Annotated in this window: 53 protein-coding genes (1 of these 53 running past the window's edge); 19 read left to right on the top strand and 34 right to left on the bottom strand. The window is 67.7% G+C overall.

The genetic code is table 11. The annotated features are described in order from the left end of the window. A protein-coding gene (locus EYE40_RS00265; RefSeq protein WP_130980065.1) for an ABC transporter ATP-binding protein crosses the window boundary here: on the top strand, positions 1-1052 show its 3' portion. Its footprint begins 754 nt before the window's first position; the window shows 1052 of its 1806 coding nt (coding positions 755-1806); the start codon falls outside the window, past its left edge; the stop codon is at positions 1050-1052. On the opposite strand, the gene EYE40_RS00260 is transcribed toward EYE40_RS00265, so the two are convergent. Further along, on the bottom strand, positions 1049-2164 hold the full coding sequence (locus tag EYE40_RS00260; protein WP_130980064.1) for a glycosyltransferase: 1116 nt from the start codon (positions 2162-2164) through the stop codon (positions 1049-1051). The two genes, EYE40_RS00265 and EYE40_RS00260, sit on opposite strands and share 4 nt — an antisense overlap. 78 nt (positions 2165-2242) lie before the next feature. On the opposite strand from EYE40_RS00260, the gene EYE40_RS00255 reads away from it, so the two are divergent. Next, entirely contained in the window at positions 2243-3325 is a 1083-nt protein-coding gene (locus EYE40_RS00255) for a glycosyltransferase family 2 protein (protein WP_130980063.1), read from the top strand. A 7-nt stretch (positions 3326-3332) separates the two neighbouring features. Here the strand turns inward: EYE40_RS00255 and EYE40_RS00250 are convergent, their stop codons facing one another. After that, positions 3333-4457: a glycosyltransferase family protein gene (locus tag EYE40_RS00250; RefSeq protein WP_130980062.1), complete on the bottom strand. Its 1125-nt coding sequence runs from the start codon at positions 4455-4457 to the stop codon at positions 3333-3335. A 98-nt stretch (positions 4458-4555) separates the two neighbouring features. Here EYE40_RS00250 and EYE40_RS00245 point away from each other — a divergent pair, with 98 nt between their 5' ends. After that, positions 4556-5998, top strand: coding sequence for a hypothetical protein (locus EYE40_RS00245; protein WP_130980061.1), 1443 nt, complete (start codon positions 4556-4558; stop codon positions 5996-5998). On the opposite strand, the gene EYE40_RS00240 is transcribed toward EYE40_RS00245, so the two are convergent. Genes EYE40_RS00240 through EYE40_RS00205 form a run of 8 tightly spaced genes read right to left on the bottom strand, consistent with a single transcriptional unit; the run spans position 5995 to position 15738 of the window. Then, positions 5995-7263 carry a nucleotide sugar dehydrogenase gene (locus EYE40_RS00240; RefSeq protein ID WP_130980060.1) on the bottom strand — a complete coding sequence of 423 codons (1269 nt, stop codon included), beginning with the start codon at positions 7261-7263 and terminating at the stop codon, positions 5995-5997. The genes EYE40_RS00245 and EYE40_RS00240 overlap by 4 nt on opposite strands. Positions 7264-7320: 57 nt before the next feature. Beyond that, on the bottom strand, positions 7321-8508 hold the full coding sequence (locus EYE40_RS00235; RefSeq protein ID WP_161972322.1) for a glycosyltransferase: 1188 nt from the start codon (positions 8506-8508) through the stop codon (positions 7321-7323). Continuing rightward, positions 8505-10049 carry a DUF2142 domain-containing protein gene (locus tag EYE40_RS00230; protein ID WP_130980058.1) on the bottom strand — a complete coding sequence of 515 codons (1545 nt, stop codon included), beginning with the start codon at positions 10047-10049 and terminating at the stop codon, positions 8505-8507. The genes EYE40_RS00235 and EYE40_RS00230 overlap by 4 nt, the downstream gene beginning before the upstream one ends. After that, positions 10046-11863 carry an ABC transporter ATP-binding protein gene (locus EYE40_RS00225; protein WP_130980057.1) on the bottom strand — a complete coding sequence of 606 codons (1818 nt, stop codon included), beginning with the start codon at positions 11861-11863 and terminating at the stop codon, positions 10046-10048. The genes EYE40_RS00230 and EYE40_RS00225 overlap by 4 nt, the downstream gene beginning before the upstream one ends. 16 nt (positions 11864-11879) lie before the next feature. Beyond that, positions 11880-13241, bottom strand: coding sequence for a glycosyltransferase family 4 protein (locus tag EYE40_RS00220; protein ID WP_130980056.1), 1362 nt, complete (start codon positions 13239-13241; stop codon positions 11880-11882). Continuing rightward, positions 13238-14119: a glucose-1-phosphate thymidylyltransferase RfbA gene (rfbA, locus tag EYE40_RS00215; RefSeq protein ID WP_130980055.1), complete on the bottom strand. Its 882-nt coding sequence runs from the start codon at positions 14117-14119 to the stop codon at positions 13238-13240. The genes EYE40_RS00220 and rfbA overlap by 4 nt, the downstream gene beginning before the upstream one ends. 4 nt (positions 14120-14123) lie before the next feature. Beyond that, a complete protein-coding gene (locus EYE40_RS00210; RefSeq protein ID WP_130980054.1) occupies positions 14124-14729 on the bottom strand; it encodes a dTDP-4-dehydrorhamnose 3,5-epimerase family protein in 606 nt (201 codons plus the stop codon). 43 nt (positions 14730-14772) lie between these two features. Further along, positions 14773-15738, bottom strand: coding sequence for a glycosyltransferase family 2 protein (locus EYE40_RS00205; protein WP_130980053.1), 966 nt, complete (start codon positions 15736-15738; stop codon positions 14773-14775). 60 nt (positions 15739-15798) lie between these two features. On the opposite strand from EYE40_RS00205, the gene EYE40_RS00200 reads away from it, so the two are divergent. Both EYE40_RS00200 and EYE40_RS00195 read left to right on the top strand, forming a co-directional pair. After that, positions 15799-16746 carry a glycosyltransferase gene (locus tag EYE40_RS00200; RefSeq protein ID WP_240034650.1) on the top strand — a complete coding sequence of 316 codons (948 nt, stop codon included), beginning with the start codon at positions 15799-15801 and terminating at the stop codon, positions 16744-16746. A gap of 25 nt (positions 16747-16771) precedes the next feature. Further along, positions 16772-17767, top strand: a complete 996-nt coding sequence (locus tag EYE40_RS00195) for an NAD-dependent epimerase/dehydratase family protein (RefSeq protein WP_130980052.1) — start codon at positions 16772-16774, stop codon at positions 17765-17767. Positions 17768-17799: 32 nt separating this feature from the next. On the opposite strand, the gene EYE40_RS00190 is transcribed toward EYE40_RS00195, so the two are convergent. Then, entirely contained in the window at positions 17800-19809 is a 2010-nt protein-coding gene (locus EYE40_RS00190) for a trypsin-like serine protease (protein ID WP_130980051.1), read from the bottom strand. 110 nt (positions 19810-19919) lie between these two features. Here EYE40_RS00190 and rfbB point away from each other — a divergent pair, with 110 nt between their 5' ends. The 3 genes from rfbB to EYE40_RS00175 are packed head-to-tail and all read left to right on the top strand — an operon-like array spanning position 19920 to position 22893. Continuing rightward, entirely contained in the window at positions 19920-20903 is a 984-nt protein-coding gene (rfbB, locus tag EYE40_RS00185) for a dTDP-glucose 4,6-dehydratase (protein ID WP_130980050.1), read from the top strand. Beyond that, a complete protein-coding gene (gene rfbD, locus EYE40_RS00180) occupies positions 20900-21754 on the top strand; it encodes a dTDP-4-dehydrorhamnose reductase (RefSeq protein ID WP_130980049.1) in 855 nt (284 codons plus the stop codon). Before rfbB ends, rfbD begins: the two co-directional genes overlap by 4 nt. Next, positions 21751-22893, top strand: a complete 1143-nt coding sequence (locus EYE40_RS00175; protein ID WP_130980048.1) for a glycosyltransferase family 4 protein — start codon at positions 21751-21753, stop codon at positions 22891-22893. The genes rfbD and EYE40_RS00175 overlap by 4 nt, the downstream gene beginning before the upstream one ends. On the opposite strand, the gene EYE40_RS00170 is transcribed toward EYE40_RS00175, so the two are convergent. Genes EYE40_RS00170 through EYE40_RS00160 form a run of 3 tightly spaced genes read right to left on the bottom strand, consistent with a single transcriptional unit; the run spans position 22894 to position 25876 of the window. Continuing rightward, a complete protein-coding gene (locus EYE40_RS00170; RefSeq protein WP_130980047.1) occupies positions 22894-24249 on the bottom strand; it encodes an LCP family glycopolymer transferase in 1356 nt (451 codons plus the stop codon). Further along, positions 24246-24749 carry a 5-(carboxyamino)imidazole ribonucleotide mutase gene (gene purE / locus EYE40_RS00165; RefSeq protein ID WP_130980046.1) on the bottom strand — a complete coding sequence of 168 codons (504 nt, stop codon included), beginning with the start codon at positions 24747-24749 and terminating at the stop codon, positions 24246-24248. The genes EYE40_RS00170 and purE overlap by 4 nt, the downstream gene beginning before the upstream one ends. Before the next feature lie 8 nt (positions 24750-24757). Beyond that, entirely contained in the window at positions 24758-25876 is a 1119-nt protein-coding gene (locus tag EYE40_RS00160) for a 5-(carboxyamino)imidazole ribonucleotide synthase (protein ID WP_130980045.1), read from the bottom strand. A 109-nt stretch (positions 25877-25985) separates the two neighbouring features. Between EYE40_RS00160 and EYE40_RS00155 the strand changes: the two genes are divergently transcribed. After that, on the top strand, positions 25986-26498 hold the full coding sequence (locus EYE40_RS00155) for a GtrA family protein (RefSeq protein ID WP_130980044.1): 513 nt from the start codon (positions 25986-25988) through the stop codon (positions 26496-26498). On the opposite strand, the gene EYE40_RS00150 is transcribed toward EYE40_RS00155, so the two are convergent. Together EYE40_RS00150 and EYE40_RS00145 are read right to left on the bottom strand one after the other, a co-directional pair. Further along, positions 26422-26958 (bottom strand): PH domain-containing protein, encoded by a 537-nt coding sequence (locus EYE40_RS00150; protein WP_130980043.1) that lies wholly within the window; start codon positions 26956-26958, stop codon positions 26422-26424. The genes EYE40_RS00155 and EYE40_RS00150 overlap by 77 nt on opposite strands. Positions 26959-26961: 3 nt before the next feature. Next, the gene (locus EYE40_RS00145; protein WP_130980042.1) at positions 26962-27765 is read right to left on the bottom strand and encodes a biotin--[acetyl-CoA-carboxylase] ligase; all 804 of its coding nucleotides are present in this window, start codon (positions 27763-27765) and stop codon (positions 26962-26964) included. A 76-nt stretch (positions 27766-27841) separates the two neighbouring features. Here EYE40_RS00145 and EYE40_RS00140 point away from each other — a divergent pair, with 76 nt between their 5' ends. Further along, positions 27842-29437, top strand: a complete 1596-nt coding sequence (locus EYE40_RS00140) for an acyl-CoA carboxylase subunit beta (RefSeq protein WP_130980041.1) — start codon at positions 27842-27844, stop codon at positions 29435-29437. After that, positions 29434-29682 (top strand): acyl-CoA carboxylase subunit epsilon, encoded by a 249-nt coding sequence (locus EYE40_RS00135; RefSeq protein ID WP_130980040.1) that lies wholly within the window; start codon positions 29434-29436, stop codon positions 29680-29682. The genes EYE40_RS00140 and EYE40_RS00135 overlap by 4 nt, the downstream gene beginning before the upstream one ends. Before the next feature lie 561 nt (positions 29683-30243). Here the strand turns inward: EYE40_RS00135 and EYE40_RS00130 are convergent. From EYE40_RS00130 to EYE40_RS00115, 4 genes are all read right to left on the bottom strand, one after another. Beyond that, on the bottom strand, positions 30244-31293 hold the full coding sequence (locus tag EYE40_RS00130; protein WP_240034649.1) for a hypothetical protein: 1050 nt from the start codon (positions 31291-31293) through the stop codon (positions 30244-30246). Continuing rightward, on the bottom strand, positions 31290-32546 hold the full coding sequence (locus EYE40_RS00125; protein ID WP_130980039.1) for a sensor histidine kinase: 1257 nt from the start codon (positions 32544-32546) through the stop codon (positions 31290-31292). Before EYE40_RS00125 ends, EYE40_RS00130 begins: the two co-directional genes overlap by 4 nt. Next, complete coding sequence (locus EYE40_RS00120) at positions 32536-33240, bottom strand: response regulator transcription factor (protein WP_130980038.1); 705 nt, start codon at positions 33238-33240, stop codon at positions 32536-32538. The genes EYE40_RS00125 and EYE40_RS00120 overlap by 11 nt, the downstream gene beginning before the upstream one ends. 92 nt (positions 33241-33332) lie before the next feature. Beyond that, a complete protein-coding gene (locus tag EYE40_RS00115; RefSeq protein ID WP_130980037.1) occupies positions 33333-34562 on the bottom strand; it encodes a class I SAM-dependent RNA methyltransferase in 1230 nt (409 codons plus the stop codon). 22 nt (positions 34563-34584) lie between these two features. On the opposite strand from EYE40_RS00115, the gene EYE40_RS00110 reads away from it, so the two are divergent. Together EYE40_RS00110 and EYE40_RS00105 are read left to right on the top strand one after the other, a co-directional pair. After that, positions 34585-35214, top strand: coding sequence for a Maf family protein (locus EYE40_RS00110; RefSeq protein WP_130980036.1), 630 nt, complete (start codon positions 34585-34587; stop codon positions 35212-35214). 80 nt (positions 35215-35294) lie between these two features. Next, the gene (locus EYE40_RS00105; RefSeq protein ID WP_130980035.1) at positions 35295-37043 is read left to right on the top strand and encodes an acetyl/propionyl/methylcrotonyl-CoA carboxylase subunit alpha; all 1749 of its coding nucleotides are present in this window, start codon (positions 35295-35297) and stop codon (positions 37041-37043) included. Between the two features lie 77 nt (positions 37044-37120). Here the strand turns inward: EYE40_RS00105 and EYE40_RS00100 are convergent, their stop codons facing one another. Then, a complete protein-coding gene (locus EYE40_RS00100) occupies positions 37121-38089 on the bottom strand; it encodes a hypothetical protein (RefSeq protein WP_130980034.1) in 969 nt (322 codons plus the stop codon). 170 nt (positions 38090-38259) lie between these two features. Continuing rightward, positions 38260-39696 carry an NAD(P)H-quinone dehydrogenase gene (locus EYE40_RS00095; RefSeq protein ID WP_130980033.1) on the bottom strand — a complete coding sequence of 479 codons (1437 nt, stop codon included), beginning with the start codon at positions 39694-39696 and terminating at the stop codon, positions 38260-38262. Between the two features lie 66 nt (positions 39697-39762). Here EYE40_RS00095 and EYE40_RS00090 point away from each other — a divergent pair, with 66 nt between their 5' ends. Together EYE40_RS00090 and EYE40_RS00085 are read left to right on the top strand one after the other, a co-directional pair. Continuing rightward, complete coding sequence (locus EYE40_RS00090) at positions 39763-40590, top strand: purine-nucleoside phosphorylase (protein WP_130980032.1); 828 nt, start codon at positions 39763-39765, stop codon at positions 40588-40590. Continuing rightward, entirely contained in the window at positions 40587-42248 is a 1662-nt protein-coding gene (locus tag EYE40_RS00085; RefSeq protein WP_130980031.1) for a phospho-sugar mutase, read from the top strand. The genes EYE40_RS00090 and EYE40_RS00085 overlap by 4 nt, the downstream gene beginning before the upstream one ends. A 12-nt stretch (positions 42249-42260) precedes the next feature. On the opposite strand, the gene EYE40_RS00080 is transcribed toward EYE40_RS00085, so the two are convergent. From EYE40_RS00080 to EYE40_RS00030, 11 genes are all read right to left on the bottom strand, one after another. Further along, entirely contained in the window at positions 42261-42533 is a 273-nt protein-coding gene (locus EYE40_RS00080) for a PTS sugar transporter subunit IIB (RefSeq protein ID WP_130980030.1), read from the bottom strand. After that, on the bottom strand, positions 42530-42982 hold the full coding sequence (locus tag EYE40_RS00075) for a PTS sugar transporter subunit IIA (RefSeq protein ID WP_130980029.1): 453 nt from the start codon (positions 42980-42982) through the stop codon (positions 42530-42532). Before EYE40_RS00075 ends, EYE40_RS00080 begins: the two co-directional genes overlap by 4 nt. A gap of 2 nt (positions 42983-42984) precedes the next feature. Further along, positions 42985-44097, bottom strand: coding sequence for an adenosine deaminase (locus EYE40_RS00070; RefSeq protein WP_130980028.1), 1113 nt, complete (start codon positions 44095-44097; stop codon positions 42985-42987). An 18-nt stretch (positions 44098-44115) separates the two neighbouring features. Then, on the bottom strand, positions 44116-45405 hold the full coding sequence (locus EYE40_RS00065; protein ID WP_130980027.1) for a thymidine phosphorylase: 1290 nt from the start codon (positions 45403-45405) through the stop codon (positions 44116-44118). A 9-nt stretch (positions 45406-45414) separates the two neighbouring features. Further along, positions 45415-45834, bottom strand: coding sequence for a cytidine deaminase (locus tag EYE40_RS00060; RefSeq protein ID WP_130980026.1), 420 nt, complete (start codon positions 45832-45834; stop codon positions 45415-45417). Positions 45835-45837: 3 nt separating this feature from the next. Further along, positions 45838-47139 (bottom strand): ABC transporter permease, encoded by a 1302-nt coding sequence (locus tag EYE40_RS00055; protein WP_240034647.1) that lies wholly within the window; start codon positions 47137-47139, stop codon positions 45838-45840. Continuing rightward, positions 47136-48434: an ABC transporter permease gene (locus tag EYE40_RS00050; RefSeq protein WP_130980025.1), complete on the bottom strand. Its 1299-nt coding sequence runs from the start codon at positions 48432-48434 to the stop codon at positions 47136-47138. Before EYE40_RS00050 ends, EYE40_RS00055 begins: the two co-directional genes overlap by 4 nt. Then, a complete protein-coding gene (locus EYE40_RS00045; protein ID WP_130980024.1) occupies positions 48431-49930 on the bottom strand; it encodes an ABC transporter ATP-binding protein in 1500 nt (499 codons plus the stop codon). The genes EYE40_RS00050 and EYE40_RS00045 overlap by 4 nt, the downstream gene beginning before the upstream one ends. A 140-nt stretch (positions 49931-50070) precedes the next feature. Next, positions 50071-51147 carry a BMP family lipoprotein gene (locus EYE40_RS00040; protein WP_161972321.1) on the bottom strand — a complete coding sequence of 359 codons (1077 nt, stop codon included), beginning with the start codon at positions 51145-51147 and terminating at the stop codon, positions 50071-50073. A gap of 144 nt (positions 51148-51291) precedes the next feature. Beyond that, the gene (locus tag EYE40_RS00035; RefSeq protein ID WP_130980022.1) at positions 51292-52257 is read right to left on the bottom strand and encodes a nucleoside hydrolase; all 966 of its coding nucleotides are present in this window, start codon (positions 52255-52257) and stop codon (positions 51292-51294) included. Positions 52258-52274: 17 nt separating this feature from the next. After that, positions 52275-53396 (bottom strand): mannose-1-phosphate guanylyltransferase, encoded by a 1122-nt coding sequence (locus tag EYE40_RS00030; protein WP_130980021.1) that lies wholly within the window; start codon positions 53394-53396, stop codon positions 52275-52277. A 182-nt stretch (positions 53397-53578) separates the two neighbouring features. Here EYE40_RS00030 and sdhC point away from each other — a divergent pair, with 182 nt between their 5' ends. Genes sdhC through EYE40_RS00010 form a run of 4 tightly spaced genes read left to right on the top strand, consistent with a single transcriptional unit; the run spans position 53579 to position 57047 of the window. Further along, positions 53579-54013, top strand: a complete 435-nt coding sequence (gene sdhC, locus EYE40_RS00025; RefSeq protein ID WP_130980020.1) for a succinate dehydrogenase, cytochrome b556 subunit — start codon at positions 53579-53581, stop codon at positions 54011-54013. A 2-nt stretch (positions 54014-54015) separates the two neighbouring features. Then, positions 54016-54462, top strand: a complete 447-nt coding sequence (locus EYE40_RS00020; protein WP_130980019.1) for a succinate dehydrogenase hydrophobic membrane anchor subunit — start codon at positions 54016-54018, stop codon at positions 54460-54462. A 5-nt stretch (positions 54463-54467) separates the two neighbouring features. Further along, entirely contained in the window at positions 54468-56285 is a 1818-nt protein-coding gene (gene sdhA / locus EYE40_RS00015) for a succinate dehydrogenase flavoprotein subunit (RefSeq protein WP_130980018.1), read from the top strand. After that, positions 56286-57047, top strand: coding sequence for a succinate dehydrogenase iron-sulfur subunit (locus tag EYE40_RS00010; RefSeq protein WP_130980017.1), 762 nt, complete (start codon positions 56286-56288; stop codon positions 57045-57047). Between the two features lie 116 nt (positions 57048-57163). Here EYE40_RS00010 and EYE40_RS00005 read toward each other — a convergent pair. Further along, a partial coding sequence (locus EYE40_RS00005; protein ID WP_130980016.1) for an HNH endonuclease signature motif containing protein occupies positions 57164-57671 on the bottom strand: 508 nt, incomplete at its 5' end.

Genomic DNA, 57671 nt, shown 5'->3' with positions numbered 1-57671 from the left:
AGTTCCTCGGCCAGGTTCCCCGCTACGTGCTGGAGTCCGGGATCATCGGCGGCTTTGTGCTCGTCGGTGTCGCCGGTTACCTGAGCACGGGCGATGCCGCCGGAGCAATCACCGCCGTCGCCCTGTTCGGCCTCGCCGGATTCAGGATGGCACCGTCGGTCGTGCGTTTCCAGGCCGTGGTTTCCCAGGTGACGTCGAACATGCCCCACGCCAAGGCCGTACTGAACGAGATCCGCCGGTCGGAGAAGTCGATCGAGCACCTGGCCAACCGCACGTCGCTTCCGGTTCCGCCGAACCCGAAGAGCCTCGATTTCGAGGACGTCACGTTCCGCTACGCGCCCGACGCGCCGGATGCGGTGACCTCGGTCTCCGCGTCCATCCCCTTCGGCTCGAGTGTCGCCTTCGTCGGTGCGTCCGGTGCGGGCAAGTCGACGATCATCGACCTCATCCTCGGCCTGATCGAGCCCACCGAGGGTCGCATCGCGATCGACGGCACATCGCTCACCGAACTCACCACCTCGTGGCGTTCGCAGGTCGGCTACGTTCCCCAGGACGTCTCGCTGTTCGATGCCACTATCGCCGAGAACGTGGCGCTGAGCTGGTCGGGCGAGATCGACGACGACCGCGTGCGGTCCGCCCTCGCGCAGGCGCAGATGCTCGACATCGTCGAGGCCCGCCCTGACGGCATCCACGGCACCATCGGCGAGCGCGGACTCGCGCTGTCCGGCGGCCAGCGCCAGCGCCTCGGCATTGCGCGCGCCCTCTACGCCGAGCCGCTCGTGCTCGTGATGGACGAGGCGACCAGCGCCCTGGACACGGCCACCGAGGCCGCGGTGACGGACGCCATCCGCGCACTCCGCGGCAAGATGACCATCATCACCGTGGCGCACCGGCTCGCGACGATCCAGCACTCCGACGACATCTTCTTTATGTCGGGGGGACGGGTTGCGGCTCACGGCAAGTTCGATGAGCTCGTGGCATCCATGCCCGAATTCGCCATCCAGGCCACCCTTGCCGGTCTCGCCGAGCGCGGCGGCGACCCGATCTTCTAGAGCCCGACCAGCTCCGTGTAGTGCTGCTCGAGTTCTGCGCAGCTGAGCGCCAGGCTGCGCTCCCGCACCACGAAATCGCGGGCGGCGACGCCCAGAGTAGCGCGCTCTGGCGCGGAAAGGGCGAGCATCGCGGCGACGGCCGACGTCAGCCCGTCCACGCTCGATTCCGGAACGAGCTCGCCGGTGACGCCGTCGACCAGCATCTCGGAAACGCCCCCGCTGTTGTAGGCGATCACGGGGGTGCCGCAGGCCTGCGCCTCGAGCAGCACGAGCCCGGCCGCCTCGCGTCCACCGTTGTGCGCCTGGGTCGGCAGCACCATCGTGAGCGACTCCCGCAGCGTCGCGCGCACGGTCTCGCGCGGAACGCCGCCGAGCACCTCGATGTGGGGATGATCCGCAGCGAGCGCGCGCAGCTCGGCTTCGAGCGGCCCGCTTCCGATGAGCCGCAGGCGGTGCTCGAACCGGCCGACCACCGCGAGGGAAGCGGCAACGAGGTCGCGGGGGCCCTTCTGCTCGTTGAGCGCGCCGACGAAACTGATGAGGGGTGAGCCGCTCGGCGCCGAACCACCGGGCGTGAAGTAGTCGGTGTCGATGCCCTGGTAGTGGACCTGCAGCCTGGCCGGGTCGAACCCCACGGCGATCGCCTCGTCGGCGAGGTAGCGGCTCACCGCGAGAACCCGGGTGCTGGCCGCCTGCATCGCGCGAACGTTGCGCCTGTGCCACGCGTTCATCGGCCCGCCGCCCGCGTGCGCGAGCACCCGCACGTCGTAGCCGTGCAGGGTGGTGAGCAGGGGCGTGCCGCCGTGACGCGAGGCCGCGATCGCCGGCCCCGACCAGGTCGCGAAGTGCTGGTGGATGACGTCCGCGCCGAACCGCTCGATCCCGCGACGCATCGCCGGTCCGGCGAACGGTGCGAAGAACATGCGCCGCTGGCGTGGGAGCCCGCGGCCGGCAGCGTAATCGTGCACGGGGATAGTGATCGCGGCATCCCGCACATCGGCGAGGAGGGCGAACATCTCGAACTCGTGCCGATCGGCGAGCCGCAGGGCGTGGTTCACGGCGAAGTAGGTGGGCGGAACCAGTAGCACGTTGGTCGTCAGTGCAATGCGCATGTTCTCGTCTCCATCGGGGCGCCGGAGCCCCTCCACAGCCTAGCCAAGCGCCGGCAGCCCGGCTGGTAGCGTGGCACGGTGACAACCCCCGTTCTCGTCGATGCCATCCTGCCGGTGCACGACGCCACCCGCCCCCTCGACCGGGCTCTCGCCTCGTTGCTCGTCTCGGGTCTGGAACTCGGCAGCGAACTGCGCATCACGGTGGTCTGCCACAACATTAGCGCCGACGAGATCCGCGCGGCGTTGCCCGCCGAGCTGCGGGATGTCGCCCGCTTCCTCGAGCATCCCGACGGACTCCCCAGCCCCGCCGGCCCCAAGAACCTCGCCCTCGACCAGACCGACGGCACCTACATCGCGTTCCTCGACTCAGACGACTCCTACGACCCGGGAGCGCTGCGCGACTGGGTCGACCGTGCGGAGGCCCACAACCTCGACGCTGTGATCCCGCCGGAGCGCCACGACGACGGCCGGGTCATCCGCACCCCCGTCGTGCGGCGGCTGCACTCGGGCGACCTGGATCCGATCCGCGATCGCCTCAGCTACCGCACAGCACCGCTGGGCCTGCTGCGCCGATCGACGGTCGAGCGGCTCGGACTGCGTTTCGCCGGTGGATTGCGCAACGGCTCCGACCAGATCTTCGGTCTCACCCTGTGGTTCGACAGCCCTCGTGTGCGCTTCGCCCGGGGCGGCCCCGGCTACATCGTCGGCGGTGACGCCCAGACGCGCGTCACCACGCAGACCCATCCCGTCGCGAGCGAGCTGAAGGCCACGCACGACATGTTCGCTCACGAGTGGTTTTTGCGCCAGTCGCTGCGAGTTCGACGGGCGATCGTCGTGAAGTCGGTGCGCATCCTGTTCTTCGGAGCGCTCGCGAAACGCCTCGACACCGGAACCTGGACGACTGAGACGCAGCGGGATTCCGCCGCCTTCCTCGAGCTCGCGGCGCGCTCGGCTCCGGGCTACGAACGCTCGCTGTCGATCGCCGACCTGCGGGCGATCGACGCGGTGCTCGAGCCCGGGACATCCCTCGATCGACTGACCGAACTCGCGCGCGCTCGCCGGGCGTTCGGCCACCCGACGACGGTGCTCACGCGCGATCTGCGCGGGATGCTGCTGCCCGACGCTCCCCTGCGGTTCATGGCAGCGTCGCTCCTGCACTGACCGGGCGTCAGCCGAGGATCGCCTGCACAGCGGCGAACCACACTTTGACCTGCTCCTCGGAGGAGAGCTCGGGTGCCGCGCGGTGGGCTGACTGCTTCCAGCGCTCTACCTTCTCCGCATTCAGGCCGTTGAGGGTCGCCCGCAGTGCCTCGACCGAGTAGTCGGCCGAGCTCTCGCCGAGGTCGTACTTCTCGAGCAGGGGGGTCATCTCGGGCCCGGGGCCGATGATCACGCCGACGCGCGCCTGCACGCCCTCAAAGAATTTGTTGGGCAGGGCGAGCGCCTTGCTCGCGTTGGTCGGCGGGATGAACGACAGCGCGACGTCGTACTCGGCGACCGTGTCGACAAGGCGGTCGTAGTCCACCGGGTCGCGGAAGGAGACACCCGGTACACCCGCTCCGAGCTCCTTGAGGCTCGCGACATAGTCGGGCTCGTTCGGCATCACGATGAGATCGAGCACCACGTTCGAGGTCACGCCGCGCATCGCCTCGATAATGATCTCGATCTTGCGGGCACGCGCGCCCGCGGTCGTGCAGATCATGCGGATCGGATCGCCGACCGAGGTGGGCTCGCGGTCGGCAAAGGGTGCGGCGTTGGTGACGACGCCGAACGGGATGCCGAGGTCCTCGGTATAGCGGCGCGCGAAGCCTGCCGAGCCCGCCGTGCGTGACGTTGCCTGCGGCAGGTAGGTGGCGCAGAGCCACTTCATGTAGGGCGAGACGAAGAGACGCCACTGCAGGTCGTTGTTCTTCAGCTCCGGGAAGTACTCGTGCAGGTCGGCGTGCGTGCCCTTCTTCGCCTTGAGCGAGAGGGCGACCGGCACTGAGGCGATGTCGTTCGCGAAGACGGCGTCGAAGTGATCGACGGGCAGCAGCTCCTGGGCGAGCTTCACGGCGGGAAGGTCCCAATAGGCGCGGTGGTACTGACGGGTCACCATGGCGAAGCGGTCGAGCACCCAGTCGCGGGTGCCGAACGGAATCTCGTAGTGGTGCTTGACCCCCTCCGGTGCGGGCCCCATGCCACAGGTGTAGAGGTCGTATCGGTCCTTGAAGATCTCGATCTGCTTCGTCACCCGGGGGTCGGAGATCAGGGTAGAGAAGGAGATGATCAGCAGGCTGGGGCGCGAACTCATGGTGGCTCTTCACGTGTGGGGCGGATGTACGCCCCAAGTTTAGACTGGGGGAACTCGGCGGTTCCGCGCGAGCCGGTTTCTCGGAAGGTGCGTCGACGGTGGATTCTGCAGCAGGAACACGGGCACTGGTCGAGCTCGAGGATCGCTCCCCCGCCGTGCTGTTCGAGCTCTTCGACGGCAGCGACGTGCACGCGTGGCCGTACCTGCGCTGGCCGCTCACCCAGTCGATGGCAGAGATCGAGCTCGGCCAGGTCGCAATCGCCAACCCGGTCAGCATGGGCGCCCGGCTCGGCAAGCTCGCGAACCAATTGCTGCCGAATCCGTTCTCCCCGTCACGGCTCCCTCGCCCCTCGCCACTGCTGTTCGTCGTGGCCGGGCGCACCCAGGCCACAGTCCCCGGAGGGCACCGCAACTGGCTCACCGACGACTTCGCCGAAGACTTCGCCGGTGACGCCGCGGTGCTGCAGTACCGCCTGCTCGACCGCACCACCCCCGACGCCGAGCGCCCGACCCTGCCGCACACCTACTCCTTCCACGATGCGGAACTCGCGAGCGACATCAATGCCCGCCTCCGTCCGCTGAGTGCCGCGAAAATCGCCGCCACCACCGACTTCGTGCGGGCCGTGTACGCCGAACTCGACTTCGAGGTCGGCGAGGGCTCCATCCGGTCCGCGCTGAAAAAGGTCCTGCGCCACCAGGCGCGGGTCGCCTTTATGCGCGGCCGGTACGAGCGGGTGCTGGATGACGCCGCGCCACGCCTCATCGTCATGGACGGCGCCTCGTACGGGGGCGCGCGCGCCATCCAGGTGCGGCTGGCGAAAGAACGCGGCATTCCCGTCGCCGAGCTGCAGCACGGCTGGATCGGCAGCTCGCACGGTGCCTACAACTTCGGCGCCGCCATGCGCACGCCCGAACTCTTCGCCTACCTGCCCGACACTCTGCTCACCTTCGGCGACTACTGGTCGCGGTCGATCAACACCCCCTCCACGACGGTCGCCATCGGCAAGCCGCACCTCGACACCCTCGCAGCGCGGGCCGAGCCGTGGGAGTCGCGGCCGCGAGTCGCGCTCGTGGCCTCGAGCACACGAACACCGGACGCGATGACGGCGAGCACCCTCGAGCTTCGGGACGCCCTGCCCGCCGAGTGGGTCGTGCGATTCCGACCCCATCCCTCGGAGCGGGCAACAGTCGAGGCGATCTACCCGGGCCTCGTCGGGCAGCCGCGAGTGGAGATCGACATGAGTCTCGACGTGTACGAGTCGCTCGCTACATCCCGTGCCGTGTTCGGACACTCGAGCACAGTGCTGTTCGAGGCGCTCGCGTTCGGCAGCCCCGCCTTCGTCATCGACTCACCGCTCGCCGACCTCTACACGAGCCGCGACCTCTTCGGGGACCGCATCAGCGATGCGGGGAGCCTTCGCCGGGCCGTCGAAGCGGTACTCGCTCATCGACCGGTCGCGGCAGACAGGAACGACCTGTGGAAGACCGGAGGCGTTGCCGCGTTCCGGGCCTTCGCACAGGCCGCCGTGTCGAACGGTTAGAGCATCTCCACCTTCTCGCGCGACAACCGGTTGCGGGTGTCGAGCACGAGGGTCTCAGTGTCGTTGAGCAGGTCGAGTTCGAACTCGTCGTGATCGGTGATGAGCACGGCCGCGTCGATTCCGGCCAGCATCTCAGCGGTGAGGTCGACCTTCTCGACGCCGGCCGGCCAGCGGTGCGCCTCGACGTGATCGTCGACGGCCAGCACCTCGGCGCCGAACTCCTCGAGGATCTCGATGAGGCGGAGGGCCGGGGATTCGCGAATATCGCCCGAGTTCTTCTTGTAGGCGAGACCGACGAGTGCGATGCGTGAACCGCGCACGGCCTTGCCCTCACCGTTCAGCAGCAGCATGAGGCGCTGCGCGACGTAGTTGGGCATGTGGTCATTGATGTCGTTGGCGAGCTCGACGAAGCGGAAGTTCTGGCCGAGCTTGCGACGCACCTGCCAGGACAGGTAGCTCGGGTCGACCGGGAGGCAGTGACCGCCGACGCCGGGGCCGGGAGTGAACTTCATAAAGCCGAAGGGCTTGGTGCTCGCGGCCTCGATCGACTCCCAGACGTTGACGCCGAGCTGGTTCGCGAAGATCGCGAGCTCGTTGACCAAGGCGATGTTGACGTGGCGGAAGGTGTTCTCGAGCAGCTTGGTGAGCTCGGCCTCCTTCGGGGTGCTCACCGGAACGGTGGTGTTCACGAGCGAGTCGTAGAAGCCCTTGACCGACTCGAGCGAGGCCGGGGTGATTCCGGAGACGACCTTGGGGGTCTCGACGAAGCCCCAGGTCTTGTTGCCCGGGTCGATGCGCTCGGGGCTGTACCCGACATGGAAGTCGACGCCCGCAACGAGGCCCGAACCCTTCTCGAGGATTGGCACGAGCAGCTCCTCGGTCGTGCCGGGGTAGGTGGTCGACTCGAGGACGACCGTGGCGCCCTTCGTCAGGAGACCGGAAAGCGACTCGCCCGAGCTCTCGATGAAGCTCAGGTCGGGGATGCTCTCGCGCAGGGGCGTGGGGACGGTGATGACCGCGTAGTCGAAGCCGGTGGCCGCGGAGTAGTCGGTGGTGGCCGTGTAGGTGCCAGCGGCGAGAGCCGCGGCGACCTGCTCGTTCGAGATGTCGTCGACGAAAGACTCGCCGGCGTTGAGGCTGTCGATGCGACGCGTGTCGAGGTCGATGCCGACGACGCGGTAGCCCTGTTCGACGGCCCGCATGGCGACGGGGAGTCCGACGTACCCCTGGCCGATGACAGCCAGGAGCTTCTTGTTTTCAGTCATGTTCGTGAACCCATCACTCTTTCGTTGATTACAGCGGCACAGGCCAACCTATAAAGACTAGTCGGGATGACGTTCGCGCCGCCGCGCCACCGACCCGACGACGGTGACGGCTCGCGCCGCGACCGCGCCCAGTGAAACCGTATCGACGGCCCACCGCGCAATGCCCTCGCGCTGCTCGTCGGTCGCGTCCGTGCGCAGCGCCTCGAGCATCGCGGCGGCGACGGCATCGACCTCGTAGTCGACGGCCCAGCCCATGCCGTTTGCTCCGGCGAAATCCCTGCCCGGGCCGGACCCCGCGTAGACGACGCGCGTGCCGCACGCGGCTGAGGCGTACATCTTGGTCGGGAAGGCGCGGTGGTAGCCCTCGGGCCGCACGCTCGCGAGTGTGGCCCGCGCCCCGCGGATCCAGGCGCTGACCTCGTCGGAGGACAGCCGTGGTTCGAAATGCACGGATCCTGCAGGCAGCTCCCCCGCGCGGCGCTCGAGCTCATCGCGCTCGGCTCCCTGGCCGACGAAGACGAGTCGGGCCTGCGGCTCACTCTCGAGCACCCGCGCGAAGGCATCCATGAAGATGACCGCGCCGTGAACTTCGGAGGCAGTGCCGGCGTAGAGCAGGTACGGCGCCCCGATCTCCTTGCGCGCTCCCGACGGACCGAACGACGTCGTATCGACGCCGTTGCCGATCGTGGTGATGCGGGCATCCCCGAACAGCTCGTGCATGCGCTCGGTGAACTCGGGCGAGGCCGACACGACCTCCGCCGCCCCACGGATGGCCCAGCGCTCGAGCACGCGCACAACGCGCGCGACGGCGGCCGGGGCATCGGTGGACTCGACGGCATCCGACCAGATGTCCGCAGCGTAGTAGACGTAGGGCACCCGGCGGATGGCGCAGGCGATGCGCATGAAGAAACCGGTCGTGGGTGGCGGCTCGACGACTACGACATCGAGGTGCCGGCGGAACAGCACCCGGAACATCGCGGGGATGTCAAAGCTCATGTACTGCACGTACCCGCGCACGTACCCCATCGCGTCGCGCAGCACCGGGAAGCGCCGCACGTCGATTGCGTCGTGGCCGGGGAGCACGGTCGAGTACTCCGCCGGAACCGCGGTCGTCAATACCGTCGTCGTGGCCCCCGCGTCACGCAGGGCGCGGGCGAGCGCCCCGAGGCGGAAGGACGCGGCCGCAGGCTCGGGCAGGTAGATGCGACTCACCACGGCGACGTGCAGGCCGCTCAGGTCGGTCACGCGAGGGAGCTCCGGGTGGCGAGCTCGCGCTCGAGGGCCGACCGTCGCGAGAACTCCCGCAGCAGTACGAAGACGAGGGCCGCGTAAGCGAGCGATCCGAGAATCCAGACGCCGTTCGGCGAGATCGGGATGTCCCACCACCACTCGATGCCGGCATCGAGGTTGGCGCTCGCCCCGTCGGTTCCCGTGACATACCGACGGAGGTTCATGTGCAGCGCCACGAACTGGACAACCGCCAGTGTGGTTCCGACGAGCACCAGCTGGGCCCGCGTGAACTCGATGCGCTGGGCGCCGCGGGTGAGCATGAGCAGCCCGCCGAGCAGCACGATCAGGGGAAGGATGTAGCGCGGCTGCACGGATTCTCCGACAACGTCGCCGCCCTGGTAGAGCACGAACGCGGGCAGCACCCACACGGTGAGGGCGAGCAGCAGTACGACCAGCGTCTTGCGCGGGGAGAGCCGCGAGAGGCCGCCGAATCCGATCGCGACGAAGACCGCGACCGAGCCGAAGAGCACCACGGCGGGCATCGAGGTGTCGAGCCAGCCGAGACCCCAGTCGCCGAACACGCCCGCCCAGATCTTGGGGATGTTGAGCAGGTTGTAGGCGAGCAGCCCGAAGCCCTCGAGCGAGTCGCTCGCGCTGCCACCGACCGCATCAGTGGGGGTGATGCCGGCGCCGCCGAAGCCCTGCGTTCCCGACGAGGACTGGCGCGAGGTGAGGAAGAACACGGCCGCGACGATCGTCATGGCGATCGGCAGGATCGCGTCGAGCCAGAAACGCTTCGTCCACGACAGGCGGAGCAGCAGCACGGCGCCGATGCCGATGATCGAGTAGAGCGCCGCGTCGCCGCGCGCGCCGGCAGCCATCAGCACGGAGACTGCGAACAGCGCGCCCAGGGTGATGCGGCGCTTGCCGCGGGTCTCGAACCAGCCGAGCAGTGCGAGCCAGGCCGATCCGACCCCGATGACCGCCCACGAGCTCGGGTTGTTCGAGGTGATGAGGAAGATGCCGAGCGGGATGGTCGTGATGAGCCAGCCCCAGACGAGGGTGGGTCGCCGCTCGATCGGCAGCAGCGCGTAGAGCGTCACGGTGATGCCGAGGAAGAGCAGCACGTTCACGATACGCATGGCCATGATCGCGGCGAGGATGTCCGGACCGACGAAGAGGCTCATGAATGCGTAGAAAACCGGCGGGTACTCGCCGATGAAGTTGCCGCGATCGGTCTCGAGGGTCGGGGTGGAGTCGAAGCCGTACTCGTCCTGACAGTCGGCGCTGGTCTCCGGCTTTCCCGCGTAGCACGGCGCCTCGTTGATGATCTCGGGAACGATGCGTTCCGTCGAGTCCGACCCCGGCAGGCACGCGGACGTGTTCGCGGGGTTCGCGCACCACGTGCTCGCCAGGTGGTAGTCGTCATCGGGACCGGCACCCATGGGCGAGGCGAGCGCCCAGGCAAGCAGAGCGACGAGTGCGAACACCGGTGCGAGCCAGATCAGCCGGAATCTCGCGAGCTGCGGGTAGCGCTTGAGCAGCGGGATCGTCATGCGGGCGGCTCCTCGTCGAACGACATGAGCTTCACATATTCGGCGACCATCGGCACGGTCTTCTTCACGGTCGGGAAGTCACCGAAGGCGACGATCGAACCGGCCTCGACGACGTGCACGACGTCAGCGTGCTGCACCGTCGACAGGCGATGGGCGATCACAATGACGGTGACCGATCCGTGCAGCTTCTTCAGGGTCTCCCCGATGAAGGCCTCTGAGCCGGCGTCGAGTCCACTCGTCGCCTCGTCGAGGATGAGCAGCCGCGGCTGCACGTAGAGCGCGCGGGCCAGCCCTATGCGCTGGATCTGGCCGCCGCTCAGCGCGTCGGCCTGCTTGCCGACCGAGGTCTCGAGACCGTTCGGCAGCGAGGAGATGAACTCCCCGAGGTAGGCGGCGTCGACCGCCTTGAGCAGCAGATCGCGGTCGATCTCATCGGCGGGAACCCCGAGCGCGATGTTCTCGGCGATGGTGCCCGAGACGAGGCCCGGCTTCTGCGGCACATACGAGACCGCGCCGGGAGCGACGGTGCGCAGCAGGTTGGGCTCGATGCCGCCGATCTGCACGGTGCCGGACTGCGGGGTGATGAGTCCGAGAATCACGTCGACGAGCGTCGTCTTGCCGGCGCCCGAGGGTCCGATCACCGCCGCGTACTGTCCGGCCGGGATCTCGAGGCTGATTCCACCCAGGGTGGTGTGGTCGTCGCCCGCATAGGAGTAGTCGGCGTTTGTGATGACCACCGAGAGCGGAGTGCTCGGTTCGAGCACGGGAGTGTCGACGACGGGCAGTGCGGATGCGACGGCGCGGGCATCCCGTGCCTCACCGAGCAGGCCCTGCGCGAGTTGCGCCCGTTCCACATTGATCTTGAGGGCGGCGACGGCGGTCTGCAGCGGCAGGATCGAGCCGATGATGCGCACGGCACCGGCGAGGAAGATGCCGAGTGTCGCGAGCCCGGTCGCGAGCTGACCGGTGAGCAGCTGCTGGCCGACGAAGACGACCACGCCGAGGATGAGCGCCGTCTCGACCACGTAGCGCGGCATGCCGCCGAGGAACTGCAGCGTGGATCCGCTGTGCGCGAGGCGCATGCGGGAGGTGTGCAGGCGGCTGAGGAAGAGGTCCTGCTTGGCGAGCACCGAGATCTCGCGGAAGGTGTCGAGGGTGTCGCTCACCGCGTTCGTGGTCTCGACCGTGCCGGCCGCTGCGTCGTTGCCGGCGCGCTTGAGCATGCGGCCGATGAAGGCCTGCATGCCGATGACGATGCCGGCGAAGTAGACGATCGCGAAGACCGCCACGATCGGATCGACGACGAAGAACACGACGGCGACGATGAGCAGCAGGAAGGTCTCGCTCACGATCGAGGCGACGTTGTTGAGCACACCGGTGAACGACCACATGGTCGACTCGGTGATCGCGTACTGGAACTCGGCCTTCGAGAGGCGCTTGGCCCGCTCGAGGGATCCGCGCAGCAGGTGGTCGGCGAGCAGATTGGCGTTGCGACCCTCGATGCGGGCGATGAAGCTCGTGAGCACGCGGGAGAGCGTTATCGCGACGACTGCCTTGATGAGGAACACCCCGAGCGTGAACACCACGAGCCAGAGCATGCCCTGGCCGTCGAGCTCGGGTAGCGTGATGCCGAACATCGAGGAGGCTCCGCCCCCGCCGAACTGGCTCACGCCGAGGCTCGCGACGAGCCCGACGAGGAGGATGCCGAACACATCCAGAACACCGACCAGGGCGCGCGAGACGACCAGCGCGATGTAGATGGTGCGCTCCCGCTTCGTCATGAAGCTCAGGGAGATACGCGCGGCGGCAAACATCAGATAAGAGTATCCGCTAGCGCCTGCGCGTGAGACGACCGCGAACCCGGCTCAGAACCGCGCCCGGCCCGGCGTTGACGAGGTGGTGCCAGGCCATCCGCACGTCGTGCGCGAGCCCGTAGGGCTTGCGAGAGGATGCGCCCTTCGGCGCCAGATCCCGTCGGTCCCCCGTGTAGTCGGCGGCGTGCTGCGCGGTGCGCACGAACTCGACGAGCGGGGCGAGCGTGCGCTCCCAGGTGAACTGCTCGCGAACGCGCTCGACGTTGGCGCGCGACTCTGCCACGAAGGCCTCGTCGAAGAGCACACGCTCGAGGGCGGCCTCGAGCGCCGCGACGTCCTGTGCCGGAACCGTGAGCCCCAGCCCCTCGGCCTCGATCAGCTCGGCGAAACTGTCGCCCTCGGTGACCACCATCGGCAGGTTCGCCCACAGGTAGTCGAGGATGCGCGTGCGGAACGCGAAGGTCGTCTCGACGTGCGACATGTGGGTGCTGACACCAGCCGCCGACTCGAGCAGAAAGTTGTGGCGATCGGCGAACTGCACCCAGGTCTCGTTGAAGAAGACCGAGGCGTCGAGGGCACCGAGCTCGCGGGCGAGATCGAACGACTCCTTGACGATCCCCATCTCTGCGACGCCGGGATGACGTGTTCCGAGGAAGAACAGCTTCACCTCGGGGCGTCGCTGCGCGAGATTCGCGACGGCACGGATCAGGGTTTTCGGGTCGAACCAGCTGTACAGCCCGCCGCCCCAGATCAGCACCCTGTCATCCGCGCCGATGCCGGGCAGCACGCCGCGCAGCACGTCCTTCGAGTGCACCGGCTTCGTCGACGACAGCCCGAAGGGCACGACGTCGATGAGGCGCGCGAGGTGCGGGTCGCTCTCGTAGGTGGCCGGGTTGATGCGCCCGAGCGAGGCGAGGTGCCCGAGGTAGAACAGGCGCTGGCGCTCCGAGGCGCAGAGGAAGAAGTCGGCGAGCGCGAGCTGCTCGTTGAGCGCGTCGCGGGCCTTCGTCACCTGCAGGTTCCAGGTGGCACGCGGCTGCTCGCGGCCCTGCTCGAGCATCTCCAGGTGCATGGGGTCGTAGATATCGGCGACCACGATGCGGTCGGTCGTGCGCAGGACCGGGAACTGGGACATCCCGTGCCCCTGGAAGACGATGACGTCGGCCCAGCGCTCGAGCTCACCGAACGCGTCGTTCTCGCCCGGACGCACCTGGCGCAGGGCGAAGGGCGCCTCGACGCCGTCTTCGAGATTGGTGGAGGTGACGAGGGTCACCTCGTTCTCCTTGGCGAGCTCGGTCGCCATGTTCCAGGACCGGATGGCCGGCCCCGCCATCTTCTTGCCGATCGGGTCGCCGGTGAGAATGACGACCCTGCTCATGCGCCGCCCGCCGAGGAGTCGCTGAGCAGAGCCTTGAGGTACACGCCGTACCCGCTCTTCTCGAGCGGTCCGGCCATCTCGGCGAGCTGGGCGTCGTCGATCCAGCCGGCGCGCCAGGCGATCTCCTCGATACAGCCGATCTTGTAGCCCTGGCGGGCCTCGATCACGCGCACGAACTCGCTGGCCTGCACCATCGACTCGAAGGTTCCCGTGTCGAGCCACGCGGTGCCGCGGTCGAGCACCTGCACCTGCAGCTTGTGGCGGTCGAGGTAGTGCTCGTTGACGGTGGAGATCTCGAGCTCGCCGCGCGCGCTCGGGGTGATGCCCTTGGCGATCTCGACGACCGAGTTGTCGTAGAAGTAGAGGCCGGGCACCGCGAAGTTGCTCTTCGGGTGGGTCGGCTTCTCCTCGATAGAGATGGCGCGGTTGTGTGCGTCGAACTCCACGACGCCGTAGGCGCGCGGTTCGGCCACGTGGTACGCGAAGATCAGCGCGCCATCGATGTCGTTGTGGGCGCGCAGGTTGGAGCCGAGGCCGACTCCGTGGAAGATGTTGTCGCCGAGCACGAGCGCGACCTTCTCGTCGCCGATGAACTCCTCGCCGATGATGAAGGCCTGCGCGAGGCCGTCGGGCGAGGGCTGCGCGGCATAGGTCAGCGTGACGCCGAACTGGCTGCCGTCACCGAGCAGGCGCTGGAACTGCGGCTGGTCGTCGGGCGTCGTGATGATGAGAATCTCGTTGATGCCCGCGCTCATCAGCGTCGACAGGGGGTAGTAGATCATCGGCTTGTCGTAGATCGGCATGAGCTGCTTCGAGATGCCCTTGGTGATGGGCCACAGCCGGGTGCCGGATCCGCCGGCGAGGATGATTCCGCGCATGAGTCTAACCAGCTCTCAGGGTGTCGTAGAAGGCGGTCACGTCGGAGTACTGCGGCAGCAGCCCGCTCGCTTGCGCCTCGGCGAGGGACGGGGCCTCCAGGTCCTTGGGCGAGAGCAGCGGTTCGCCCGCCGCCTCCGGGAAGACGAGGTTCACGTCGGGGTCGAGGGGGTTGATGCCGTGCTCGCGGGTGGGGCTGTAGACGTCGGAGACGAGGTAGCTCACCGTCGCGCCCTCGGTGAGGGCGACGAAGCAGTGGCCGAGACCCTCGGCGAGGTACACGGCTTTGCGGTCGACGTCATCCAGAAGCACGGAGTCCCACTGGCCGAAGGTCGGCGAGCCGACGCGCACGTCGATGATGTAGTCGAGCACAGCGCCGTGCGGGGCAGTCACGTACTTGGCCTGGCCGAGCGGCACGTCGGCGAAGTGGATGCCGCGCACCACACCCTTGCGGGACACCGAGGTGTTGGCCTGGCGCAGCGTCAGCGGGTGGCCGACCTGTTCCTCGAGGCGATCGAAGCGGTACCACTCGAGAAAAATTCCGCGGTCGTCGGCCCGCTGGATCGGGGTGATCTCAAAGGCGTCGGGGATGCTCAGTTCGCGGATCTGCACGGGATGAATCCTACCGGGGGCGGTCCCGGAGCTCGTTGAGGGGTCAGCGCGCGGGCTGCACGAGGTCGCGCACCGCGTCCAGGGTGCCGCGGCTGTACCGGTTGTAGTCGCCGCGAGCCAGTGCGCGAACAGTGGATGCCACGCGCGCAAGCCGGAACGCCGGCAACGCGTACCGTGCGCGCTCGTGGGCGAGCTTGGCACGCGCCTTCTGCAGTACCTCGGCGGTCACGTCGAGCGCCTCGAGCTGCTGCACCAGGTCGGATGCCCGCGCGACGAGCCCCCGGTTGCGTTCCTCGCGCGGCACGCCCAGCTTGCGGGCCTTCTCGAGCGCACTCAGGCGGCGCGCCCCGATCTGGTTGGCACCGTGCTGACGGTAGTCGACGAGCTGCGCGCGGATCACGGCGGTACGCCCGGTGGCTGCGGCGATCGCGGCGAGCCATTCGTCGTGCACCCAGCTCTCCGGGAACGGCGCAGCGGTGGCTACGAGTTCGCGGCGCACGACCGTTGTAGCACCCGTGACCACATTGCGGCGCAGCAGTACGTCGAGGGTGCGGCCGTCGTCGATGGCCTCGAGCTCGGAGTCGGCGATCTCGAGCGACTCGAACAGCCCCGTTCCGAGCGGTGCACCCTCGCCGTCGACGAGGCTCGCGTCGGAGTGCACGAGCAGCACCTCGGGGCGCTGCTCGAAGAGGGCGGCGATGGTCGCGAGGCGCTCGGGATGCCAGACGTCATCCTGGTCACTCAATGCGACGAGGTCGCCGGTCGAGGCGAGCATCGCCTGCTCGAAGTTCTTGGTCACCCGCAGGGCCGGGTTGTTCTCAAAGACGGTGAACGCGATGTGTGGATGACGCTCCACAAGCTCGCGCACGATCGCGACGGTGCTGTCCGTCGAGGCGTCATCCGACAGCACGATCTGGCTGGGTTGCAGCGTCTGGGCGAGGATGCTCTCGACCTGTTGTGCCACATACGCGGCACCGTTGTGCGTGCACAGCGCCACCGAGATCTTCACGCGCCCAGCCTAGCCAGCCCCGCGAGGCCGACTCTCCCGTCGAGATAGAATTGCCCTACCGTGCCTAACTCGACTCCTGCCGCCGCGCCTGCCATCCCGCGGGTCACCGTGCTCCTCGCGACGCACAACGGGGCTCGCTGGATCGACGAGCAGCTCGACACGATCCTCGCCCAGACCGGCGTCGAGGTGAGGGTGATCGCCCTGGACGACGCCTCGACCGACACGACCGTCGCCCTGCTCGAAGCCCGCGCGGCGAGCGACCCGCGCCTCACGATCCTCACCGACCCGACGCCCGCGGGCGGTGCCGCCGCGAACTTCTACCGGCTCCTGCGCCGCGTCGACTTCACCGATGCCGGACTCGTGGCTTTCGCCGATCAGGATGACGTCTGGCTCCCCGGCAAGCTCGCTCGTCACGCCGAGTTGCTCGCGGCCGGCGCCGACGGCGTCTCCTCCGACGTCACCGCGTTCTCCGAGGGCGGGCCGCGCGAGCTGGTACGCAAGAGTTACCCGCAGCGCGAGTTCGACTACCTGCTCGAGAGCCCCGGCCCGGGCTGCACCTTCCTCATGAGTAACCGCCTCGTCACCCTCGCGCAGCAGCAGCTCGCCGATCCCGAGTCTGATGCCAGCCGCGCCGACTTCCACGACTGGCTGCTCTACGTGCTGTGCCGCGCGCGCGGGTGGAACTGGGTCATCGACGACGCGCCCTCGGTGGACTACCGCCAGCACGGCAGCAACGCGATGGGCGCCAACCTCGGCGCCGCCTCCGCGAAGCGCCGGCTGGGCCTGATCGGCAACCGGTGGCACCGCGGCGAGGCGACACTGCTCGCCCGCGCGGGTCTGGCAGTCGCGAGCGACAGCACTCGCCCCGGCCTCGAGCGCATGCTCGATCTCTTTGAGCGAACCGGCCCATCCGGTCGGGTCGCTCTGCTCGGTGTCGCCGGCCAGCTGCGCAGGCGCAGCCGCGACCGGGCGATAATTGGAACACTGGTTGCATTGGGCATCTGGTGAGTCGGCGGAAGCAGCGGAGTACCCCATGAGAGTCCTCGTTATCGGTGGGAGCGGATTCATCGGCTCACGCCTCATCGAAGCCCTGCTCGAGCGCGGCAACGAGGTCACCAACTTCGACCGCGCCGTATCCGAGAAGCCCCGCGTCACGTGCATCGAGGGTGATGTGCGCTCCGTCGACGAGCTCATCGCCGCGAGCGCCGACCATGACGCAATCGTCAACCTCGCCGCCGAACACCGGGATGACGTGCAGCCGCTTTCCCGCTACACCGAGGTCAACGTCGACGGTGCGTCAGCCGTGGTCGCAGCAGCGGTCGCCAACGGCATCACCCGGATCGTGTTCACGAGCTCGGTGGCCGTCTACGGTCTCGACAAGGTGAACCCCGACGAGACCTGGGAGCCGGAGCCGTTCAACGAGTACGGCCGCACCAAGCTCGCCGCCGAGCAGATCTTCGGCGCCTGGGCCGCGGAGGATCCCGAGCGCTCGCTCGCGATCATCCGCCCGTCCGTCGTATTCGGTGAGGGCAATCGCGGCAACGTGCACACCCTCGCCGCGCAGGTCGCCTCCGGGCGGTTCCTGCAGGTCGGCAAGGGCGACAACCGCAAGTCGATGTCCTACGTCGGCAACATCGTCGAGTTCCTCGCCGACCGCCTGAACGCTCCCGCGGGTGTGCACCTCACCAACTTCGCCGACAAGCCGGACCTCAGCACCAAGGAGCTCGTCGCCCTATTGCGCGAGACCCTCGGACGTACCCAGGGTTCGCGCATCGTGCTGCCGCTTCCGGTCGGTGTCTTCGCCGGGCACGTCTTCGACCTTGCCGGCAAGGTCACCCGCCGCACCTTCCCGATCAGCGCGATCCGCATGCGCAAGTTCGCGGCGGAGACGACGGTCAGCACCGAGCGCCTCGCGGCAACCGGCTTCACCCCGCGCTACTCCCTCAAGGAGTCTCTCGTGCGCACCCTGGCCGCGGAGTTCCCGCAGCTCGCCTCGTCGACGCACCCGCTCGCGCACGACAAGCAGTGACGCACCCGCTCGCGCACGACAAGAACTGATAGCTAGCGGCGCAGCGGCTCGATCCTCGGGTCGCGTTCGATTCCGAGCATGAACACAAAGCTCCGGATGACGACCGGCGTCGCAGCGGTTCCGACGACCGCGGTCGGGGTAACGACGGCCGGCGCGCTCGGCGCCTGGGGTGCCTTCACGGCGGGGGCGACCGGTGCGGCGGTGTCGGGCTCCGGCGTGACGACCCCGTTGGCCGCGTAGACCTGCGTAGCACTCGCGAGGCTGAACGGCGCGCCCAGGGCGGCGGACAGCGTCACGGCGTCGAGTTGCGGCCGCGCCATCCTCACCACTGTCGGGGCAAGGGAGTAGAGCCGCTTGACGAGAGCGTCGGTGACGGCTGTCGCGTCGCCCGCGATGACGATGCGCTCCGGGGCGAGCCGCAGGATCTCGGATGCCACGACTCCCGGCAGCGCGTCGGCGGGTGTCAGCAGCACGGGTCCGCCCGAGCGGGACGCGGCGGAGATCGCGGCGAGAGTGTCAGCCGTCGATGCGTTAGTGGTCAGGTAGACGACGGGCGCGGTGCCGAAATCGGACTGCGACAGGGCGACGGCGCCCGGAATCGGCGAATCACTCTCGAGCACCGCGTACAGCGGAGGCGCCTCGACGGTGACCGCTACTGGAGCGCTCAGCGCGCCCTTCGACCACGATCCGAAGCCGCCGCGTGCCCGAACCGTGTGGTCGCCCGGGCTGATGCCGCGGATGCGCACGCTCCAGGATCCGTCGGGGCCGACCGCGCCGGTGTAGGCGGTGGTTCCGCCGTCGACGAACAGGGCGACGTTGTGGCGGATGTTGCCGTTCGCCAGGGTGCCGCTGATCACGCCGTCGTATTCGACGCTCGTGGCGGGAGTGACCTGCGCGCTGCCGACGGCGACGCCGATCTCGAACTTCGACCCGAACTGGCGCTGCGCGGACGCCGCGCCGGCCTTGACCGAGTCGAGCGGGAAGAAGCCGGCGATGTCGCCGTCGGTGTTCTGCGGCGTCCACGGGTCGCCGCAGTGCACCGCGGACCCCCACGAATTGATGCCGATAGCTGCGTTGCCCATCAGCGCCGGTCCGCCGCTGTCGCCGCCCAGCATGCAGGCGTTGGTGACGATGCTGTTGATCTTGCCGGTCACGCCGCCGACGGACTGCGCGTAGTCGACCTCGAGGATCTCGCCACAGGTCCAGCCGGTGGTCGCCCCCGACTTGCAGACCGTCGCGCCCTTGATGGCGGGAACCCGGTCGAGGATCGCGGCCGACCCGCTGCTCTCACCCCAGGTCTCGAACTCGGGCAGCGGCGTGAACGCACTCGAGACGGTCATCACGCCGGCGTCGTAGCCGTTGCCGAGGCGGAAGGTCCCGGCCACGGTCTTGCCGATGTTCTTCGTCGTGAAGCTGAAGCCCGAGCCGGGCGCGGACTGGTCGAGGAAGGTGTAGTAGCCGCTGCGGTGACTGCCGTCGTTCTGGCAGTGTCCGGCGGTCGAGAGCTGGCGCGCCCCCGTCGCGACCGCATAGCCGGTGAAGCCGATCGAGCAGCGGTACATGCCCGCGCCCGACTGGTAGTAGAAAGCCTGTCCGCCGCGCAGCTCCGGCCCAGCCTTGAGCTCGATGTCCGGCACATCGAAGTCGAGCGTCGACGGGGCGCCGAGATCCGCTGTCGCGCCGGTCGCGGCCACGGCTGAGGCGTCTGCCGCCGTCGCGACGTTGACCACGAGGGTCGCGTCATCCAGTCTCGAACCGAGAACAGTGACGCCGTCGGACTCCAGCGACTCGAGAACGGCCGCCGCGTCGATGCCGGCCTGGGCCTGGGCGAGGTACTCGGCACCGGAGATTCCGGGGTTGTCGGCGAGCGCCTCGACGAGCTCGTCGGGGAGTGCTGCGGCCTCGGCGCGGAACTCGGAGGCAGGGTAGTCCGCCATGACGGGCGCCGCGTCATCCGCCATCGCCACGGCGGGCAGGCAGAGCGAGCCGAGCGCGAGCGCGCCCACGGCGAAGGTGCCGACGAGCCCCCTGAAAACCGACACGGTGCCCCCCGGCGCTGTCGTTTCGGGCACCCCACGCGCCCGTTCTGATCATTATGCGTGTGCCCGGCCGCACGCGCCAGTCCCCCGAACGGCCCCGATAGACTCGTGCGGTGAAGATATTGGTCACCGGCGGCGCCGGATTCATCGGGTCCAACTTCGTGCGACGCACGCTCGAAGACGCGTATCCGGGCCTCGAGGGCGCCGAGGTGGTGGTGCTCGACGCACTCACCTACTCCGGAAACCTCGAGAATCTCGCCTCGGTTGCCGACTCCCCCCGCTACCGGTTCGTGCAGGGCGACATCCGCGACGAGGTCATGCTCGACGCGTTGCTGCCCACCGTTGACGCGGTCGTTCACTTCGCCGCGGAGTCGCACGTCGACCGTTCCGTGCGCGACGCGAGCATCTTCGTCGAGACCAATGTGCTCGGCACGCAGAAGCTGCTGGATGCCGCCCTCCGCAGCAACCTCAAGCGTTTTGTGCACGTCTCCACCGACGAGGTATACGGCTCGATCGCCGAGGGCAGCTGGGATGAACAGCGTCCGCTCGAGCCGAACTCGCCGTACTCCGCGTCGAAGGCCGGCAGCGACCTGCTCGCGCGCAGCTACTTCCGCACCCACGGCCTCAACGTGTCGATCACCCGCTGCTCGAACAACTACGGCCCCTTCCACTTCCCCGAGAAGGTCATCCCGCTGTTCGTCACGAACCTGATCGACGACAAGCACGTTCCCCTCTACGGCGAGGGAAACAACATCCGCGACTGGTTGCACGTCGACGACCACACCCGTGGCATCGCGATGGTACTGGTCGGCGGTCGGGCCGGGGAGATCTACAACATCGGCGGCGGAACCGAGCTCACCAACAAGGAGCTCACCGAGATGCTGCTCGAGGCGACCGGCAAGGACTGGTCGTACGTCGACCGCGTCGCCGACCGCCTCGGCCACGACCTGCGCTACAGCGTCGACATCTCCAAGATCCGGGCCGAGCTGGGCTACGAGCCGCAGGTGCCCTTCGCCCAGGGCCTCGCCGACGTGGTGCAGTGGTATCGCGACAACCGCGAGTGGTGGGAACCGCTGAAGGACCGCGCCGCGCTGTGACCCGCTACCTGATCACCGGCGCAGCCGGAATGCTGGGCACCGACCTGGTCGCGGCCCTTGATGGTCGTGAGGTCACCGCGCTCACCCGCGCCGACCTCGACGTGACCGACTCCGCCGCTGTCGCCGTTGCCGTCGCGGGTCACGACGTGATCCTCAACGCTTCCGCCTACACGCGCGTCGATGATGCCGAGACGGATGAACCCGCCGCAACCCTCGTGAACGCGACGGGTGCCGGCGTGCTCGCGACGGCAGCCGCGGCCATCGGCGCGACGCTCGTGCAGTACTCGACCGACTACGTCTTCGACGGCACGGCCTCGGAGCCCTACGCCGAGGATCACCCGCTGGCCCCCGTCTCCGCGTACGGGCGCGGCAAGGCCGAAGGCGAGCGACTCGTGCGCGAGGCGAACGGTGCGCGCAGTCACGTCATCCGCACCGCCTGGCTCTATGGAGCAGGGGGCGGCAACTTCGCGAAGACCATCCTGCGCCTCGCCACCGAGCGCGAAACACTGTCGGTCGTGGCCGACCAGGTCGGGCAGCCGACCTTCACCCGCGACCTCGCCGAGCAGACCGTGCGCCTGCTCGACTCGGGCGTGCCGAACGGAACCTGGCACGGCACCAACGCCGGACAGGCGAGCTGGTTCGACTTCGCGCGCGCCATCTTCGAGCGCGCCGGGCTCGATCCCGAGCGCGTCACACCCACAGACAGCTCGCAGTTCACGCGCCCGGCCCCGAGACCCGCGTACTCTGTGCTCGGGCACAACGCCTGGACGGCCGCCGGACTTACCCCCATGCGCGACTGGCGTTCCGCCCTGGACGCCGCCTTCGCCTCAGGAGCTTTGGGAGCACCATGACAACCCTGCGCATCATTCTCGACGACATGCTCGCGCCGGTGCCGAACGGCATCTCGCGCTACACCGAGGAACTCGCCCGCGCCCTCATCGTGCACGCTCCCCTGAACTGCACGGTCGAGGGCATCGTCGCAGCGTCGACCGAGCCCGAGTACAACGTCATCGGCGACCGGCTCCCGGGGCTCAAGGGTCTGTACAAGTCGAGCCTCGCCCGTCGCGAGCTCGTGACGGCCTGGCAGCACGGCTTCACACGGGTTCCCGGCGGCGGAATGATCCACGCTCCGAGCCTGCTCGCCCCACTCTCCCGTCACGACCGCCTGCACGACGGCCACCAGATCGCGGTCACCATCCACGACGTCGTGGCCTGGACGCACCCCGACTCGCTGCCCGCCCGCCGCGTCGCCTGGCACAAGGCCATGGCACAACGTGCCTTCAAGTACGCCGACGCCGTTGTGGTTCCGACCCACGCCGTCGCCGTGCAGCTGAGCGAGATCCACGACTTCGGCGATCGCCTCCGCGTTGTCGGCGGGGCCGTCGGTTCCCGCCTCACCGTGCAGCCCGATGCGGATGCCCGTGCCGCCCGCCTGGGCCTCCCCGACCGCTACCTGCTCACCATCGGCGGGCTCGAGTCACGCCGCGGAATCGACCAGCTGCTCGCGGCCCTCGCGCTGCCCGGAGCCACTGACCTTCCGCTGCTCGTGGTCGGACCCGACTCCGAGGCGGAAGAGGGCGATGGCTCCGTCTCCGCGGCCGCCGCCGAGGCCGGTCTGCCCGAGGGACGCGTGCGCGCTCTCGGCGCCCTGAGCGACGAGGACCTCTCCGTGGTCCTCGACCGCGCGGTGATGCTCGTCTTCCCGACGCTCGCTGAGGGCTTCGGCCTGCCGATGCTCGAGGCGTTCCACTTCGGCACTCCCGTTGTGCACTCGGACGCACCCGCGCTCGTCGAGGTCGCGGGCGAAGCAGGCTACGGAGTCGAGCTCGAGGGCGACGGCTACCCGCAGCGCCTGCTCGACGCGATCAACCACGTCGCGCACGACCACGACCTGCAGCAGCGCCTCGGCACCTACGGTCGTGATCGCGCCGGTCTCTTCACCTGGCAGGCCGCCGCCGAGAAGGTCTGGCAGCTGCACGCCGACCTGTAGTTACTGGGGGTCGGGCGTTGGCGTCGAGCTGCTGAGCGCATCCTGCACCATCTGGTGGATCGACACGAAATCGGGGTGGATGACGTTCACCCCCGCCTCCGGAACCAGGTTGAGTGACGTGATCGGCTGCGACTTGGCCTTGCCCGCGAGCTCGACGAAATAGGGCAGCATTCCCTGCGGGATGTCGGTGGACGCGGCCTCGGATGACGCCTGCGCCACCGCCTGGAACTTGGCGAGGATCGTCGCGGGCTCCGCCTGCGCGAGGATCGCCTCCTGCACCTGGCGCTGGCGCTGCATGCGGTCGTAGTCGGTGAACCCGTGGCGGGCTCGCGCGTACCAGAGCGCCGAGTAGCCGCTCAGGTGCACCTCGCCCTTGGGAATCCAGTCGACGGGCGGTGCCTCAGGTTCATCCGAACCGTCGCTGCCGCCGATCGGGTAGCGGTTGGGCGAGACGACGTCGATGCCACCCAGAGCATCGATCAGGTTCTTGAAGCCGGCCATGTCGATGAGCACGTAGTACTGCAATTCCAGCCCGGTCACCGATTCCGCTGCATCCCGCATCGCCTCGATGCCCGCGTGACTGCTGTTGTCGAGCGCGTCCGGGTAGAGGTCGGCGTGCTCCTCGCCGTAGGTGTACAGGTAGCTCACGAGGCATTCGGGGCCGCAGTCATAGCCGGTTGGAAAGACCTCGTGCATCGGCGAATCCTCGGCGAAGGTCACGCGCTGGAGGTTGCGTGGGATGCCGATCATGGTCGCCGCACCCGAGGCCGCGTCGATGCTCATGATGGAGATGCTGTCGGGGCGCAGGCCCATGCGGTCCTCGCCTGCATCGCCACCGAGCACGAGAATGTTGTAGCGCCCCTCTACCGGTGGTGCGATGGTGGTCCCCGAAAACACGTCGCCTAAAAGGCCTCGAGCCGTTCCGGTCACCACGACGCCATAGCCTGCGGAACTGACGAGGCCCACCAGCACAAGGGCCGCGATGCCCGCGATGAAGCCGCGAGCCACCGGAGCGGTGCGCACCAGACGCACGAGGCGCAGCGTATCCAGGGTGAGCACGACCCACAGCACCCCGTAGAAGAGGAGCACGACCTGCGCGACGGTGAGGGCGATCGAGTTCGTGGCGATCGTGAGCACAACGAATCGAGCCGCGAACCAGAGGATCACCGCGACCAGCAGCACAGCCCACAGGGTGAAGGTCGCGCCGACCGCGAAGCGTCCGAGCCGGCGGTTGCCCGCGAGCAGCTGCGCAGAGCCGGGGATCAGGAAGTTGAGGACGACAAGCCACCAGCCGCGACGGGTCATCCCCTCGCGTGAGCTCGTGTCCGGAAACCGGACCGGATTCGTCGTCGTCACAGGCTCTTCTGCAGCGCCGCGTTCTTGTCGGCAACCATCTGCTCGAGGCTCCTCGCGTACGTCGAGAGCGCGTCGGCGAGCGCGTTGTCGCTGGTGGAGAGGATGCGCGCGGCGAGCAGGCCCGCGTTGCGTGCACCGTTGATCGACACGGTGGCGACCGGAACGCCCGCCGGCATCTGCACGATCGAGAGCAGGGAGTCGAGGCCGTCCAGCCTCGCGAGGGCGACGGGCACGCCGATCACGGGCAGGGTGGTCACCGACGCGAGCATGCCCGGCAGGTGCGCGGCACCGCCCGCTCCGGCGATGATGACCCGGATGCCCCGGGCCGCAGCCTCACGTCCGAACGCGATCATCCGCTCGGGTGTGCGATGGGCGGAAACGACCTCGACTTCGTGGCCGATACCGAACTCGGTGAGGGCCGCGGCGGCGTCCGCCATCACGCTCCAATCGGAGTCGGATCCCATTACAACGGCGACGAGGGGGCTAGGCACGGTGACCATGGTACGTCTCAGTCCTCGAAAAAAGCTGCCGCGGCACGCGCGCGGTACACCACCTCGTCGAGGTCGTCACCGCCTGCCGTGACGTGGCCGACCTTGCGCCCGGGGCGGGGTGCCTTGCCGTAGTTGTGGAACTTGACGGTCGGCTGCGACTCCATCGCCATGGCGGTCTGCTGGGCGAGGAGCTCGGCGGGTGGGCCACCCAAAATGTTGACCATTACGCTCCACGGCTCCCGGCTTCCGGTAGCGCCAAGCGGAAGGTCGAGCACGGCCCGGAGGTGCTGCTCGAACTGGCTGGTTGTCGAACCATCGAGCGAGAAGTGACCGGTGTTGTGCGGACGCATGGCCAGTTCGTTGATGAGGAGCCGGTCATCCGTCGTCTCAAAGAGTTCAACCGCGAGCACACCCGTCACGCCGAGGGACTCGGCCACGGTGGTCGCGATATCGGCTGCGACGTCGGCGATACGGCCGGCGGAGTTCGGGGCCGGAGCGATGACCTCTGCGCACACGCCGTCGCGCTGCACGGTCTCGACGACCGGCCAGAGCGCGATCTCGCCCGACGGGCGGCGGGCGACGAGCTGCGCGAGCTCGCGACGGAACTCGACGAGCTCCTCCACAAGAAGCGGGTCACCGGCGGCGAACCAGTCGGCGGCCTCGCTCGCGGCGCGCACAACGCGAACGCCCTTGCCGTCGTAGCCGCCGCGGGGCGTCTTGAGCACACCCATGCCGCCATGCTCGGCGAGGAAGGCGGCGAGCTCCGACTCATCGGCGACGCGGGCCCAATCGGGCACCGGAAGGCCGAGAGCGCTCAGCTTCTCGCGCATCAGCAGCTTGTCCTGGGCGTAGAGGAGGGCATCAGGGCCGGGATGCACCCGCACGCCCGCGCCCACGAGCGCTTTGAGGATCGGCTGCGGCACGTGCTCGTGGTCGAAGGTCACCACGTCGACCCCCTGCGCAAAACGAAGGACATCAGCCTCAGAATCGGCCCGACCGAGCATTGAAACGGCTAAATCGGCTGATTCTCCTTCGTTTTCGGCGAGCACACGGATGTCGATGCCGAGGTTGACGGCGGCGGGGATCATCATGCGGGCGAGCTGGCCGCCACCGATAACTCCGACAGTGAAGGTCATCTGCTGCCTTTCGGGCGGGCCGAGCGGCACTCAGCGAAGGGTCTGGTTGCGGCGATTAGACTGCCAACCGCTACAAACCCCTATTCTCGCCTATCGACCGGACGGATGCATGCGCGCACTGCTGGCCCAGCTCACCCGTTTTGGTCTTGTCGGCCTCGTGGGGCTCGTCATCGACGTCTCGGTGTTCAACGCGCTCGTGCTGACCGTGCTGAGCGCCGACACCCTGCACGAGGGACCGCTCGTCGCGAAGATCATCTCCACGAGCCTCGCCATCGTCGCCAACTGGTTGGGCAACCGGCACTGGACGTTCGCGAGCGTCGGCCGCCGCCACTGGCTGCGCGAGGGAATCGAGTTCGCCGTGGTGAGTGTCGGCGGCATGCTCATCAGCCTCGGCTGCCTGTGGGTCTCGCACTACGCCCTCGGCTTCACCTCGGTGCTCGCCGACAACATCGCGACCAACGTCATCGGCCTGGGTCTCGGCACGGCGTTCCGCTTCACGCTCTACCGGCTGTGGGTCTTCAGCGCCCTTCGCGGAAGCGAGAGGGTCAGCGTTCGCCCCATCGGGTGGTCTCGTCCCGCTGGATCGACTGCTCCTGCTGCCGACGTGCAGCAACAGGGTTGATACTCGCCTCCATCAGGTCGTGCAGCGCCGACTGGACGAGATCGGCGTCGGGCACATCGCGCAGCACAACCGGGTGGTCGAGCCCCGTGTTGATCTCCACGTCGCCGCTGCGGAACATGCTCTGCAGGGCGTTCTTGCGCACCGTGACGTCGTAGCCGCGACTGTGCAGCAGCTCCTGCCGCACGCGCAGGAAGAACCCGCTGCGCAACACAATCCGACGGGTGGTGATCGTGTAGTGGCGGCCGAGCCAGCTGAGCAGCGGCAGCATCCAGAACAGCAGCAGCGCGAGCACCGCAGCACCCAGGACCGCGAGATTCGCCCACAGCTCGGCGAAGCTGCCGAAGAAATAGAAGAAGGCACCGACGATGGCGAACAGGGCGAGGCTCGGCCAGGTCAGGGCGCGGGCGTGCGGGCGCAGCCGCGCGACGACCACCTCCGGAACCCTCGCCTCAGTCGACATGCCTCATTCATACCGCACATGCGTCACGTCACCGGCGGCGACAGCCGAGGAGTGGCCATCCCGTGACCCGCGTACGACGAGGCGCCCCGCGCGATCGATGCTGGTCGCGGTGCCGCGGAGCTCGTCACCCCCGGGGAGGTGCACAAGCACCTCCTTCCCGAGAGTGGTGCAGCGCTCGGTGAGCAGTTCGAGCAGGCCACTGCCCTCTGCGTCCGCCCCGAGGCGCACAAAACCCGTGTAGAGCGAGCGGAGTTCGTCGAGGTAGCGGGAGAGCGCGGCATCCACCAGCTCATCGCCGGAGAGGGTGGCACCGGAGAGGGCGAGCGAGGTCGCGGTCGGGATCGGCAGCTGCTCACGCGTCATCGACACGTTGAGCCCGGCGCCGATGACCACGGCGTCGGCGGTCGGCAGTAATTCGGCGAGGATCCCGCACACCTTCGCGCCGTTCACCTGCACGTCGTTGGGCCACTTCAGGCCGACCCGCTCCTCCCCCTGTGGCAGAAGGGATGCAACGGCGCGCGCCATCGCGAGCCCCGAGATCAGCGGGAGCCAGCCGTAGTGCTCGAGCGCGAGGGGTTCGCCATGGGGAAGCACGGGGCGCAGGAGGACCGAGACCGCGAGGGCTGCACCGGGCGGTGCGATCCACTCCCGGCCGAGGCGGCCTCGCCCCGCGGTCTGGTTGTCGGTCACGACGACGGAGAATTCGGGCAGGTCCGCCGCACGGCCCACGAGCTCGTCGTTGGTCGATCCCGCGACGGGCAGGATCTCGAGGGCTGTCGCCGAGGCGAGGCTGCGCGGAAGCTCCATCCTGCAAGGCTAGGGCCACATTCCTGTAGATATCCGCCAACGGACCGGCCCGTGAGTCGGCCAGTAGAGTGAAGCCGTGACCGCAGACAACACTCCCCCCATCTCCACGACCGCCGGCAAGCTCGCCGATCTCAAGGTCCGCTACCACGAGGCCGTGACCGCGAGCGGCGAGGCTGCGATCGAGAAGCAGCACTCCAAGGGCAAGAAGACGGCGCGCGAGCGCATCAACGAGTTGCTCGACCACGGCTCCTTCGTCGAGCTCGACGAGTTCGTGCGCCACCGCACCCACGCCTTCGGCATGGAGAACAAGCGGCCCTACGGCGACGCGGTCGTCACAGGTCTCGGCACGATCCACGGCCGCCAGGTAGCTGTCTACAGTCAGGACTTCACCATCTTCGGCGGATCGCTCGGCGAGGTCGCCGGCGAGAAGATCATCAAGGTCATGGACCACGCCATCAAGACGGGTGTGCCGATCATCGGCATGCTCGACTCGGGCGGCGCGCGCATCCAGGAGGGTGTGGTCGCCCTCGGCAAGTACGGCGAGATCTTCCGTCGCAACACGCAGGCCTCGGGCGTCATCCCGCAGATATCGATCATCATGGGCCCGGCCGCGGGTGGCGCGGTCTATTCGCCCGCTCTCACCGACTTCGTGATCATGGTCGACAAGACGAGCCAGATGTTCGTGACCGGCCCCGACGTCATCAAGACGGTCACCGGCGAGGACGTCGGCATGGAGGAACTCGGCGGCGCCCTCACCCACAACAAGATCTCCGGCGTTGCGCACTACCTCGCGAGCGACGAGGATGACGCCCTGGACTACGCGCGCTCCCTCATCAGCTTCCTGCCCGACAACAACCTCGCCGAGCACCCGGTCTACGAGAGCGTCGTCGAACTCGAGGTCACCGATGAGGACCGCAAGCTGAACACGATCATCCCCGACTCCCCCAACCAGCCGTACGACGTCAAGACGATCATCGAGCACATCGTCGACAACGGCGACTTCCTCGAGACGCAGCCGCTGTTCGCGCCCAACATCGTGGTCGGCTTCGGTCGCGTCGAGGGCCGCTCGGTCGGCATCGTCGCGAACCAGCCGAACGCCATGGCCGGAACGCTCAACATCGAAGCCGGCGAGAAGGCCGCCCGTTTCGTGCGCTTCTGCGACGCGTTCTCGATCCCGATCCTCACCCTCGTCGACGTGCCCGGCTACCTGCCCGGCACCGACCAGGAGTGGACCGGCGTCATCCGTCGCGGCGCGAAGCTGCTCTACGCCTACGCGGAGGCCACCGTGCCGCTCGTGACGGTCATCACCCGCAAGGCCTACGGCGGCGCGTACATCGTGATGGGGTCGAAGCAGCTCGGCGCCGACCTCAACTACGCCTGGCCGACCGCGGAGATCGCGGTCATGGGTGGCCAGGGCGCCGTCAACATCCTCTACCGCAACGAGATCAAGGCGGCCGAGGTCGCCGGCGAGGACGTCGCCGCGGTGCGCACCCGCCTCGCGAACGAGTACACCTATAACGTCGCCTCGCCGTTCCTCGCTGCCGAGCGCGGAGAGCTCGACGGTGTCATCGAGCCCGCGGCCACCCGCGTCGCCGTCATCAAGGCGCTGCGGGCGCTGCGCACCAAGCGCGCGACGCTGCCGCCCAAGAAGCACGGGAACATTCCGCTGTGACCCGGCCTGCAGATCATGAAGCAGCTCCGGATGCCGCGGCTCCCGAGTTCCGCATCGTCGCGGGCAACCCGACTCCCGCCGAGCTTGCCGCGGTGACGGCCGTTCTGACCGGGGTGCTCGACGAGCTCTCCGCGGAGCAGGGACGCCTCGCCCACACCGGGCCGAGCGCGTGGGCGATCTCGCAGCGACCGATCCGTTCCACGATCGCGCCCGGACAGGGCGCCTGGCGCAGTTTTTCGGCCTGAACAACGAAATCCGAAGCGACATCTGTTGTTTACGTGCAGACCCGTTGGGGTAGACGGACCATCCGCACCGACTTGGACGGTTTGTACCCCGGAATCAGCGGCCGTGTGGCGCGGGATTCCAATGAATTGCTGGGTTTTTTGACCCCGATGACCCCTTTTGTCCCCCTACTGTCCCCCTAAATGACGACTGTGGAGGGGGTTCCGACGTAGCACTATAGATCTTGCTAGGTGTCTCTCGTAAGAGTTACATCACCAGTTATTAGCCGACTAGGGTAAGCGGGCTAATAATTTGGGGGCGAGTCAGGGCGATATTCGGGTTATCGCCCTGACTCGGATCTTCGCGAAAGGCCGGAACATCGTTCCGGCCTTTTTGCGTTAAACGCATGCCGTGCCCGTGACCTCCCGGGCCGCGCTTCTCTAGGCACGTCGCGAGCGTGTCACGTACAGCGGATCGATCCCGCTCGCGGCTTCCCCCCGGACGCTCCGACCCACGCCCACGCTGGCGCACACATGATTCCCAGAACGTATTCGGTGACCCCGACCGGTCGGATTGGTCGAATCTCAGGAATTCTCGGTACGGGCGATCTCGAGCCAGAGGTCAACCTCGTCGTCCTCGTGGGCCTCGTGCCCGAGGCCGTCGGTCTCGGCGTCCGCTGCGGGGTCGGAGACACTCCGCAGGCCCACGACCGTGACGGCGGTCTCCGAGCTCTCGGAGGCCGTGCGCACGATGAGAGTGTCAGCCTCGGTCGAACGCACCGCAGCCGCGACACGGGTGTGCACGCGCTCGAGCTCGCGATCGGAGAGGTCGTCGAGGCCGCCCTCGTCGAGGAGGGTGACCGTTGCACCGCGGCGGCGCGCGAGGCGGACCGCCTCGCGCACGTCGTCGCTCAGGAGCTTTCGGCCGCGAATCTCATCCCGAATCGCACCCTCGAGAAAAAGGCACTCGAGGCGTTCGGGGGCATTGAGCTCGCCACCGCTCTCCTCGATGCGGCGCAACATCGGCAGGGCACTCGAGCTGGTTTGCCCGAGACGGAACTGCCGCTCGAAGACGTGGGCCTCCTGCGCGGCCTGCCAGTCGGTCGCCTCGCGCTCGGCGAGAGCGAAGCGCTGGGCGTCCTTCGTCGCCTTGGCCATGCCCCGACTGAGCACGTGGGAGACGGCGACCCAGGAGACGCTGCCGATGACACCGAGGGTGCCGAGCGAAGCGGGCCCGGCCCAGGCGAGACTCTGCAGCACGAGGAACGCTATGCCGATCCAGGCGAACAGGTGGCGGCGCCTCGTCGAGGTGATCGTCATGATCGTGCCCATGGCGGCGACGTACCAGGTCGCGTAGCCGTTGCCGCCCACACGCTCGGGGTCGAGTTCCTGGGTCACCAGCAGCGGGACGGCGACAACGACGGCCACGTTGAAGGCGGCCAGCCAGATCGGCATGCGGAACGTGCGGCCCGGCAGCAGGCTCAGCACGGTCGCCACGAGGTAGAGGCCCATGGCGACGAGGATCGGGTACGGCGAGCGCGGGATGCCGAGCGCGTAGATGCCGAGGATCACGTGATAGAGCGAGAAGAGTGCCGCCATGCCGACGATCAGCTGGCGGGGCACCCCGATCCTCACGGCTCGTCCTCGATGAGCGGCGGGGCGGGATCGTTGCGCGGCCAGCGGATGGTGACCACCGTGCCCTCGTTCGCGACGGAGTCGATCTCGGCGACGCCGCCCGCGTTCGCGACCCGCTCGAGGATCGACACGCGCACGCCGAGACGCTCGGTCGGCACGTCGATGAGCGAGAAGCCCGCGCCGGTGTCACCGACCTCGATCTCGATGCCGTGCGGTGTTCCGCCACGGATCGTCACCCAGCGGCGCACCGAGGGCGCGCCACCGGCGTGCTGGATGCTGTTGAGCATCGCTTGCACCGATGCCGCGTAGAGCGCCTCAGCGGCGAGCACGGGCATCGTCCACGCCGCGAGGGAGCGCGTGCGCACCTCGAACGGGGCGGCCATCGTCGCGGCGACCTCGGTGATGCGGGTCGAGACCGCGCTGATCCGTACCGTGCTGCCGTCATCGGGGCTCACGAGCGCGGCCTCGCGCAGGTGGCCGATCGCATTGCCCGCCATCCGCGCCGCGAGCGCCTTCGACTCGGGGGTGAACGCGCGGGCCGCGGAAAGCAGGGTCGTGAGCACGCTGTCGTGCACGATGGAGTCGACCTGCACGCGCTCGACCTCCGTGGCGTGCTGGCGCACGGCGTGCGAGTAGCGGTCGAGCGCTGCCGCCTGGGCCGAGTCGACCGCGGCAGCCGCGGCGCGCAGCATGGTGATGATCACGATGATGGCACCGCCCAGGATCATCGCGTAGATCGCATCCAGCACCGACTGCTCCCAAGAGCCGTAGCCGCCGGCCGCGGACATCCTGAACACCCCGTAGAGCGTCGGAACCACAAACAGATAGACGGTCGCGAGACGGGCCGGCAACCCGATCGCTGCGGTCGCCGTAGCGACGGTCAACAGGTAGTACAGCCAGTGGCGACCGAGCGGGTCAGGGGTCGGGTCGGTGACCGCGAGCGGCCAGGTGCACAGCCCGACGAGGTAGATGATCGCGACGCTCGCGTGGGCGATGCGCACCCCGCGACCGAGCATGGAGAGCGAGAGTGCCACGAAGATACTGCCGAACACGGCCGAGGCGATCGCCACGAGCCACACCGGATGCGCGTTATGCGACTGTTCCACGAACTGCGGGAAGGTCTGCAGAACGAAGACCACACCGAAAGCCGCGACCGAGCGCGAGATAACGGCCTCGACCTGGGTGCGGCTGATGGGCGTGCGCTGCGGCTTGCCCGAGGGGAGGCCGCGGAGGGCTGGCGCCCTAGTCGCCATCTCCGCCATCCGGGTCGAGCCCAGGCAGGATCCCGTCCTCGACGGCACGACGGAGCAGGTCGACCTTGGTCGGCGCGGGGCGACCGACCTCGACGTACTTCACCCGGATGCGGTCGAGGTATTCGCGGGCCGTCGAGTAGCCGATGCCGAGCTGCTGGGCTGCGAGCTTGAGCGGCAGACCCGAGGCGTACAGGTGCAGGATCTCCCGCTCGCGTCGACCCAGCTGCGCTTTGGCGAAGTCGCGGTCGGCATCGATCGCGGTCGCCCACTCGAGGTTATTGAGCACTTCGCCGCGTGCGACGCTCGCCGCAGCGGCGATCACGGTGCGGGTGGCGGACGACTTGGGGATCACGCCCGCTGCTCCGGCGGCGAGCGCCTCGCGCACGCTGGCGACCCGGTCGGCGATGCTGTGCACGAGTACTGCCGAGCCCATGGCCTGCACGCGTTTGACGTTGTCGGTGACGCTCGAACCGTCGCCGAGCGACAGGTCGAGTACAACAACGTCGCACTCGCGGCCGGCGAGGCCCTCGACGAGCTCCTGCACGTTCGCGGCGGCGAGGAGGAAGCTGTACCCCTCCTCGAGGAAGGCCGCCTTGAGTCCGAGTCGAACCGACTCGTGGTCATCGACGACCGCTACGCGCACCGTAGCCGCTGAGACTGCGCCCTGGGGCGTCGGGACTTCCAGCTGCACCATCCACCAACTCTCCTCCGGAGACACCTCGACATCCCGGCCTTATGTTCAACATCGTACTGTCTGGTCTACCCCTCGGCGCGTCCCACGCGGGCTCAGCTGCGCACGAGAGTGGCGACCGCCTCGAAGTGGTGGGTGTTCGGAAACAGGTCGTAAGCGCGGAGCCGCACGAGCTCGTAGCCGCGCTCGGCGAACAGTGCGACATCCCGCGATAGGGCGACAGGGTCGCAGGCCACGTAGACCAGCTGCGCGGGGGCGAGGGCGGCGAGGCTCGCCACGACCTCCTTGCCGGCGCCCGAACGGGGCGGGTCGAGCACGATCGTCGCGTTGCGCAGGCGCCCCTTGTCGATGGCAGTGGCGGATGCCGCGAGCTCACGCACCCAGCGCTCCACCCGACCCGTCTGCGCGTTGGCCCCGATCCACTCGACGAGGTTGCCCGCGGCGAAATCCGTTGCGGCGGAATCGCTCTCGACACTCGTGATCTGGGTGGCTGGTCCGAACCGGTCGGCGACGGCGGCAGCGAGCAGCCCGACACCGCCGTACAGGTCGAGGTTGTGGGCGCGCGGGTCGAACCGGTCGCCGTCGATCGCCTCCTGAACCGCAGTGGTGAGTGTGGATGCCGCATGCTCGTGCACCTGCCAGAAGCCCGAGTCGGCCAGTCGGAACTCCCTCTCCCCCACGACTTCGGTGATGGTGGTCGGCTTCTGCGTGCCCACGATGAGTCGGGCGCCTCCCGTGGACGGCGAGAGCACGTCCACGTGCTCCTCCCCCGCGAACAGCTGCCGGAGCGGCGCCGCCTCGTTCAGCGCCGCGGTCGCGAGCGGAAGGTCGTCGACCTCGATGACGCGGTGCGAGCGCGCCGCGTACGGGCCGACGCGGCCGTACTCGTCGACGTGCAGGCGCACGCGGGTGCGCCAGCCGGTGCCGTCGTCGCTTCCCTCGAGGCCCTCGACGGGCGTGTGCTCGATGGTGGTGCGGCCCATCCGCTGCATCGAATCCTCGAGCACCTGTCGCTTGAGCTCTCGCTGGTGATCGAGGGTGATGTGCCCGAATTCCGCGCCGCCCGCGCGCTCCTCGGGAACCCGGTCGAGCGAAGCAGCCGCCCAGACGTGCGGTCGTCGGTGCTCGCTCGGCTCCACGACGGACACGGTCTCGGCCCGCCAGAATGACTTCTTCGAGTCCTCGGTGATGCGCGCCTTCACGCGCTCCCCCGGGATCGCGTCACTCACGAAGATCACCCGACCGTCGTGACGCGCGACGGAGACACCTCCGTGCGCAATGTTGGTAACGTCGATCTCAAGCGTCTTACCCTGCATCTCACCCATCCTTCGAGCATAGGAGTTCACGCTGCGTCTCTATCTCGCCTCCACGTCCCCCGCCCGCCTCGCGACGCTTCGCGCGGCCGGCGTCGAACCGCTGCTCATCGACCCCGCGGTCGACGAGGAGATGGCCGTCGCCATCGCAGGAAGTCTCGCGCCGACCGACCACGTGCAGCTGCTCGCCCAGCTCAAGGCGGAAGCCGTCGTCGGCCGTACCGTCGACGGCGCACCCATCGACGGGTTCATCCTGGGCGGGGATTCCGCCTTCGAGCTCGACGGCGTCGTCTACGGAAAACCGCATACGCCCGAGGTCGCGCGCGAGCGCTGGCTCGCCCAGCGGGGCCGCGAGGGGCAGCTGCACTCGGGCCACTGGCTGATCGACCACCGGGGCGGGGCGTTCCGCGGGGCGGTGGGCGGGGTGTCGTCATCCTTCGTTCGATTCGCGGATGTCACGGACGCCGAGATCGACGCCTACGTCGCCACCGGGGAGCCGCTCGAAGTCGCGGGCGCGTTCACGATTGACAGCCTCGGGGCCGCGTTCATCAGCGAGGTGCGCGGTGATCCGCACGCCGTCGTCGGGCTCTCGGTCGCCCTGTTGCGCACCCTGTTGCTCGAATTCGACGTGAGCTGGCACAGCCTGTGGAACCGCGGCTTGTAGCTGTTCGCAGGTGCCGCCGCGCCTTTCTTGTAGCGGCTCGCCAAATTGACGGACCCGATTGCCCCATAGGCTAGGGAACTATGGCTCGAATCACCAAGGTCCTGATCGCAAACCGTGGAGAGATCGCGGTGCGCGTCATCCGCGCCGCGAAAGACAGCGGGATCGCCGCCGTCGCCGTCTACGCCGACCAGGATCGGGATGCCCGCCACGTGCGGCTCGCCGATGAGGCGTACGCCCTCGAGGGCTCGACCTCCGCGGAGACCTACCTCGTCATCGACAAGATCCTCTCCGTCGCCCGCCGCTCCGGCGCCGATGCCGTACACCCCGGATACGGCTTCCTCGCCGAGAACGCCGACTTCGCCCGCGCCGTCATCGACGCCGGCCTCATCTGGATCGGCCCCTCGCCCGACGCGATCGAGAAGCTCGGAGACAAGGTCTCCGCGCGGCACATCGCCGAGAAGGTCGGAGCGCCGCTCGCACCCGGAACCCTCAACCCGGTGTCGGGTGCGCAGGAGGTGCTCGACTTCGTCGACATCCACGGCCTGCCGGTCGCCATCAAGGCCGCCTTCGGTGGTGGCGGACGCGGACTCAAGGTCGCCCGCACACGCGAAGAGATCCCCGAACTGTTCGAGTCCGCGACCCGCGAGGCGATCGCCGCCTTCGGTCGCGGCGAGTGCTTCGTCGAGAAGTACCTCGACCAACCGCGCCACGTCGAGACCCAGTGCCTCGCCGACGCCTTCGGCAACGTCGTCGTCATCTCCACCCGCGACTGCTCGCTGCAGCGCCGCCACCAGAAGCTCGTGGAGGAGGCGCCCGCCCCGTTCCTCTCCGACGAGCAGAACCTCGCGCTCTACACGTCGTCGAAGGCGATCCTCAAGGAGGTGGGCTACGTCGGCGCCGGAACCTGCGAGTTCCTGGTCGCCAAGGACGGCACCATCTCCTTCCTCGAGGTCAACACGCGCCTGCAGGTCGAGCACCCTGTCTCGGAAGAAGTCACCGGCATCGACCTCGTACGCGAGCAGTTCCGACTCGCCGAGGGCGGCAAGCTCGAATACGGCGACCCCGTGCCGCAGGGACACTCCTTCGAATTCCGTATCAACGGTGAGGACCCGGGCCTGAACTTCATGCCCTCCCCCGGTCCCGTGCACGTGCTGCGCTTCCCCGGTGGCCCCGGCGTGCGCGTCGACAGCGGCGTGACCACCGGAGACGTCATCAGCGGCGCCTTCGACTCTCTGCTCGCCAAACTCATCGTCACGGGCGCCACCCGCGAGGACGCCCTCGAGCGCTCGCGCCGTGCCCTCGACGAGTTCGAGGTCGCGGGCCTGCCCACCGTGCTGCCCTTCCACCGCAAGATCGTGAGGGACCCTGCTTTCACGTCCAACCCGTTCTCGGTGTACACCCGCTGGATCGAGACCGACTTCGACAACGACATCGAGCCGTGGAGCGGGTCGCTGCAGGATTCGGCGGCCGCGGCATCCCGCCACAGCGTCGTCGTCGAGGTCGAGGGCAAGCGCATCGAGGTATCGCTGCCCACGAAGCTGCTGCCCGCGACCGGGAGTGTCGCCAACGCGGCCGCCCCGAAGCGTCGCGGCGGCGGTGCCGTGTCGACTGTGACCGGCGACTCGGTGAAGGCACCGATGCAGGCCACCATCGTCAAGCTCGCCGTCGCTGAGGGCGATGTCGTCGTCAAGGGCGACCTGATCCTCGTGCTCGAGGCCATGAAGATGGAGCAGCCGATCACCGCCCACAAGGACGGCACTATCACCGGCGTGAACGCGTCGGTGGGTGCGACGGTCTCGTCGGGGCACCTGCTGCTCAACATCTCGTAGCGCGCCGCATCCGCGCTGGCTTTTGCTCACCGCGCGGCTCGGGATGGTCGCGCCCGGTTCGCAAAACCCTGCATCGATTACGGGATGCCAGCCCGACGCAGCTGGTCGGCGAGCAGACGGGGCGAAAGTGCCGTCTGCCAACCCCAGCGGCTGAAGCCGTGCCCGGCCGCTCTGAGGTCGTCCTCGCGATACTTCTCGTCGAGGAGCACTTGATGCGGAGTGCGGCCACGCAGGAACTGGGGATCGACGTACTTGCTTTTCCCATCGAACTCCCCGATGTGGTTGAACTCCTCCCACCAGAAGTCGGCGAAATAGCGTCGTCCGCTGGCCCCGCGCAACTCCACCTGAAGTTCCGGCATCGGGATCCGAGCGAATCGCATGCTCACCCGGCTATGTGACTCACCCGGGCGATCCGCGAGTCCCGACGCGAAGGCCGCTACGGCCCGTGCGCGCGCGGAGCCGTGACGGAGGGGGAGTTCTGCCTGAAGCACACCCAGGCTTTCGGCGCTGAGAAGAGTACGCGGCAACCCCTCGACCGGATGCTCGGTGCGACGCAGAGCCGCATCGGCCAGCACCACCGCCTCGCGGAAGCCCGACGTTGCCGCTACGGCGGTGACAGTATGTCCGAGACCCACGACCCGAAGACCGTCGATCAGTTCGAGCCCGTCGGGCACGCCAGTAACGTGGCGCACCACAGACTTGTTTGATCGCCCTCCGGCGCTCGCGTCACAGGCAACGTGCACGGTGGTGGGCCAGATCCCACCCCAGGGCAGACGCCACAGCGCCGCCGCCGAGAGGTGCGACGCCACTATCGGCGGCGCACCCCGGGCCGCCTGCACATCCGCCGCGGCGAGCACCCGAACCCGGTGTTGGGCATCCTCCTTCAGCGGCTCCCACAGGTCGCGAGGCAGGTAGGCGCCGCGAGTGACGCACACGAGGGTTCCGGATCGCGCGGCGGCGCCAACCCGTGCGCGATCCCCGGGAGAGATGCAGTGCGCGGTGAGAACCGGAGTGGCGCGGATGACCGCTGCGTCGACGGTGTTCATCGGCCCATAGTTGCGCCGCCCGAAAGGGAACCTGAGCCGGGATGCCGAATCTGTGGACAACAAGCGCTCCGCGCATCCCGCTGAAAAGCCGATCAGCGCGGCTGTTTGCCAACGGACTGCGGTAGTCCATGCCCGCGCGGTGAGAAATAGCCCGCGCGGATGCGAGCGCGCTAGTTGACGATGTGCATTGCCCGGGCGGCATCCGTGATGCTGCCGGTGAGTGAGGGGTAGACGGTGAACGCGCGCGCGAGCTGGTCGACGGTGAGGCGGTGTTCCACCGCGATCGCGATGGTCGAGATCAGCTCCGAGGCGTGCGGCGCCACGATGACCCCGCCGATGACGGTGCCCGAGCCGGTGCGCGCGAACAACTTCACGAAGCCGTCCTTGATGCCCATCATCTTGGCCCGCGGGTTCGACGACAGCGGCAGCTTGTAGATCTCGCCCTGGGCGATGCCGTCCTCGATCTGCTTCTGCGTCCAGCCGACGGTCGCGATCTCGGGCTGCGTGAAGATGTTGGATGTCACGTTGCGCAACTCGGTGGGATTGACTGCATCCCCCATCGCATGGAAGACGGCCGTGCGCCCCTGCTGGGAGGCCACCGACGCGAGGGGCAGGAAGTCGCTGCAGTCCCCCGCCGCATAGATCGAGGGCACCGAGGTGCGTGCGACGCGATTGACGCGGATGTGCCCGCTCTCCGTCATCTGCACGCCCGCCTCTTCCAGCCCGAGCCCAGCGGTGTTGGGGATCGAGCCGACCGCCATCAGGCAGTGGCTGCCCTCGACGGTGCGACCGTCGGAGAGTGTGGCGACCACCCCGGTCTTGGTGCGGGTCACTGACTCGGCGCGGCTCTTGGAGAGCACGGTCATGCCGTTGCGGGTGAAGACGTCCTCGATGACGCGCGCGGCGTCGGCGTCCTCACCGGGCAGCACCTGGTCGCGGGATGAGATCAGCGTGACCTTGGAGCCGAGCGCCGTGTAGGCGGAGGCGAACTCGGCACCGGTCACACCGGATCCGACGACGATGAGGTGCTCGGGGGTGGTGTCGAGCGTGTAGAGCTGGGTCCAGGTCAGGATGCGCTCGCCGTCGGGCTTGGCGGTGTCGAGCTCGCGCGGGGAGGCGCCGACGGAGATCACGATGGTGTCGGCCTCGATCTCGTCGAAGTCGGTGCCGGCCTTGCCACGACCAGTGGCGACGACGATCTTGTTCGGGCCGTCGAGACGCCCCTCGCCCTGAACGATGCGCACGCCGGCCTTGATGAGCTGGCTCTTCATGTCTTCGGACTGCTGGCGCGCGAGGCGCAGCAGGCGGGCATTCACTGCGGCCAGGTTGACGGTGACTTCGGGGCGAACGGGGCGGCCACTCTCGCCGCGGGTGAAGAACTGTACGCCGAGGTCCGCTGCCTCACCGATCGCGTTGGTGGCCTCGGCCGTCGCGATGAGGGTCTTCGAGGGAACGACATCGGTGAGCACGGCCGACCCGCCGACACCGGTGCGCTCGACGAGGGTGACCTCGCCGCCGAGCTGGGCTCCCGCGAGGGCGGCTTCGTAGCCGCCGGGACCCCCGCCGAGGATTGCAATCCGTTGTTTGCGCTCGAATTCGTAGGCCATGGAGCAATTCTCGCAGGTTTGCCGGGTGCTCCGCGCGCTGGGCCGTGGCACGAATAGAGTTGGGGGATGTCAACGACGCACCCCCTGGACGACCCCGCCGCCGATCCCTTCGCGATAGCCGCCCAGGCCGCCGCGGACATCGCCGAGAAGACCGGTGTCGAGCACCACGACATCGCCCTCACGCTCGGCAGCGGCTGGGCGAAAGCCGCCGACCTGATCGGCGAGACGACGGCCACCGTGCCGGCCACCGAGATCACCGGCTTCAGCAAGCCCGCCCTCGAGGGCCACGTCGGAACCCTTCGCTCCGTGCTGCTGCCGAACGGCAAGCGCGCCCTCGTGATCGGTGCCCGCACCCACTACTACGAGAACCACGGCGTACGCCGGGTCGTGCACTCGGTGCGCACCGCTGCCGCGACCGGCGCGACGACGATGATCCTCACGAACGGCGCCGGTGGTATCCGCGAGAGCTGGAAGCCCGGCACCCCCGTACTGATCAGCGACCACATCAACCTGACGAGCGATTCCCCGCTCGAGGGCGCCACCTTCATCGACCTGACCGACCTCTACACGAAGCGCCTTCGGGATGTCGCGCGCTCCGTTTCGCCCGAACTCGACGAGGGCGTGTACGTGCAGTTCCGCGGACCGCACTACGAGACCCCGGCCGAGGTGCAGATGGCCAAGGCGATCGGCGGACACATCGTCGGCATGTCGACGGCACTCGAGGCGATCGCCGCCCGCCAGGCCGGAATGGAGATCCTCGGCCTGTCCCTCATCACCAACCTCGCGGCGGGCATCTCGCCGACGGCGCTCAGCCACCAGGAGGTCATCGAGGCCGGTCGCGACGCCGAGGCGACCATCGGTGCCATGCTCGCGAAGATCGTGGCCGAGCTGTGAGTGACTTCTCAGCGGAGGCCCGCGCCTGGATCGCTCAGGACCCTGATGACGTCACCCGCGCTGAGCTGGAAACCGTCCTGGGCAACGCCGAGTCCGGGGATGCCGACGCCATCGCCGACCTGCGCAACCGCTTCGAGACACGGCTCGAGTTCGGCACAGCCGGACTGCGCGGCGAGCTGGGGGCCGGGCCGAACCGGATGAACCGCGTGCTCGTGGCCCAGGCCGCCGCGGGATTCGCCGCCTACCTGCTTGAGCGTGGCGAGACTCCGAGCGCGGTTATCGGCTACGACGGCCGCCACAATTCGCAGGTCTTCGCGAAGGACACGGCCGAGATCTTCCAGGGGGCGGGTATCCGTGCGATCCTGCTGCCGCGCCTGCTGCCCACCCCCGTTCTCGCGTTCGCCGTGCGGCACCTCGGCGTGAGCGCCGGTGTGATGGTCACCGCAAGCCACAACCCGGCCGCGGACAACGGTTACAAGGTCTACCTGGGCGACGCCGACCGTGGCTCGCAGATCGTCGCCCCGGCGGACGCGGCCATCGCGGAGCAGATCGAGCGGGTGGCGTCATCCTCAAGCGTTCTCGACCTGCCCAGGGCGACCGATTACGAGATCGCCGGCGAGGAAGTACTTGACGAGTACGTGCGCCAGACCGCGGCCCTCGCGCCCGCTGGGGTGACACCGCTGAGGATCGTCTACACGGCCATGCACGGCGTCGGGTGGGAGACGGCGCAGCGTGTACTCGCCGACGCCGGCTTCAACGCACCGGTCGTCGTCGCCGAGCAGATCGAGCCCGACCCCGACTTTCCGACCGTCGCCTTCCCGAATCCCGAGGAGCCCGGCGCACTCGATCTGGCGCTCGCGAAGGCCGCGGAGGTCGGTGCCGACATCGTCGTCGCCAACGACCCCGACGCCGATCGCCTCGCGATCGCCATCCCCGATGCAGACGGCAGCTGGCGACGGCTGAGCGGCAACGAGGTCGGTTACCTGCTCGGCTGGCGCGCCGCCGAGCGTCTCGCCGGATCGGGAGAGCGCGGCACGCTCGCCGCCTCGATCGTCTCCTCCCCCGCCCTCGGCGCCGTCGCGAACGCCTACGGCCTCACCTTCACCGAGACCCTTACCGGTTTCAAGTGGGTCTCCCGGGTCGACGACCTCGCCTACGGCTACGAGGAGGCCCTCGGTTATCTCGTCGACCCCGCCAAGGTGCGCGACAAGGACGGCATCTCCGCCGCCGTCGAGTTCCTCGCCCTCGCCGCTGAGCTCAAGGCCGCGGGATCCAGCCTGCCTGCCCACGAGCTCGCCTTCGCCGAGAAGTTCGGCGCCTTCGCGTCGTCGCAGATCTCGATCCGGGTCGCCGATCTCGCCGAGATCCCGCGCATCATGGCCGGCCTGCGTGCCGCGCCGCCCACCGTTATCGGCAGCGTCACCGTCGACCGCATCGACGACTTCGAGAAGGGCTTCGGCCTGTTCCCGGCCGGGGACATCCTGCGCATCCACCTGCAGGGCAACGCCCGGGTGATCGTGCGCCCGAGCGGCACCGAGCCGAAGCTCAAGGTCTACATCGACGCGACCAGCGCCGAGGGCACCCCCGCCGAGCGCATCGAGCAGGCCCAGGCGATGGTCGACGAACTCGACGCCGCGATGCGCGTGCTGGTGGTCTGAAACCGGGCGAGCCTAGCCCAGCGCCGCCTCGAGCTTCGAGGTCAGCTCCTGGGTGTCGAAGTAGTTCTCGATCACTATGACGTCCGCAAAGGTCTGCCCGATCGCCTCGACGAATTCCGCAGAGGTGAGGATGACCTGCGCATCCCGAGCGATGTCCGCAAGCGAGTCGAGGTCCACGGCGGTGACCGTCGCCTCGATGTCCAGCTTCTTGAGCACACGCTCGGTGTTGACTTTGAGGATGCCGCTGCTGCCGATGCCGGCGCCGCAGATGGTGACGATCTTCACGCCGCCTCACCCGCGTTCATGATCGCCTGCACCTCGTCGACGGTGGTGGCGTGGGCGAGAGCGTCGATCGCATCCGAATCATTAAAGACATTCGCGAGCGAGGCGACAGCACCGAGGTGATCGCCTCCCGCGGCGATGGCGAGGGCCAGCACGATCCGCACCGGGTCGTTATGAGGATGCCCGAACGACACCGGTTCCGCGAGGGTGACGATCGCCAGCCCGTCCGCGAGCACGGCGGGTCCGGGGCGAGCGTGCGCGAGCGCGAGCCCGGGGGCGATCACGACATACGGGCCGTGCTCCTCGATCATCCGGATCATCTCGTCCGCGTACGCGGGCGTCGCCGAACCGGAACGCACGAGGGCGTTCCCCGCGAGCCGCACTGCATCGCGCCAGGTCGACGCCGCGGCGCCGAGCTGGATCGCGTCAGCGGGAAGCGGAGGAATCGGCACGGTTATGCACTCTCGAATCCGGCGCTGATCTGGTCGGCCAGGTCCTCGCGGTCCTCGAGCGGAAGGAAGGCTGCGGCTGCCGCGTTGAGCTGGAAGACCTGCAGGTCGTCGAGGTCGTAGCCGAAGGTCTCGGCGAGCTGGAACAGCTCGCGCGAGAGGCTCGTGTTGCTCATCAGGCGGTTGTCGGTGTTGACGGTCACCCGGAAGCCGAGCTGGTAGAGCAGGTCGAACGCGTGCTCGTGCAGTTCGGTGCCCCACGCGTTGGTCTGCAGGTTCGACGAGGGTGCGAGCTCGAGGGCGATCTCGCGATCCTTCACCCACTGGGCGACCGGGCCGAGCACGACGTAGCTGCCCTCCTCGTCTTCGCTCTCTACGGTGATGTCTTCGGCGAGACGCACGCCGTGACCGAGGCGCAGGGCGCGACCGTCGAACAGGGCGCCCTTGATGCTCTCGAGGCCGTCGGCCTCGCCAGCGTGCACGGTGGCCGGGAGGTAGTTGTGCGCGAGGAAGTCGAAGGCGTCGCGCAGGTTGCCCGCCGGGAAGCCCGCCTCGGCGCCGGCGATGTCGAATCCGACCACGCCGTTGTCGCGGTGACGCACCGCCAGCTCGGCGATCTCGAGACCACGGTCAGCGTGACGCATGGCGCTGATCAGCTGGCCGACGCGGATGCTCGCACCGGTTGCACGCACGTCCTCGACGCCCGCGTCGAGGCCGGCCTGCACCGCTTCGACCGTCTCGTCGAGGGTGAGTCCGCGCGCGACGTGCTGCTCGGGCGCCCACCGGATCTCGCCGTAGATGACGCCGTCGGAGCCGAGGTCCTGCACGAACTCGCGGGCGACGCGGGTGAGGCCTTCCTTAGTCTGCATAACGGCCGTGGTCACGTCGAAGGCCTTCAGGTATTCCACGAGCGAGCCGCTGTCGGACTGTGTGGAGAACCACTCGCCGAGTTCGACGGCGTCGGTCGTCGGCAGCTCGTATCCGATCGTGGCTGCGAGATCGATGATCGTCTGGGGGCGCAGTCCACCGTCGAGGTGGTCGTGCAGCGAGATCTTGGGCAGTGTGCGGATGGCCGTGGTGCCACCGGGCAGCACGTAGTCCTCGGTAACGGTGGTCATGCTCCCAATCTACTGCAGCTAGGAGATGCGCCCCGCGATGAGCGGCGCGCTCTCGAACTCCTCGGCGTTGCCGATCCGGTAGGAGCCCTCGAGCGCCTCGAGGGCGCGCACGAAGCGCTCCGGCTCGTCCGCGCTGAGCGTGAACAGGGGCTGCCCAGCGGTAACCGTCTCACCCGGTTTCACGTGCAGGTCGATGCCCGCCGAGTGCTGTACGGGATCCTGCTTGCGCGCGCGGCCAGCACCGAGCCGCCAGGCGGCGATGCCGAACGGGAGGGCGTGCTGCTCGACGAGCACACCGTCGGTCTCAGCCACAACGACGTGCGTCTCGCGGGCGACCGGGAGAGCGGCATCCGGATCGCCGCCCTGCGCGCTGATCATGGCGCGCCAGGTGTCCATCGCCTGGCCGTTCTTGAGCGCGCCCTCGACGTCGGCGTCGTGCACACCGGCCAGCTCGAGCATCTCTCTCGCGAGGGCCACAGTGAGCTCGACGACGTCGGCGGGGCCGCCACCGGCGAGCACCTCCACCGATTCGCGCACCTCGTTGGCGTTGCCGATGGCGAGGCCGAGCGGCACGTTCATGTTGGTGAGCAGGGCGACCGTGTCGACGCCGGCGTCCTTGCCGAGCTGCACCATGGTCTCGGCCAGTTCGCGGCCGCGCGCCGGATCCTGCAGGAACGCACCCGAGCCGAACTTCACGTCGAGCACGAGCGCCGCCGTGCCCTCCGCGATCTTCTTGCTCATGATCGACGACGCGATGAGCGGGATGCACTCGACGGTTCCGGTGATGTCGCGCAGCGAGTACAGCTTGCCGTCGGCCGGGGCGAGGCCGGAGCCGGCGGCACAGATCACCGCGCCCACCTCTTCGAGCTGGCGGTAGAACTCTTCGTTGCTGATGGATGCCCGCCATCCCGGAATGCTTTCGAGCTTGTCGAGGGTGCCGCCCGTGTGGCCGAGCCCGCGGCCCGAGAGCTGGGGAACCGCGACGCCGAACGAGGCGACCAACGGCGCGAGCGGAAGGGTGATCTTGTCGCCCACCCCGCCCGTCGAGTGCTTGTCGGTGGTCTTCTTGCTGAGCGTCTCAAAGCTCATGGTCTCGCCGCTCGCGATCATCGCGAGGGTGAGGTCGCGGATCTCGGTGCGCTCCATTCCGTTGAGGAAGATCGCCATGGTCATGGCCGACATCTGCTCGTCGGCGACGTAGCCGCGCGTGTAGGCGTCGATCAGCCAGTTGATCTGGTCGGTGCTCAGCGCACCCCTGTCGCGCTTGGTGCGGATGAGGTCGACGACGTCGAAGGGCTCGATGGCCATGGGTTTTCCTTAGTTGGCTGCGGCGGTGCTTGCTGCGTAAGCGTCGAGCTGGCGCGGACCGAACGCGTCGGGCAGCACCTGGTCGATGGTCCTGAATCCGGAGACGGTCTCGAGGATCATGCCCTCGGCCGAGAATTCATAGAGCAACTGGCGGCAGCGGCCGCACGGCATGAGCACGTTGCCGAGGCCGTCCACGCAGGTGAAGGCGACGAGTTTGCCGCCACCCGTCATCGCGAGACTCGAGACGAGGGCGCACTCGGCGCAGAGGCCCACGCCGTAGGACGCGTTCTCGACATTGCATCCGCTGACGACTCGGCCGTCGTCCACGAGGGCGGCAGCTCCCACGGGGAACTTCGAGTACGGCGAGTACGACTTGTGCATCGCCTCGTTGGCGGCGAGGCGCAGGGCATCCCAATCGATTTCAGTCATGAATTACTGCTTCACGTAGGGCTTGCCCGACGCCGCGGGGCCGACGACGCGACCCACGAGGCCGGCAACAGCGACGAGGGTGACGAGGTAGGGCACCATGGCGATCAGGTCCGGCGGAATCGACGAACCGGTCTGGCCGGCGAAGATGCGGAACTGCTTCGAGAAGCCGAACAGCAGGGCGGCGAGGGTCGTGAGCCACGGGTTCCAGCGACCGAGGATCACCGCGGCGAGGGCGATGAAGCCCTGGCCCGCCGACATCTCCCGCACGAACGCGCCGACCGAGCCGAGCGTCAGGGCGGCGCCACCGAGTCCGGCGATCATGCCGGCGAGGGTGACGCTCCAGAAGCGGGTGCGGTTGACGTTGATGCCGACGGTGTCGGCGGCGAGCGGGTGCTCGCCGACGGCGCGCAGGCGCAGGCCGATGCGGGTCTTGAACAGGATGAACCAGACCAGCGGCACGAGGATGAACATGAGGTACGTCGTGATGCGGTGGTTGAAGAACACGTCACCGAGCACCGGGATGTCCGACAGCAGCGGGATCGGCAGGAACGGCAGGGTTCCCGGGAAGTTGAGCTCCTTCGAGTTGTCGCTGAGGGCGGCGGCGTAGAAGAAGTTCGTGATTCCGATCACGAGGGTGTTGAGCACCACACCCACGATCACCTGGTCGACGAGGTACTTGATCGAGAAGGCGGCGAGCACCAGCGAGACGAGAGCGCCACCGATCAGAGCTGCGACGAGGCCGAGCATAAGGTTGCCGGTGACCGTCGCAACGACCGCGGAGACGAAGGCGCCGGCGAGCAGCTGTCCCTCGATCGCGATGTTGACGACACCCACGCGCTCACCGATGACACCCGCGAGGGCGCCGAACACCACCGGGGTGGCCAGCGCGATCGATCCGGTCAGCAGGAAGACGACGGGCACCTTCGAGCCCGCGCCCGTCCACAGCACGAGCGCGGTGATGAACAGGCCGGCGAAGACGATGATGATCCAGAGCGGCACCTTGCGGCGGCCGATCGTGTACCAGGCCGAGAGGCCGGCGAGGATCACGAGCGCCAGGCCGAGCACGAGACAGACGATCTTCGATGTGACCGGCAGGTCCGGCAGCACGATCGCGTCGCCGGCACCCGACCAGACGACGATCGACTCACGGTCGTCGCCGAGGATTCCGAAGAACACGAGCGCGACGACGGCGAGCAGGCCAAGCACGATCGTCGTCTTCCAGTGGCGCGGGACATCCGTGATCGACTGCACGGCGGTGGTCACGGGCGACGGAGTGGCTCCGGGAGCTGTGGCGAGGGCGTTCACTTCTCTACCGCTTTCTTCAGGGCGCGGGCTCTGCCACGGGCACCCGGAATCTTGGTCGTTGCTGCGGGAAGGCGGAAGACGGCGCGCACGAGGGGCGGCGCCGCGATGAAGAGCACGATGAGTCCCTGCACCACACCGAGCAGCTCGGGTGCGACGTCGGCGACCTGCATGGCGGGGCCACCGGCCTTCATTGCACCGAAGAGGATGCCGGCCAGGAACACACCCAGCGCGTTGGAGCCACCGAGAAGCGCAACGGTGATCGCGTCGAACCCGATACCGGAGTCGATGTTCGGCGTGAAGCCGGCCGAGCGACCGAGCGCCTGGTTGACGCCGGCGAGACCGACGAAGGCCGCCGAAATCGCCATCGCGAGGATGTAGACGGTGTTGACGTTGATGCCCGCGGTGCGCGCGGCGTTCGGGTTGAGGCCGACGGCGCGGAAGCGGTAGCCGAGCGTCGAGCGCTCCATAAGCCACCAGAACAGGAAGGTCGCACCGATGACGAGCGGGAATCCCCAGTGCAGCGCGAAGCTGTCACCAAGCAGCAGCGGGAACTGCGCGCTCTCGTCCGGCGCAAGGGTCTTCGGCGTTCCACCGGCGACCGGGTCCTGCAGGATCGGCGTGCGCATCACGTAGGTGAGCAGGTACAGCGCGATGTAGTTGAGCATGATCGTGACGATCACCTCGTGCGCACCCGTCTTGGCCTTGAGGAAGCCCACGAGGCTGCCGAACGCGGCCGAGGCGAGAATACCGATGATGATCGCGACGAGCAGGTGGATCGGGAACGGCAGGTGCAGCTGGAAGCTGACGAAGGCCGCGAAGCCCGCACCGAACAGCAGCTGGCCCTGGCCACCGATGTTGAACATGCCGACCCGGAAGCTCAGCGCGATGCCGAGGCCCGCCGCGATGAGCGGGCTCGCGAGACGCAGGGTCTCGGTGAAGGGTCGGATGCCGCCGATGAAATCGTTCGCGTTGAAGTTGTAGATGGAACCGCGGAATAGCGCGCCGTAGGCGTCACCGACCGCGCTGCCTGCGGCGCGGAACGCGTCGGAGGGGCGGGAGAAGATATAGCCGGAGGCCTCGATGAACTCCTCGTTGGTCAGAACGATGAGGATCGCACCGATCACGAACGCGGAGACGATCGCGAGCACGGTGCGCAGCGGGCTACCCGAAAGGATGTCGAGCATCACCCCGCGCCAGCGCGGCTGCTCCGTGTCGGGGTCGACGATCGGGTTGGCGACCGGGTCGATGGCCGGGTCGGTCGACGGCACGACCGTCGCCTTGTCGTTCTTGCTCATGCTTCGATTCCTGCCATCATCTCGCCGAGGCGGGTGCGTGTGGTGTCGGGGGTGACGATTCCGACGATGCGTCCGCGGTACATCACGGCGATCCGGTCCGCGAGGCCGAGCACCTCGTCGAGCTCGGTCGACACGATGAGCACCGGGATGCCGGAGTCGCGCGTCGCGATGATGCGATCGTGCACGAACTCGATGGATCCGACATCGAGGCCGCGGGTGGGCTGCGAGGCGATCAGCAGGCGCAGGTCGCGCGACAGTTCCCGCGCGAGCACCACCTTCTGCTGGTTTCCACCGGAGAGGCGGCCTGCCAGGGTCGTCGCACCCTGGGTGCGGATGTCGAACTCCTCGATCGCCTTGTCGGCGAACTCCTCGAGGTAGTCGAAGCGGATGTTGAGGCCCTTCGCGAAGGGCTCCCCCACGCTGCGGTCGAGCATGAGGTTCTCGGCGACCGAGAACTCGGCAACGAGGCCGTCCTTCTTGCGGTCCTCGGGCACGAACCCGATGCCGGCGTCGAGGCTGTCACGCACCGAGGCGCCGACGAGCTCGCGTCCGTCGAGGGTCACGCTTCCGCGTACGCCCGTACGAAGGCCGAGGATCGCCTCGGTCAGCTCGGTCTGGCCGTTGCCCTGGACTCCCGCGATCGCGAGCACTTCGCCCTCGCGGATGGTGAAGCTGACGTCGTCGAGGAGACGGTGGCCTGTTGCATCCAGAACCGTCAGGTTGCTGACCACGAACGACTCGGCGCCCAGTTTCGGGGCGTCCTTCTCGACGGTCAGGTCGACGGTGCGGCCCACCATGAGCGAGGCGAGTTCGGTGGTCGAGGATGACGGGTCGGCTGTGCCGACGATCTTGCCGAGACGCACGACCGTGATGCGGTCGGCGACCTCGCGCACCTCGCGCAGTTTGTGAGTGATGAAGACGATTGATGTACCGGATGCCGCGAGCTGCTTCATGATGACCATGAGCTCGTCGGTCTCCTGCGGGGTGAGCACGGCGGTCGGCTCGTCGAGCACGAGAACCTTCGCGTCACGGGCGAGAGCCTTGATGATCTCGACGCGCTGCTGTGCGCCGACCGGCAGGTTCTCGACCAGGTCGTCGGGGTCGATCTCGAAGCCGAAGCGGTCGGAGATCTCGCGCACCAGGGTGCGGGCCGTCGGCAGGTCGAGCACAACGCCGCCCTTGACGGGCTCGTGGCCGAGCATCACGTTCTCGGCGACCGTGAACACGGGGATCAGCATGAAGTGCTGGTGCACCATGCCGATGCCGGCGGCGAGCGCGTCGCCGGGGCCGTTGAAGTGGATGACATGGTCGTCGAGCAGGATCTCACCCTCGTCGGCCTTGTACAGGCCGTAGAGCACGTTCATGAGGGTGGACTTGCCGGCACCGTTCTCGCCGAGCAGGCAGTGGATCTCACCCGGCTCGATCGTGAGGTCGATGTGATCATTGGCCACAAGCGCACCGAAACGCTTGGTGATGCCACGGAGTTCAAGTTTCATTGTCTTCGAATTCTGCCAGTTATCCGCTCTAGTGCCACATCTTTGTGGTGAGGCGGGGGCGAGAGTGTGTGGGCTGTGACGAACATCGCCGGGGCGGCCCATGGCCACCCCGGCGACGTTACTTCGTGCTGTATTGCTGGTTACGCGAGCGGGTCGATGGATCCGTCGATGATGCCAGCCTTGATCTCGTCGAGCTTCGTCTTCAGGTCAGCGTCGATTTTGTCATCGAACGAACCGAAGTCGGCCAGGTCGGTGCCCTCGTTGGCGAGGGTTCCGACGTAGGACTTGCCGTCGAAGGCTGCGCCGTCGACGAGCTCCTTGATGATGTCGTAGACAGCCGTGGTCATACGCTTCTCAACCGAGGTCAGGACCTGGTCGGCGTACTCGGGGCTCGTCACGGCGATGTCCTTGTCGACACCGATGAAGACGACGTCCTTGCCGGACTCGTTGATGGCCTCCGACGAAGCGGAGAACAGGCCACCGGCGACGGGGAACAGAACGTCTGCATCCTGTGCGATCTGGCCGGCCGAGATGCTCTTCGCACCCTCGGTGTCGCCGAATCCATCGGTGAAGTCACCGCTCGGGGTCGCTGCGGTGGGGTCCCAGCCGAGAACCTTGACCGGCGTGCCGGAGTCCTTCTCGTAGGCCTTCGCACCGTAGTAGAAGCCGCTCATGAAGTCGGTGACGGCGTCGATCTGGAGTCCGCCGTAGGTTCCGACGACCTTGGTGGTGCTGTAGCCAGCGGCGAGGTAACCGGCGAGGTAGCTCGACTGGTTCATCGAGTACTGCACGGCCTTGAGGTTGGTGGTCGCGGGGTCGGCGACGAAGCCGTCGATCGTGACGAAGTTCGAGTCCGGGTTGGCAACAGCTGCTGCGTTGACGGCGTCGATGAGGTTGAAGCCGACGGCGAAGATGACGTCGCAGTTCGCGGCAACCATCTCGTCGAGGTTCGGGGCGAAGTCTTCGGTGGTCTGCGACTCGGCGTCGGCGGTCTTGATGCCGAGGTCGTCCTTCGCGGTGGTCAGGCCCTCGTACGCTGCCTCGTTGAACGACTTGTCGTTCCAGCTGCCCTCATCGGAGACTGCGCAACCGGTGAAGTCGACCTCGGGTGCTGAGGTCTCCTCCTCGGGTGCTGCTGCACAGCCGGCCAGAACGAGAGTTGCGGCGCCGACAAGCGCGAGGCCTGCCAGTCCACGCTTGCGTGTGATTACGTTCACTAGATTTCCTCCAGATGCGAGCCCAGGCGACGCCGGGGCGGTTGGAACCAGATTACATATTGTTACGGCTATCGCTGGTATGAAAAACCCCGGCCAAGCCAGACGTTACACATCTGGGACACAGACGTAACGGGACGGAAACCCTCAGGCCAGTTTTCGCGAGGGCGTGGTCTGCTTCGAGAACAGATCGGTCAGGTAGCCGGCGAAGCCGGCGGCATCCACGGCCTCGATGACCCGGGCGTTCTCCGCCAGGCCGTGCACTCCCCACGACATCGCGGAGTAGCCCCTGGTGAGTTCTGAGCCGGTCTCGATGTCGACGGCGAAGTTCGCCTCGGCGGTTACGAGCTCGGGGTGCAGCAGCACGGCCGCGGTGAGCGAGTCGGGGTGGGTGGAGCCGGGAATGCCCACGCTCTCGTCGAAGTCAAGGGTCGTCGAGACGACGCGCTTGAAGAAGCTGCCGAGTGGGGTGCCGAGCGCACCGATCTCCGCGATCTTCTCGCGCGAGAACACCGCATCGCGCAGGGTGAGCGGTGCCCACGGCACAACGGTGATGTCGAAGCCTGCCTCGAAGACCGTCTTCGCGGCCTCGGGGTCGACGTAGAAGTTGTACTCGGCGGCGGCGGTGATGTTGCCGCGGGCGTTGTTCGAGCCGCCCATGATGAAGAGCGACTTGACGTTGGACACGAACGCCGGGTCCTTCACAGCGGCCATCGCGATATTGGTGAGCGGTCCGATGCAGACGATGCTGACTTCACCCGGGGATGCCGCCGCCAGCTCGATGAGCGCGTCGACACCGTGCTGCGGCTCGGGTTCGAGCCCCTCGAAGTCCATGCTCAGCCCGCCCGCGCCGTCGCCGTGCACGTTCTCGGCGGACACCCACTCGCGCACCATCGGACGACGGCAACCGAGGTACACGGGCACCTCGCCGAGACGGCCAGCCACGCTCAGCGTCATCCACGCGTTCAGCACCTGGCGTTCGAAGCCCACATTGCCGGCCACCATCGTGATGGCACGCAGGTCGGCGAGCGGGTCGAGGAGCCCGACGAGGAGGGCGACGCAGTCGTCCTGTGCGGTGTCGGTGTCAATGATCATGGGGATGCGGGTGGTCATACCCATAAGGATGCCAGCTACAGAATGTCGGTTCTTCCCGACAGCTTGAGCGCGTCGACGACGGCCTTCACCCGCTGGGCGTTCGCGCTCGTGGTCACGAGGAGCGCGTCGGGGGTGTCGACGACGACGATGTCGGTCACGCCGATGAGCGAGATCAGCCGGTTGGTCTGGCTGATGACGACACCGCTCGAGGCATCGGCGAGCACGCGGGCGTTCTCGCCGAGGATCGCGAGGTCCTTCTTGCGCCCGCCCGAGTGCAGCTTGGCGATCGAGGCGAAGTCGCCCACGTCGTCCCAGTCGAAGTCGCCCGGGATGACGGCGAGGCGGCCGGCCTTCGCGGCCGGCTCCGCCACCGAGTAGTCGATCGCGATCTTCGTAAGGCCCGGCCAGATCTTGTCCACGATGGCGCCGCGCGCCGGGGTGTCCCACGCGTCGGCAAGTTCGAGCAGGCCCGCCAGCAGCTCGGGCTGCGACTTGCCGAGTGCTTCCAGCAGCACGTCGGCCCGGGAGATGAACATGCCTGCGTTCCACAGGTAGTCGCCGTCGTCGAGGTAGCGCTGTGCGGTCGCGGCATCCGGCTTCTCGACGAAGCTGTCGACGACGACCGCGCCGGGAGCACCGTCGATCTCGAGCGGACCCGCGCAGTGAATGTAGCCGAATCCGATCGCCGGCTCGGTCGGGGTGACGCCGATCGTGGCGATGTAGCCCGCGTTCGCCGCGGCGACCGCCTGTCGCACGGCGCGCGTGAAACCTCTTGTGTCCCGGATGACGTGGTCCGCAGCAAAAGATCCGATGATGACGTTCGGCTCGCGCTTCTGCAGGATCGCGGCTGCCAGGCCGATCGCGGCGGAGGAATCCTTGGGCTCACTCTCGAGCACGACGTTGTGGTCGGCGAGTGAGGGCAATTCCTTCTCGACGGCGGCGCGGTGGGCGCGGCCGGTGACCACCATGACGCGCTCCTCACCGGAGAGCGGGGCGAGCCGATCCCAGGTGTCGCGCAGCAGGGTCTGGCCGGACCCGGTGAGGTCGTGCAGGAACTTGGGAGCATCGGCGCGCGACAGCGGCCACAGGCGGGAGCCGATACCGCCGGCGGGGATCACACTGTAGAAGTTGTCGAGGCTGACGAGGGGTGAGGCCATGGCCCCCACTGTAGACCGCGCGCAGTTTTGGGCCTGAAAGTATCTTGAGGTCGAGCTAGTTAGGTAAGCCTGACCGGAAATCCCTAGCCGCGCGGAATAGACTGGACAGCGTTCGATGACCGAACAGCCACCGGCCGCGGCGCCTTAGCCCAGCGGTCCGAAATCATCCGCGAGGAGGGTACGTGCCGAACGAAACGGCTGAAACCCTGGCGCAGAAGCGCGCCGTTCCGACTATCAAGGCACCCCGGCGTCCCGCGGGCACCCTGTACCGAGGCCGCGAAGGCATGTGGTCGTGGGTGCTGCACCGTATTACGGGTGTCGCCATCTACTTCTTCCTCCTCGTGCACATCCTCGACACCTCCCTCGTGCGGCTCAGCCCCGAGGCGTACAACGCCGTGATCGGCACGTACAAGACGCCGATCATGGGCCTCGGCGAGATCGCACTCGTTGCCGCGATCGGGCTGCACGGCCTGAACGGGCTGCGGATCATCCTCATCGACTTCTGGAGTGTCGGCACCAAACACCAGAAGCTCATGTTCTACATCGTGATCGCGCTGTGGATCGTGCTGCTCGCCGGCTTCATCCCCCGCCAACTGATGCACATCTTCGGAGGTTGATGATGACGACAATCGATGCTCCCCGCAGCAAGGCACCGCAGCCCCGGGCCCGCCGGGTCAACTGGGAGAAGTGGGGCTGGATCTATATGCGCGCAAGCGGTGTGGTGCTGCTCGTGCTGATCTTCGGTCACCTGTTCGTCAACCTCGTCGCCGGTGAAGGCGTCAAGGCTATCGACTTCGCGTTCGTGGCCGGCAAGCTCGCCGACCCGTTTTGGATCGTCTGGGACACCCTGCTGCTCTGGCTGGCCCTGATCCACGGCGCGAACGGCATGCGCACCCTCGTCAACGACTACGCGTCAAAGCCGATCGTGCGCCGCATCCTCCTGGGCGCGATCGCCGGATCGACCATCGTCCTTCTATTGCTGGGAACCCTTGTGATCTACACGTTTGACCCCTGCCCCGCAGTCGGCCCCGCCGAACTGCTCCCGAGCTTCTGCCCGGCCAGGTAGCCGCAATGGGTATCGCACTCGGCACCACCGAGATTGAGGATGGCGCCGTCATCGACGGCGTGCACTACCACCAGCACGACATCGTGATCGTCGGAGCCGGCGGCGCGGGAATGCGGGCGGCCATCGAGGCCGGGCCGCACGCGTCGACCGCCGTGATCTCGAAGCTCTACCCGACCCGCTCGCACACCGGTGCGGCGCAGGGCGGCATGGCTGCGGCCCTCGCCAACGTCGAGGAAGACAACTGGGAGTGGCACACCTTCGACACCGTCAAGGGTGGCGACTACCTCGTCGACCAGGATGCGGCCGAGATCCTCGCGAAGGAGGCCATCGACGCGGTCATCGACCTCGAGAACATGGGCCTGCCCTTCAACCGCACGCCCGATGGCAAGATCGACCAGCGCCGCTTTGGCGGCCACACGGCCGACCACGGCAAGACCCCGGTTCGTCGTGCGTGCTATGCCGCCGACCGCACCGGGCACATGATCCTCCAGACGCTGTACCAGAACTGTGTACGCCTGGGAATCAACTTCTTCAACGAGTACTACGTGCTCGACCTCGTGATGACCAAGGTCGATGGTATCGACCAGCCCTCGGGCGTCGTCGCGTACGAGCTGTCGACGGGCGAGCTGCACGTCTTCCAGGGCAAGGCGATCATTTTCGCTACCGGCGGCTTCGGAAAGATCTACAAGACGACGTCGAACGCGCACACCCTCACCGGTGACGGCGTTGGCATCATCTGGCGTAAGGGCCTCCCCCTCGAGGACATGGAGTTCTTCCAGTTCCACCCGACCGGCCTGGCCGGGCTCGGCATCCTCCTCTCGGAGGCCGCCCGCGGCGAGGGAGCGATCCTGCGCAACAGCGAGGGTGAGCGGTTCATGGAGCGCTACGCCCCCACCATCAAGGACCTCGCCCCGCGTGACATCGTCGCGCGCTGCATGGCGACCGAGATTCGCGAGGGTCGCGGCGGTGGACCCAACAAGGACTACGTCTACCTCGACATCACGCACCTCGAGCCGGCCGTCATCGACGCGAAGCTTCCTGATATCACCGAGTTCGCCCGCACCTATCTGGGTGTCGAGCCGTACACGGAGCCCGTTCCCGTGCTGCCGACCGCGCACTACGCGATGGGCGGCATTCCGACGAACGTCGCCGCCGAAGTGCTGCGCGACAACACGACGGTCGTGCCCGGCCTCTATGCGGCCGGCGAGTGCGCGTGTGTCTCGGTGCACGGCTCGAACCGCTTGGGCACGAATTCGCTGCTCGACATCAACGTGTTCGGCAAGCGTGCCGGCAAGAATGCGGTCGAGTACGTGAAGACCGCCGAATTCACCGCGCTTCCGGATGACCCGGCTCGCGGCATCCGCGAACTCCTGTCCATGCTGCGCGACTCCACCGGTACCGAGAAGATCGCACTGATCCGCAAGGAGCTGCAGGACTCGATGGACCGCAACGCCCAGGTCTTCCGCACCGAGGAGAGCCTCATCGAGGTCACCAAGGTGATCGAGGGTCTTCGCGAGCGTTACAAGAACATCGCCGTGCAGGACAAGGGCAAGCGCTTCAACACCGATCTGCTCGAGGCTGTCGAGCTCGGCTTCCTGCTCGACCTCGCGGAGGTCGTCGTCTACTCGGCGATGAGCCGCAAGGAGAGCCGCGGCGGCCACTTCCGCGAGGACTACCCCGATCGCGACGACGCCAACTTCATGGTGCACACGATGGCGTACCTCGCCGGCGACGCCCATTCGACGGACGCCGGAGACCACATTCGCCTCAGCACCAAGCCCGTGGTCATCACGCGGTACCAGCCGATGGAGAGAAAGTACTAAATGAGCAACGCAGTTCTCGAGAACCGGCCCTCCGTTCCGGAGGAGATCCCGACCTTCACGGCAACACTCATCATTCGTCGATTTGACCCGGATGTGGATGAGGAGCCGCGCTGGCAGGACTTCGACGTCGAGGTGTACGGGACCGACCGCATTCTGGATGCGCTCCACAAGATCAAGTGGGAGCAGGACGGCTCGCTCACCTTCCGTCGCTCGTGTGCGCACGGCATCTGCGGTTCTGACGCGATGCGCATTAACGGACGCAACCGTCTCGCCTGCAAGACGCTCATCAAGGATCTCGACATCACGAAGCCCATCTACGTGGAAGCCATCAAGGGTCTTCCGCTGGAGAAGGACCTCATCGTCGACATGGAGCCGTTCTTCGAGTCGTACCGTCAGATCAACCCGTTCCTGATGGCGTCGGGCGGCACGAAGGATGGCAAGGAGCGCAAGCAGTCCCCCGTGGAGCGCGCTCGCTTCGATGACACCACCAAGTGCATCCTCTGCGCTGCGTGCACTTCGAGCTGCCCCGTGTTCTGGACGGACGGCCAGTACTTCGGTCCGGCCGCAATCGTGAACGCTCACCGCTTCATCTTCGACTCCCGCGATGAGGGTGCAGGCGTTCGTCTGGATATCCTCAACGACAAGGAGGGCGTGTGGCGTTGCCGTACGACCTTCAACTGCTCCGAGGCCTGCCCGCGTGGCATCCAGGTCACGCAGGCGATCGCCGAGGTCAAGCAGGCGATCATGCGCGGCAAGGCCTAGTCAGCAGCTGATTTCTTGAGAGCGGCGTCCGGTTGATCCGGGCGCCGCTTTTTTACATGAACGAAACCACGCCGGGATTCCCTGCTCGCGCCGCGCGGTGGGCGGGCTGGCGCCGGTCATCGTGCTCTCGCTAATAGTTCGGTGAGGGCGGCGCTTTTTGAGCGCAGGAGGATGGGGGTCTGGTCGGGGTCGATGTCCGGGGGCGGAACCAGCCAGTATTCGGCGCCGGTGCGGAGGATCTCCCAGTGGTTGTTGTGGAGCAACAGGTGATGGTGTTTGCAGAGCAGCATGCCGTCGGCGGTGTCAGTTGCGCCGCCGTCTCGTGCCCAGTGGTCGATGTGGTGGGCTTCGGTCCAGCAGGCGGGTCGGTCGCAGCCGAGCCACATGCAGCCACCGTCCCGGGCGGCGAGGGCCTGTTTTTGTCGTTTGGTGAATAGTCTCTGTTCCCGTCCGAGGTCGAGGATCTGACCGGCGCTGTCGAACAGGATCGGGACGGTGGTGCCGGTGCACGCCAAACGTTCCGCCGTCTGCACGGACACCGGCGTCGGTGAGCCCTCGATCCGGGCGTGACCGGTGCGGGTGTCGAGCGACTCAGCGGCCACGAGAATCTTCACCACCGGTCCA

Source organism: Glaciihabitans arcticus (assembly GCF_004310685.1).
GTDB lineage: Bacteria > Actinomycetota > Actinomycetes > Actinomycetales > Microbacteriaceae > Conyzicola > Conyzicola arctica.
This window is presented reverse-complemented; position numbering and strand designations above follow the sequence as displayed.

Coding starts and splice junctions, on each gene's coding strand:
- EYE40_RS00260 (WP_130980064.1), bottom strand. CDS start 2,164: ATGCGCATTGCACTGACGACCAACGTGCTACTGGTTCCGCCCACCTAC.
- EYE40_RS00250 (WP_130980062.1), bottom strand. CDS start 4,457: ATGAGTTCGCGCCCCAGCCTGCTGATCATCTCCTTCTCTACCCTGATC.
- EYE40_RS00240 (WP_130980060.1), bottom strand. CDS start 7,263: ATGACTGAAAACAAGAAGCTCCTGGCTGTCATCGGCCAGGGGTACGTC.
- EYE40_RS00230 (WP_130980058.1), bottom strand. CDS start 10,049: ATGACGATCCCGCTGCTCAAGCGCTACCCGCAGCTCGCGAGATTCCGG.
- EYE40_RS00225 (WP_130980057.1), bottom strand. CDS start 11,863: ATGTTTGCCGCCGCGCGTATCTCCCTGAGCTTCATGACGAAGCGGGAG.
- EYE40_RS00220 (WP_130980056.1), bottom strand. CDS start 13,241: ATGAGCAGGGTCGTCATTCTCACCGGCGACCCGATCGGCAAGAAGATG.
- rfbA (WP_130980055.1), bottom strand. CDS start 14,119: ATGCGCGGAATCATCCTCGCCGGCGGATCCGGCACCCGGCTGTGGCCC.
- EYE40_RS00195 (WP_130980052.1), top strand. CDS start 16,772: ATGAGAGTCCTCGTTATCGGTGGGAGCGGATTCATCGGCTCACGCCTC.
- EYE40_RS00175 (WP_130980048.1), top strand. CDS start 21,751: ATGACAACCCTGCGCATCATTCTCGACGACATGCTCGCGCCGGTGCCG.
- purE (WP_130980046.1), bottom strand. CDS start 24,749: ATGGTCACCGTGCCTAGCCCCCTCGTCGCCGTTGTAATGGGATCCGAC.
- EYE40_RS00160 (WP_130980045.1), bottom strand. CDS start 25,876: ATGACCTTCACTGTCGGAGTTATCGGTGGCGGCCAGCTCGCCCGCATG.
- EYE40_RS00155 (WP_130980044.1), top strand. CDS start 25,986: ATGCGCGCACTGCTGGCCCAGCTCACCCGTTTTGGTCTTGTCGGCCTC.
- EYE40_RS00150 (WP_130980043.1), bottom strand. CDS start 26,958: ATGTCGACTGAGGCGAGGGTTCCGGAGGTGGTCGTCGCGCGGCTGCGC.
- EYE40_RS00145 (WP_130980042.1), bottom strand. CDS start 27,765: ATGGAGCTTCCGCGCAGCCTCGCCTCGGCGACAGCCCTCGAGATCCTG.
- EYE40_RS00125 (WP_130980039.1), bottom strand. CDS start 32,546: ATGGCGACTAGGGCGCCAGCCCTCCGCGGCCTCCCCTCGGGCAAGCCG.
- EYE40_RS00120 (WP_130980038.1), bottom strand. CDS start 33,240: ATGGTGCAGCTGGAAGTCCCGACGCCCCAGGGCGCAGTCTCAGCGGCT.
- EYE40_RS00115 (WP_130980037.1), bottom strand. CDS start 34,562: ATGGGTGAGATGCAGGGTAAGACGCTTGAGATCGACGTTACCAACATT.
- EYE40_RS00105 (WP_130980035.1), top strand. CDS start 35,295: ATGGCTCGAATCACCAAGGTCCTGATCGCAAACCGTGGAGAGATCGCG.
- EYE40_RS00100 (WP_130980034.1), bottom strand. CDS start 38,089: ATGAACACCGTCGACGCAGCGGTCATCCGCGCCACTCCGGTTCTCACC.
- EYE40_RS00095 (WP_130980033.1), bottom strand. CDS start 39,696: ATGGCCTACGAATTCGAGCGCAAACAACGGATTGCAATCCTCGGCGGG.
- EYE40_RS00090 (WP_130980032.1), top strand. CDS start 39,763: ATGTCAACGACGCACCCCCTGGACGACCCCGCCGCCGATCCCTTCGCG.
- EYE40_RS00070 (WP_130980028.1), bottom strand. CDS start 44,097: ATGACCACCGTTACCGAGGACTACGTGCTGCCCGGTGGCACCACGGCC.
- EYE40_RS00065 (WP_130980027.1), bottom strand. CDS start 45,405: ATGGCCATCGAGCCCTTCGACGTCGTCGACCTCATCCGCACCAAGCGC.
- EYE40_RS00060 (WP_130980026.1), bottom strand. CDS start 45,834: ATGACTGAAATCGATTGGGATGCCCTGCGCCTCGCCGCCAACGAGGCG.
- EYE40_RS00050 (WP_130980025.1), bottom strand. CDS start 48,434: ATGAGCAAGAACGACAAGGCGACGGTCGTGCCGTCGACCGACCCGGCC.
- EYE40_RS00045 (WP_130980024.1), bottom strand. CDS start 49,930: ATGAAACTTGAACTCCGTGGCATCACCAAGCGTTTCGGTGCGCTTGTG.
- EYE40_RS00035 (WP_130980022.1), bottom strand. CDS start 52,257: ATGACCACCCGCATCCCCATGATCATTGACACCGACACCGCACAGGAC.
- EYE40_RS00030 (WP_130980021.1), bottom strand. CDS start 53,396: ATGGCCTCACCCCTCGTCAGCCTCGACAACTTCTACAGTGTGATCCCC.
- EYE40_RS00020 (WP_130980019.1), top strand. CDS start 54,016: ATGACGACAATCGATGCTCCCCGCAGCAAGGCACCGCAGCCCCGGGCC.
- sdhA (WP_130980018.1), top strand. CDS start 54,468: ATGGGTATCGCACTCGGCACCACCGAGATTGAGGATGGCGCCGTCATC.
- EYE40_RS00010 (WP_130980017.1), top strand. CDS start 56,286: ATGAGCAACGCAGTTCTCGAGAACCGGCCCTCCGTTCCGGAGGAGATC.